Origin of the sequence: Pantoea dispersa, assembly GCF_014155765.1 — a bacterium.
Lineage (GTDB): Bacteria > Pseudomonadota > Gammaproteobacteria > Enterobacterales > Enterobacteriaceae > Pantoea > Pantoea dispersa.
The window spans coordinates 57,672-115,342 of the sequence record NZ_SCKT01000003.1 but is presented as its reverse complement, the minus strand read 5'-3'; the positions used below and the strand labels follow the sequence as shown (position 1 = coordinate 115,342).

Sequence of the window (57,671 nt, the reverse complement as noted above, 5' to 3'; positions counted from 1 at the left end):
CACCACCGCGTTGTCGCTGCTGGTTGCCGTGTTGCTGCTGGTCGCTGCTGGCGCACTGCTGGTACTGCCAGCGTTGTCTGGCGTGCTGACCGCACCGGCACCGGTGTCAATCGGCGTACCGGCCGCGTTAGTGTCGCTGTCGGTAGTGCTGTCCGTGCTGTTGTCACCCAGCGGAATCGACTGGCTGTTGTCGCTGCTGCTGCCGTTCTGGTCAGCCATCGACACCAGATCTGCCTGGGAGGCTTTATGGTTCTGCCACCACCAGGCGCCGGTCAGGCCGACCACCACGAAAATCACCAGCCAGGTGAAGATCATCAACCAGCCGTCACGCTTTTTACGACGCTTACCCAGTGAGAAGCTCTGCATCGGCTCAATTTTCGCCGCACGCACCGGAGCCTGCTTCGCCATCATCGGCAGCAGGTCATCTTCAGGTACATGCACCAGACGCGCATAAGAGCGAATGTAGCCGCGCAGGAAGGTCGAGGCCAAATCCGCCGGGGATTTATCCTCTTCAATATCACGCACGGTAGAAAGTTTCAGGCACAGGCGCTCAGCGACGTTTTGCTGGGTCAGCCCCATCTGCTCACGGGCCAGACGCAGGCGTTCACCTGTGGAATGTACTGCAGAATTCTCTTGAGTGGCTTCAGTATTCATTAGCTAAATAACGCTGGTACTGTATCGATTGTGGAAAACTTCGCGCCAACCGGTCGCCATAACGTGTAACGTCAGCAGCGTTTCCCTGTTGCGCGGCGAAACGTATCTGTAACCCCAGACTCTCTGCCGTTGCCGGCAAATGCTGATGGTAAACTTCTAAAAGCAGCGGCACTGAAGCCCACTGCTGCTGTTCAAGCCGTCGTTCCACTTCCGTCAGCAGCATATTGCCCTGCTCCGGTGCGGCATCCAGCGCGAGATCGAACTGCTGGCGCGCGGCGCGATCCTCTCCCGCCTGCAGGTAACAATAGCCCGAAAACAGCAGGGCATCCTGAGCGGCGTCGCTGTGCTGCGCTTCAGTTGCCAGCTTAAACTGTTGATGCGCTTCGTCATACTGCCTCAAACCGCAGAGAAACGCACCGTAATTGTTAGCCACATAACCATTCAGCGGCGCTAACTGCTGCGCGCGCTGGTAGTAATGGCGCGTCCGGGCGTTATTCTGCTGTGCCTGCGCGACGCGCGCAAGCGCCAGCGGCACCCGGTAATCGCGCGGTGCAGCCTGCTGCGCGCGCAGCAAATTGCGCTGCGCCGCGGCATAATCCTTCACCGCCAGATAGTGCAATCCCAGCTGCAGCCGGATATCGGCCGCGCCGTGCCGCGCCGGTGCTTCGACACACCCGGTTACAACAAAGCCGGCCAGCAGCGCGGCGGGTAATCCTTTACGCATCTCAGTCTCTCCCTGTCAGTTCAGCGCAGAGACTGCCATGCCTGACGCCCGATGCGTAGCAGCGGGCGCGATCTTTCAGAGCGCCTTCACAGAGATGGCTTCACCGGCCATTTTTTTACGCAGCGTACGCTTGGTGCGGTCGATAACATCGCCCGCCAGCTGACCACAGGCGGCATCAATGTCGTCGCCGCGCGTTTTACGCACGATGGTGGTGAAACCGTACTCCATCAGCACTTTGGAGAAGCGGTCGATACGGCTGTTCGAGCTGCGGCCATACGGCGCGCCCGGGAAGGGGTTCCACGGAATCAGGTTGATCTTGCACGGCGTCTCTTTCAGCAGCGCCGCCAGCTCATGCGCATGTTCGGTGCTGTCGTTGACGTGATCCAGCATCACGTACTCAATCGTCACGCGGCCCTGATTGGCGTTGGATTTGCCAATGTAGCGCTTCACCGCCGCCAGGAAGGCTTCGATGTTGTACTTTTTGTTGATTGGCACGATGTCATCGCGGATGGTGTCATTCGGTGCGTGCAGCGAAATCGCCAGTGCCACGTCGATCATATCGCCGAGCTTGTCCAGCGCCGGCACTACGCCCGAGGTCGACAGCGTCACGCGACGTTTGGAGAGGCCGAAACCGAAGTCATCCAGCATGATCTCCATCGCCGGCACCACGTTGGTAAGGTTCAGCAGCGGCTCGCCCATGCCCATCATGACCACGTTGGTGATCGGACGCTGGCCGGTCACTTTAGCGGCACCGATAATTTTTGCCGCGCGCCATACCTGACCAATGATTTCAGACACGCGCAGGTTACGGTTAAAGCCCTGCTGCGCGGTCGAACAGAATTTACACTCCAGCGCACAGCCTACCTGCGAGGATACGCACAGCGTGGCGCGGTCGGCTTCCGGGATATACACGGTTTCTACCAGCTGATCGCCGACGCGAATCGCCCACTTGATGGTGCCATCGCTGGAGCGCATCTCTTCCGCCACTTCCGGCGCACGAATTTCAGCGCGCTGCATCAGCTTACCACGCAGCACTTTATTGATGTCTGTCATCTGCTCGAAATCATCGCAGCAGTAGTGATACATCCACTTCATGACCTGATCGGCACGGAACGGTTTTTCGCCCATCTCAACAAAGAATTCGCGCATCTGCTGACGGTTAAGATCCAGCAGGTTAATTTTTTCGTTTTTCGGGGAAACAACCACGGGGGAAGCGGACGACGGCGTCACAATCTGTTCGGACATAATGTTCTCTGGCCTCGTTGTTACACGTTACGGCTCTGGTTAAGAATAGGAAAAAAACAGCGCCCTCGCTGAGCCAGGCTCAACAAGGGCGCATAATTGTACTACATCTGCTGCGTGATGCCAGGGGAACGTCTTAGCCACCGGTTACAAGGTGTAAAGACGTCTGTCCGCATCCGCTACCGCGCACTTAGCGGGTACGTGGGCAGACTTCGTTTTCTGCGAAGAAGTAAGCGATTTCGCGTGCCGCAGATTCTGCAGAGTCAGAACCGTGGGTGGCGTTTTCGGTGAAGCTGTCTGCGTAGTCAGCACGCAGCGTACCGGCCAGCGCGTTGTCCGGGTTAGTTGCACCCATCAGATCGCGGTGACGCTGGATAGCGTTTTCGCCTTCCAGAACAGATACCACAACCGGGCCAGAAGTCATGAACTCAACCAGACCATCAAAGAACGGACGGCCTTTGTGCTCCGCGTAGAAGCCTTCAGCCTGCTCTTTGGTCAGGTGCAGCATTTTCGCACCAACGATTTTGAAGCCAGCGCTTTCGAAACGGTTGTAGATAGCACCAATCACGTTCTTAGCGACGGCGTTTGGTTTGATGATGGAGAAAGTGCGTTCGATTGCCATGATTACCTCTGATTAGCATCCTGAAGAAACCGGGAACCCGCTCCCGGTAAGAAAACGCGCCGATTATAGGGAGATCGGTGCGCCTTGCCTATGAGTGAAGAGAGGAATTATTGAAAATAATTGATTTCTGTCGGGGCAAACACGCAAAAAATATGCCATAGCGCTGCGTTTAGCCGCGCGTGAACGACACCGAAGCCAGCTGCCCGGCCTCATCCATCACCACCAGCTGATAACGACCGGGCTCGCGCAGCACCAGCGAGGCGCTGCTTTTTCCCGCAGCAAGCTCCACCGGCTGCCCGTTTAAAAACCACCAGCGCTGCGTACCCTGCCCGCCCTGCACCGCCACCGGCAGCAGCAATACGGCCTTACCAGGCAGCGGCTGCACGCGCTGGCCATTGATCACGCCGGTCACCAGCAGCGGCACGCTGTCCCCCTGATTCAGCGGCGGGCAGGTCGCATCCACTGGCGGCAGGCGCTGCGCCCGCCGTTCGCCCGGTGGCAGCCACGGCTCAAGCGGCAGCGGCCACATTACGCGTTCCCGGCTTTGCGCATCCGGACAATCCGCCGCCACGCGCAGCCCTTTGCTATTTTGCCAGAAGCGCTGGCGTAAGCCATTGACGCCCTCCTGCCCCGGCGCCAGCAGCGTTGGCGGCACGGTCTGATTCAGCACCCAGCTGTAACGCCGCTGCCGGCAGTTCTCGTCGCCGGCGGGCAACGGCTGGCCGCCGGGCCAGCAGATACTGACGGCGCTGACCGTCGCCGGGCGCGGATCGCCGGGCACGCCGCGCGCCGGCAGGTGTCCCGCCAGCAGGTGATTAACCTGCTGCATCACCGGCACCGCCGACGCGTAACCGAACTGGCCGGCAACCGGCGTGGCATCCGGCCTGCCCACCCAGACGCCAATCAGATAGCGTGGCGTGATACCAACGCTCCAGGCATCGCGATAGCCGTAGCTGGTGCCGGTTTTCCACGCCAGCGGCACGATATCGGCGACCGCCCCGCTGGCGGCAGGCTGCGCCTCACCGGCGAGAATGCGGCGCACAATCCACGCCGCGCCGGGCGACAGTAACGGGCGCTGCAGCAGCGGCTGCTGTGGCAGCCAGCGCAGCTGTGCAGCATTACCGTGGCGGGCAAAGGCGCTGTAGGCGGCGACAATGTCGTCCAGCCGCGCGCCGGTGCCGCCCAGCACCAGCGACAGATTCGGTTCACCGCCCGCCGGAAAGCGCAGATTCAGGCCGACGTTGCGCAGCCGCGCGGCGACGTTTTTCGGTCCAAGCGCCTCCAGCAGCTGCACCGCCGGCAGATTGAGCGAACGCTGCAGCGCTTCGCTGGCGCTGACCGGGCCGTGAAAGCCGCTGTCGAAATTGCCGGGACGATAGTCGCCAAAGCGGCGTGGCACATCCTGCAGCAGCGATTCGCCATGAATCAGGCCATCATCCAGCGCCATGCCGTAGACAAACGGCTTGAGCAGCGATCCCGGCGAACGCACGCTGGCAATCATATCCACATGGCCAAAGCGGCTGTCGTCATTGAAAGACACCGAGCCGACGTAGCCGCGCACTTTCATGGTGCTGTGGTCGACAACCAGCAGTGCCAGCGAGGTGCGCGGCGGCAGCCGGGTTTGCAGCGACGCAGCGAGGTTCTCCAGTTCACGCTGCAGCGACACATCCAGCGTGGAGGTAATTTTGCTGTCGGGCGACAGCGACAGCAGCCGGCGCGCCAGCAGCGGTGCCAGCTGCGGCAGCTGACGCGGCGGCAGCCATACCGGCTCCTGTTTGATTTCGGCGACAGTCTGCGCCGGCCACACCTGATACTGCGCCAGGCGATCCAGCACTTTATTGCGGGCAGCCTCAGCGCGCTGCGGCCAGCGGTCCGGGCGCAAACGGCTGGGTGCCTGCGGCAGCACCGCCAGCAGCGCCGCCTCGCCGCGGGTAAGCTGCGACGCCGGTTTGCCCAGCCACATCCAGCTGGCGGCGCCGACGCCCTCAACCGTGCCACCAAACGGGGCGCGGTTGAGATACAGCGTGAGGATCTCGCGCTTCGACAGATGCCACTCCAGCTGCAACGCTCGCCACGCCTGCACCACTTTGCCACGCAGGGTACGCGGCTGCGGATCAATCAGCCGCGCCACCTGCATAGTCAGCGTGCTGCCGCCGGAGACAATGCCGTGCTGCAGCAGGTTTTGCCCGACGGCGCGCACTATCGCCAGCGGGTTAATGCCGGGATGGTGCCAGAACCAGCGGTCTTCGTAGGTCAGCAGCGCCTCGATATAGGCCGGTGACACCTCGTCCAGCGTCACCGGATAGCGCCACACGCCCTGTCGATCGGCAAAGCGCCACAGCGGCGTGCCATCTTCCGCTACCACCACCCGCGCCGGCTGTAACTGGCGCAGCGGCAGCGGATCGAGCCGGTCCAGCAGCCATAGTGCGCCCACCAGCAGCAGTAACAGCAGCGCCAGCCCGCACAGGCGTCGGTGGCGCAGCGTCACGGGCGCTTAACGCACATGAAGTTTTTCCGGCGTGGTGCCGATGGCGCGCCACGCGGGCACATACATCGACTCCACCTGTGGTGGCGGCAGACGATAACTGCCCGGCGTCACCGCGCGCGCCAGATACAGCAGCGTACCGGGCGTGTAGCCATCCAGCGCCAGCGCGGCGACAAAGCGGTCGTCGCGGAACTCAAGATGTTTAATGTTTGCCTGCTGCATGTCCATCATGCTCTCTTTCAGCGCATCGGCACTGTCGCCCAGGCTGGCGCTGCTGTCGCTCAGGTTTTGATTTTCCAGCTCCAGTCCGGCCGGCAGCAGATCCACCACCAGCGCATCGCTGACGCGCTGACTGGCACCCACCTTCAGCCGCACCACCAGCAGCTCACCGCTCTTAAGGTTATTGAGATCGGCCGGTTTGCCGTCCAGCGTGAAGTATTCGCGACTGATGCTGAGCACGTTGCTGACCGGTGACGGCGCGGTGCGCGGATAGCCGACCACATTGAGCGTGCCGTACAGCGGCGACGGCGTGTCGCTGGTCACCGTCAGGCCCTGCTGCAACTGCGGCGCGCTCAGCCCGAGACTCAGCGGCCGATCGCTGCGCAGCGGCTGATCCTGCAGCGTGGCCCGCCAGGCTTCACCCGGATGCTGCTGCAGCGTCCGCGCGGCGAGGAACAGCGCGTTGTTCTCCTGCGTAGAGAACCAGCGCTGCCCGTGCAGCGTTTGCGCCAGTTCAATCAGCAATGGCCCCTGCTGCGCCGGCAGCAGCTGATTTTCCGTCAGCAGCGCCAGCGTTAGCGCGCGGTCACGCAGCGGACTGCCGTAATCGCCCAGCCACATGTCAGGCTGGCGTTGCAGCGCGATGCCCTGCATCAGCGCCAGCTGGGCGCGCTGCGTATCGCCCATCTGCTGCAACGCCACGCCAAGCTGCACCAGCGCCAGTCCGGACTTCGCCTGGGCGCGTTGGTCATACAGCGCCCGCAGCGCGCCGAGCGGCGCCTGCTGCTGACGCGCCAGCACCAGCCCCGCGTAGGCCTGCACGCTAAAACGCAGCGCATCGGCATCGCTGCTCCAGCTGGTTTCGATTTGCGCCGGATCCTGCAAATAACGCAGCAGGCGCTGGTCGGCGCGATTAATCACGCCCTCCGGCACGCTGTAGCCCGCTTCGCTGGCGCGCAGCAGGAAGTCAGTGACGTAAGCGGTGAGCCAGAACTCCTCGCTGCTCTCTTTGCTCCACAGGCCAAAGCTGCCGTTACCGCGCTGCATGCCGGCCAGGCGCGCAATGCCGGTGTCAATTGCCGCGCGGCGCGCCTCATCACTGCTGGTTTTGATGCCCATCGCGCTGAGCTGGGCGTGATTGGTGAAGAGTGAAGGCCAGATGCCGCTGGCGGTCTGCTCCAGACAGCCATAGGGATAAGCGTAAAGCTGGCTGATGTAGCTGGCGATATTCAGCGGCGGCTGAGAACTCAGCGACAGCTGGCCGCTCAGCGTGCCAGCCTGCAGGCCGTTGAACGCGCTTGCCATCACCTGCCAGCGCTGCCCGCTGTTCATTACGTTATCGAAACTCAGGGTTTGTGCCGGATAAGCCGGACGCACGCCAATCTTCCAGCGGCGCACGCTCGGTGCCAGCGTCTCGTTCGGCAGGCTCAGCCCCAAAACGGTCACCTGCACGTCGCCCTCACCAAAACCGTCCTGCGCTTTAACCGGAATCGCCAGCGTGGTACGCGCCCCTTTCGCTAGCTGCACCCTGGCCGGGATTTGGCCGTTGAGTGCAATCAAGCCGCTGGCGTTAACCGCGACGTTCAACGTTTGAGGTTGTTCGGTAAGGTTGGTCAAATCCAGCGCCAGTGTTGATTGATCGCCGCTGGCAAGAAAGCGCGGCGTCGCCAGTTCGCTTACCAGCGGTGCGGCGACCACCATTTTACGATCCGCCGCGCCGAAACTGTCTTCGCTCCACACCTGCGCCATCAGCCGCAGCTCGCCGTTGAAGGCCGGTACCGACAGTTCCAGCGTGCCCTCGCCGCTGGCATCCAGCGTCACCGGCTGCAGCTGCTGCGCCACAATCTGCGCCTCGGTGACCGGCTTTTTACCGCCGCGCGACAGCGCATCGGCATCATCCCCGTCACCGCCAAAACGCAGCGCCGCCAGTTTGCCACCGCCCTCAATCAACTGCCCGAATACGTCATATTGATCGGCGTTGTAGCGCTTGCGGCCAAAGAAGCCGTTCCACGGATCGGGGGTGGCATAGTCGGTAATGCTCAGCACGCCGCTGTCCACCGCCGATAGCAACACCTGCACCTGCTGCGGCAGCGCACCGCCCTCGCGGCGGGCTTTAACCTTGACTTGCACGGTTTGTTCCGGCCGAATCCTGTCCGGTGCCTCAAGCGCCAGCGTCAGGCGGCGCGCGGCGGTTGCCATCGGCAGATGCAACAAGCCGACCGCGCGTTTTGGCGTGGTGCCGTTCGCTTTGTCGCCGTCGCGCACCACAATCGCGCTGAGATACAGATCGTGGCGCTTCCACTCCGCACTGACTGGCACATTAATGGTTGCGCCGCCCGCCGGTACATCCAGCGGTTGCCACCACAAGGTGCCGCTGCTCGACTCCACCAGCAGATAGCCTTTGCCGGCCGCCGGGGATTCCACCGTGACACGCGCAGTGTCGCCGGGTTGATAGGCGGCTTTGTCGATCTTCAGTTTGACCTGATCCGGACGCAGCGCGCCGGTGCCGTTGGTGTTGTCCTGCCACCAGTAACCTGCCTGGAAACGCACGCTGCTGACGATATTGTCACCGGCATGCACTTCGAGACGATAGGTGCCCCACTCTACCGGGAAGCTGACTTTCTGGCTGCCGCCCGCCGCAACGCTGATGCGCTGCTGCTCTTCCTGCAGATCTTTTTCATCGTAACGTGACTGCCAGCCTTCGCTGTCGGAGAAGCTCCAGAAGTAGTCGCGACGTTCGTGGATCAATCGCACATCAAGATCCTGCGCCGCCAGCTTTTCGCCCTGCGCATTGGCGTACACCACGTCAAATTCGGCGAGGCTGTTTTCCGGCACGGTTGGCTCATCGTTATAACGATCGGTGCGATAGTCGTACACCGATTCGCTGTTAAACAACGGACGAATGCCCGGCAGCGCGGCCGCAGGCCAGATCGCTTGCGTGGCGCGGCGCGTTACCGGACGACCGCCGGTCTCCAGCAGGCTGGCCTGCAAAATCAGGTTGAGCGGAGAGTGGCTCTCCGCCCAGCTGCTTTCGACCTTAAGCTGCAGCCTGCCGCTGTCGTCCAGCTTTTCATCCACATCATCAAGGCTACGTTTCAGTTCCTCCGTGATGTCGCCAAACTGATAACCTGGCAACGCAGCGACCGCTTCACGCGCCGGACGCAGGAACAGCTGGCCCTGTAGTTCATTGCCTGCCGCTGGCGCGCCATACAAATAGCGACCTTCAACATCAAAGGTGACGTCGGCATCTGGCGACAGGGGCTGAGTGTTGCTTTTAAGCGACAGCGCCATCCGTTCGGGCAGGAAATCTTCTACATTGAACGGCCAGCTGCGCGGCTGGTTGTCGCCGCTGTTAATACGCAGCGTCCATTTACCGGTCATCGCCGAGGCCGGTAAGGCAAAACGTTGTTGATAAACGCCGTTCTCTGGCTGCCAGACGAAGGTTTGTGCCACTTCACCATTCGGCTGCACCACTTCAGCTTTCACCGGCTGCGGCGGCAGTGGTTTGCCATCGGCATCGCGCAGCAGCGCATTAACGATGACCGTTTCGCCGGGGCGATAGAGATCGCGCGGGCCAAAAATGAAGAACTGTTTGTCGTAGCCTTGCGGGCCATCAATCGGGAATTCGGCCAGATCCAGCGCCGGGCGATTGAGGTCGATGAGCGAAGTCTGGCCTTTACTGGTCGCCAGCAGCAGCTTGCCTTTAGCGTTAGCTGCTAAACGCAGGTGACCCTCGCTGTCGCTGCTGCCAGTCGCCATCTGTTGGCCTTTTTCATCCAGTAGCTGCACGCTGACATCCGCCAGCGGATCGCCACTGGCGAGGCTTTGTGTAAACAGTTCCAGCTGGGTGGGAAAACGGTGCAGCGACAGCCCAATGTCGCTCAGGGTGAACAGCGTAGCCGGTTGCGTGTAATTGTAAGTGCCGGCCTGTTTCATCACCGCCAGGTAGACACCCGGCTGCTTCAGCGCCGCGACGTCGCCGAGCGGCAGCTGCATTTTTTCCCGCGTATTGCGTGCCGGGTTGAGATCGAAGCGGCCGCTATAGACCAGATCGGCGTTTTTCAGCAGATCGCGCGATTCCCAGTACGACATATTGTTGCCGTAATTCCACTGGGCGAGAAAATCCGCCAGCGTGGCATTTTTCACCCGGAAGAAATCAACATCGATTTGGTTAACGTTGAGCGCCAGCACCGGCAGTCCCTGCGCCAGGCGCAGCGGCAGCAGCGAGCCACGGCTGGCGAAACCGACCATCGGCTGGATGTCGCGCGTGGTGAGCGTCTGGCTAAAGGGGCTGGCTAAGGCAGTGCCATCGGCGGCCTTCAGGCCGGCATTGACGGTAACGGTGAGCTTGCGCGCCGGCTGTGGATGGCGGAAGCGCAGCACTTTGCCGTTCTGCGCCAGCTCCCAGCCCCCGTCGACCTTGCCGCTGCTGTCGTCGGTGAGGCTGATCCAGCGATTGAAATCCTGCTGACCGTCGAGCGCGCGGTTAAAGGTCAGTACCAGCGCCGCCGCGCCGTCCAACTGCAGTTCGGACAGGTCGATCACCGCGAGAGCGCGTGTCGCGGCCTGCGGCGCAGGCGTATCAGCCGCCTGCAGCGACGGCTGCGCGCCGCCCAGTAATGCGCCGCCGATCAGCACGCTGAACAGCAGTCGTTTCACACATCTTGCCATGGTAATTCCCTCACCAGCCCCAAAAGGTTAAACGTGTTGTGCTGCGCAATTTCACATCAAGCCGCCAACTTTAGCAATGTTACCCTTGAGATAGCCTTCACATTCCCGGACACTGAGTCTTTGCCGCTGATGGAGAAGAGGTTGCTATGACAGCCATGTTTGTGTCCGCTGATTGGTTGAATGAACATTACCACGAAGCGCGTTTGCAGGTGCTGGATGCCCGCATGCTGCCGCCAGGTCAGGAAGCGGTGCGCGATATCACGGCGGAGTATCTGGCCGGGCATCTGCCGGATGCGCCTTTTTTCAACATCGAAGCGCTGTCCGATCACACTAGCCCGTATCCGCATATGATGCCGCGCGCAGAGACCTTTGCCGTGGCGATGCGCGAGCTGGGCATCAGCCAGGATAAACATCTGGTGGTGTACGACGAAGGCAATCTGTTCTCCGCGCCGCGCGCCTGGTGGATGCTGCGTGCCTTTGGCTGTGAACAGGTGTCGATTCTGGCGGGCGGCCTGCAGGGCTGGAAAGCCGCTGGCTTCAGCCTGGCTACCGGTCCGGTGAATCTGCCTGAAGGCGAGTTTGACGCGCAATACGACAGCAGCCAGGTAAAGCGCCTGACCGATGTCCTGCTGATCAGCCACGAGGGCGGCGCGCAGATTGTCGATGCGCGCGCGGCCAATCGTTTCAATGCCGAAGTGGATGAGCCGCGCCCCGGCCTGCTGCGCGGCCATATCCCGCACAGTCTGAATATGCCGTGGAACGATCTGGTGGCCAACGGTGAGCTGAAACCGGCCGCCGAGCTGCGCGATCTGTTTGCAAAGGCAGGGATTAAGCTGGATCAGCCGATTGTCGCCAGCTGCGGCTCCGGTGTGACGGCGGTGGTGGTGATTCTGGCGCTGACCGCGCTTGGCGTGCGTGATGTGACGCTGTACGACGGTTCGTGGGGAGAATGGGGCAGCCGCGACGATTTACCGATTGAGAAATAAGTGTATCCGGTCGCCGTAAGGTGCGCGTTGTCGGATGTTGTGCACATTTATCCGGTCGCCGTAAGGTGCGCGTTGTCGGATGTTACACACATTTATCCGGTCGCCGTAAACGGCGACCCTACGTGTAGGGTGCGCATTTATGCGCACCTGGTTGAAATCGGTGCGATTTACCGGCGCACTGATGCGCACCGGCACTAGATAATCCGCTGGATGCCTTTGAAATCGCGCAGGAAACTGCCCCAGCGGCGCTCATAAAACGGCGTAATGTGCGCGGTGAAGAAATGGCTGACACCCTGCTCATTACTGACCACTTCACAGATATCAATTGGCGCGTCATCGGGCAGCGTATCGGTCGCCACGCTGCCGGCCGCCTGAATAATCGCATCAATATCGCTGTCGGCTTCAATCCCAATCAGCAGATTCGCCTGTTCATCGGCGCGCTCACGAATGCTGGCAACGTAGGCGCGACGCACCTGTTTGTATTTCGCAAACAGCTGGGTCAGCGAATCGATCATCTGCGCTGGCGGCTCGGCCACTTCTGAAAGAAGCAGCGCATGACCGCCCTCCAGCACCGTTTGCTGGCTCAGCGCACTGCCCTCTTCGCCCAGCAGATGCGCGATCTCGCCGGGTGAAAACTCTTTGCCGGCCGGCAGTTTTGGATTGAGGAACAGCGTTTCGCCCAGCGTCATTTCAAACAGCGTGCGCGTCGGTAAACGCAGGTACGGCTGCTCACCCTGGATGGCTTCGCTCATCGCTGCTTCTGAGGTAAAGAAAGGGATCACGCTGCCGCCGCCCTCTTTCTCCCAGTGCTGTAATTCTACCGGCGAGGTGGCATCAAACTGCTCCGCGGGACTTTCGCCCGGCACCCAGACATCGGCCTCCAGCAATAGCTGGAAAAATTCCGGACGGTGCGCAGGCTCGGTGGCCGCCAGCTTCAGCACCTCTTCAAGACGGTTACTCATAAGGGATAGGCTTCCAAAAAAGACGGCAGGTTGCAGCCTGCCGTTGTCGGGATTATTTCAGTAACAGATTGGCAATGGTCCGCACGCCAAGGCCTGTCGCACCGGCGGACCACTGATCGACCGCGCTTTTGCGATAGGTCGCGGAGCAGTCAATGTGCAGCCAGCCCTGCTGATAGTTGCTGACGAACCACGAGAGAAACGCTGCCGCGCTGCTGGCGCCCGCTGCATGTGCCGCGCTGGCGATGTTATTTAGATCGGCAAAGTTGGACGGCAGGTGGTTGCGGTGGAATTCGGCCAGCGGCAGACGCCAGAAGGCTTCATTCTCGCTGGTGGCGCTGCCCAGCAGCGACTCCGCCAGCACGTCGTCAAAGGTAAACAGCGCATGGTAATCGTTGCCCAGCGCGGTTTTCGCGGCACCGGTCAGCGTGGCCGCATCAATCAGCAGCTGCGGACGCTGTTCGCTGGCGTCGATCAGTCCATCGGCCAGCACCAGACGCCCTTCGGCGTCGGTGTTCATCACTTCCACCGATTTCCCGTTGCGATAGCGGATGATGTCGCCAAGGCGGAACGCGTTGCCGCTTACCATGTTATCGGCGCAGCACAGGAACAGCTTCACGCGTTTATCCAGGCCGCGCGCAATCGCCAGCGCCAGCGCACCGGTCACCGTTGCTGCGCCGCCCATGTCGGATTTCATCGAATCCATAAACGCGCTCTGCTTCAGGCTATAACCACCGGTATCAAAGGTGATGCCTTTGCCCACCAGGCAGGCGTACACCGGTGTGCTGTCGTCGCCGCCGGGGTTGAAGTCCAGCGTCAGCAGCACCGGCGGACGCGTCGAGCCGCGGCCTACGGTATGAATTCCGGCATAGCCCTGCTCACGCAGATCCTCACCTTTGATGATGCGATAGCTCACCGCGTCACCGCCTACTTCGCTGATCAGATCGATGGCGCTGTGCGCCAGCTGCTCCGGACTGAGATCTTCCGCGGGCAGGTTGATGGTGTCGCGCACCCAGTCAACGATCTTCAGGCGCCGATCGAATTCGGCCTGATCGGCCTCACTCAGCGTCGGCCATTCGACCTGACGCTGGCCTTTCGGGCTGCGGAAACCCTGCCAGAACGCCCAGCATTTCTCCAGATCCCAGCCTTCGCCGCTCAGCGCGACGTGGCGGATGCCCTGACCGTCCAGCTTGCGTCCGGCACGTTGAATGCTCATCAGCGCATCGGCACCGGTCAGGTGAACGGTCATGCCACTTTCATTGCTGCTCAGCAAGGCTTTCTCGCCCCAGCGCGCGTCGGCGGCCTGGGAGCTGAGCGTAATCGTCATGGGTTGTGTTGTCATCGCGTGGCTCCGTTTGCGTTTGTTATCCCTGCGCACTGACCGGCGCAGGGCGAAAATTTAGCGGGAAGTGGCCGGCGTCAGCGCCCGTAAGCGCGTTACCGCCTTATGTACCACCCCGATGGCATAATCGATCTCTTCCTGCGTGGTAAAGCGACCCAGCGAAAAGCGCAGCGAGCTGTAAGCCAGCTGCTGATCCACGCCCATGGCGCGCAGAACGTAGGAAGGTTCAAGGCTGGCAGAAGTACAGGCGGATCCCGACGACAGCGCCAGATCTTTCAGCGCCATGATCAGCGATTCGCCATCGACGTGGGCAAAACTGATATTGAGGATATTCGGCGCGCCCTGTTCGAGTGAACCGTTGAGCTGTACGTCGCTTAGCGTGCTGATGCCCTGCCACAGACGATGGCGCAGCGTAGCCAGGCGCGCGCTCTCGTCCGCCATCTCTTCGCGCGCGATGCGATAGGCTTCGCCCATGCCGACAATCTGGTGCACCGGTAAGGTCCCCGAACGCATGCCGCGCTCGTGACCACCGCCGTGCATCTGCGCGTCGATCTGCAGTTTTGGTTTACGCCGCACCCACAGCGCGCCGATGCCTTTCGGCCCGTACAGTTTGTGCGCTGAGAACGACATCAAATCCACCGGCAGCGCGCTGACGTCGAGCGGCAGTTTGCCCACGCTTTGCGTGGCGTCCACGTGGAACAGGATGTCGCGCGCGTGACACAGCGCGCCCAGCGCGGCGATGTCCTGAATCACGCCGGTTTCGTTATTGACGTGCATCAGCGACACCAGCACGGTGTCGTCGCGCAGTGCCGCTTCCAGCATCGCAGGCGTGACGATGCCGTCCGCGCCAGGCTGCAGAAAGGTGACGTCAAAGCCTTCGCGCGCCAGCTGAGCACAGCTGTCGAGCACCGCTTTGTGTTCGGTCTGACTGGTGATGATGTGTTTACCGCGCGCCTGATGCTGCTGCGCCGCGCCTTTGAGCGCCAGGTTATCGGCCTCGGTGGCACCGGAGGTAAACACGATTTCGCGTGGATCGGCGTTGATCAGTTCGGCAACCTGGTTGCGTGCCACGTCAACGGCCTCTTCAGCCTGCCAGCCAAAACGGTGGGAACGGGAAGCGGGGTTACCGAAGGTGCCATCCAAAGTGAGGAACTGCATCATTTTGCTGGCGACACGCGGATCCGCAGGCGTTGTCGCTGCGTAATCCAGGTAGATCGGTAATTTCATTGCGCTAAAACTCCGTATAAAAAATCATACGTCTTTATAGCACGATTCAGCCTCTCCTGGGTTAACAGCAGAGGCTGAACGAGAGAGGATCAGGCGCGCAGATTGACGTTGATGGTTTCCTGCACGCGATGCTGCTGGAAGCGACGGTTATCAACGCTGTTCTGTCGATCGGCCACGTCGAGAATCTCCTGGTTATTCACCAGTTCCGCCAGAGTGATGTTGTTGAGGAAGTCGCTGATACGCTCGCTCAGGTCGCGCCAAAGAACGTGGGTCAGGCAGCGCTCGCCGCCCTGGCAACCCTCTTTACCCTGGCATTTGGTGGCGTCAACGGATTCGTCCACCGCGGTGATCACCGCACCAACTGCAATCGCGCCGGCGTCTTTGCCTAACAGATAACCGCCACCCGGACCCCGCACGCTGGCCACCAGACCGTGCTTACGCAGACGCGAGAATAACTGCTCCAGATAGGAGAGCGAAATGCCCTGACGCTCTGAAATATCGGCCAGCGGTACCGGGCCCTCGTGCGAGTGCAGGGCAACGTCCAGCATAGCGGTTACGGCATAACGTCCTTTGGATGTCAGTCTCATAGCATACAACCTCGTAAGCGTCCGCCAGCGAGTCGGCGGGTTATCTGAAGAATGGAGGCCAGTCTGACATTCCCGAGTATTTTGGTCAACTATTTAACCGAGTATTTCGCTCAACTATTTAACCTGGTGTTTTACTCAACTATTACCCTTGTCGTTTTTGGGTTTTTCAAACGACGACAGCATGCCGCGCAGAATGTTGAGTTCGTCGCGCTCCGGACGCGCACGGGTATAGAGGCGACGCAGTTTGCTCATCACCTGGCTCGGTGTGCCCTGGCGGATAAAACCGCTGTTCAGCATCATCTGTTCGATGTGCTGATAGAAGCGCTCCAGATCGTCAACCAGCGGATACGGCGAGGCTTCGTACTGGGGCTGCGGACTGGCTTTCTCCTGCGCGTCCAGCCACGCCATGCGCACTTCATAGGCGATAATCTGCACCGCCATCGCCAGGTTGAGCGAGCTGTACTCCGGGTTGGCCTGAATGGCGACATGATAGTGGCACTTCTGCAGCTCTTCGTTGGTCAGGCCCACGCGCTCGCGGCCAAACACCAGCGCCACCGGCGCCTGCTGGCCCTCTTCCACGCTTTTGATGCCGCATTCACGCGAGTCAAGCATCGGCCACGGCAGCGAGCGCGAGCGTGCGCTGGTGCCCACCACCAGGCTACAGCCGGCAATCGCCTCATCCAGCGTATCGACGATCTTCGCCTCACCGATCACATCGCTGGCACCGGCAGCCAGTGAAATGGCCTGCGAGTCCGGTTTCACCAGCGGATTGACCAGATACAGGTTGCTTAAGCCCATGGTTTTCATGGCGCGGGCAACGGAACCCATGTTGCCGGTGTGCGAGGTTTCTACCAGTACGATTCGGATATTTTGCAGCATAATAGATAGCGATAAGGAAATGATGGCGCGCATCCTAACATAAAAGCAGGACATTTGCTGAACACCCTGATATACTCCGCGCCGTTTTCACCCCGTTCTTTAACATCCAGTGAGAGATACCGATGCATCCGATGCTCAACATCGCCGTGCGCGCAGCGCGCAAGGCCGGAAATTTAATTGCCAAGAATTATGAAACCCCGGACGCCGTCGAAGCCAGCCAGAAAGGCAGCAACGACTTCGTTACCAATGTTGACCGCGACGCAGAACGTCTGATTGTCGAAGTGATTCGCAAATCCTACCCGCAACACACCATCATCACCGAAGAAAGCGGTGAGCTGGCGGGCGACGATCAGGATGTTCAATGGGTAATCGATCCACTGGATGGCACCACCAACTTCATCAAACGTCTGCCCCACTTTGCTGTTTCTATCGCCGTGCGCATCAAAGGCCGCACCGAAGTGGCGGTGGTTTACGATCCAATGCGTAACGAACTGTTCACCGCTGTACGCGGTCAGGGCGCGCAGCTTAACGGCTATCGCCTGCGCGGCAGCACGGCGCGTGACCTCGACGGCACCATTCTGGCTACCGGCTTCCCGTTCAAGCTGAAGCAGCACGCTACGCCGTTCATCAACATCGTGGCAAAACTGTTTACCCAGTGCGCTGATTTCCGCCGTACCGGCTCTGCTGCGCTGGATTTGGCCTATGTGGCCGCAGGTCGCGTTGACGGTTTCTTTGAGATTGGCCTGAAGCCATGGGATTTCGCTGCCGGTGAACTGCTGGTGCGTGAAGCGGGCGGTCTGGTGACCGATTTCACCGGTAACCACGGCTATATGCTGTCTGGCAACCTGGTGGCCGGTAACCCGCGTGTGGTGAAGGCGATGCTGGCAAGCATGCGCGAAGAACTGAGCGAAGCGCTGAAGCGCTAAGCAAAAAAGGCGGCTAAATCAGCCGCCTTTTTTATTACCGACTTTATTACCGACGCTCGTGGGTTAACACGGTGCGCGGCTGGGTACGCCGACCGACACCACCGAGGACCGCCGCCAGCACCGCCTCGATCAGCATCATGAAGAAGGCAAACCAGCTGGCTTTCGCCGTTGCCGCCGCGGCTTTCTCTGCGGCTTCACGCGCTTTCTGCTCCGCTTCCTGCTTCAGCTGCTGATATTTCTGCATCGCCTGTTGATAGCTCTGCTCAGTCTGATTAACGATCTGCTCCGCTTCCTGATCGCTTTTTCCGGTCCGCGCTTTAATAATGTTTTTCAGCGCATCGCGGTCTGCCGCCTGCAGCGTATCGGCATGGCGACTCAGTACACCACGGATCCAATTGGCAATATCATTGTCGGCATTCTGTGGATTCTGTGCCGTCTGTTTCGCCTGGTTTTGCGCATTATTCGCTTCGCTATTTACATCCTGCTGTAAATTTTCCGGCTGCAATTCCGGTTTGCCCGTCTGGCGCAGCGTGGTCTGCAATTCATTTTGCAGATCATCAAGGTTGATATTATTTTCCTGCAGCTTCTCTTTCGCCATATTGGTTACCGAAGGTGCTACCGCAGAAATACCGTTACCCAGGGCGTTAAAACCGGAGCCTAAAATATTAAAGGCGCCACCGATAATACCGCTGGCAAGTGAGATCGCCAGCCACAGCGTAATCAATGTGCTGACGCCAAACATCAGCAGCCCGTGCAGCGCACCTTCGCGCTGTGCCAGCCGCCCGGCAACGTAGCTACCGACCGCCAGCGCAATCAGCATGCTGACGCCGGTCCAGATCAGCGCACCAGTGCCAAGGTGCTCCAGCGGATTTTGTTCCTGCTGCGGATCGATAGTCGTGGCCCCGATCGCTGTCCCCAGCAGCCCCAGCAGAATATGAATGATTAAGGCCGCAATCACCCCTGCAAATACGGCACTCCAGGAAATGCGTTTTAACGGAACACCGCCATGCGTTTCCACTACCGTTTCCGTGCTGCCATTATTAGTCCAGGTTTCAGGCATATTTATTTCCTCACAAACATTGACGATAAAGAGTAACGCATATAAGAGCACACCCTGTCCTTTTTGATATTATCTAGCGTAGACAGAGAAAACTCTTTTCACCAGATCGTCGGGCAAGAGAAATTAAACTCTGCGTCGCGGGCAAAAAAAAACGCAGCATATTCAGGGAACATGCTGCGCTTATTTTTTAAAGCGTATTAATTAAAAAGGACGCAGACCGCCACCGAAGCCGGGCGTAGCACTGTGCCATAAAATAAAGCCGGCCAGCAGCAACAGCAGGCTGCCAGCCAGCATCACGGCCGGCAACAACCATTCCGCTGCCCCTCTGCTGCTGACCCTGCCGAGGCGCACCGCCAGCACGCGCGAGCGCTGCACCAGCAAACCCAGCAGCGACACGGTGAGCGCGGTGCCCAGCGCCATGGTCAGCGCCGAGGCCACGCCCCAGCCATACACGCCAATCACTTTGGCAAACAACAGCATCATGATGGCACCGGAACAGGGCCGCAGCCCCATCGACAGCACCACCAGCGCCTGGGTTTTGCCGCTCACCGCACCGGCCAGCTGTTGCGCGCTCGGCAGGTGGGCATGACCGCAGCCGCAGTCAGCATGGTGCTGATGATGCGGCCGTACCGCGCGAATCTGGAGCCCGGTCGCCGGACGGAACGCGCGGCGTAACCCCTGCAGCGCGCGCCAGCCCACCCAGACGCCGAGCGCCATCACCAGCAAATAGCTGCCTTTCTCCAGCCAGTAACTGGTGAGATGCAGCTGGCGCGAGGAGGTTTGCAGCACCACCAGCATCAGCGTCACCAGACCAATCGCCACCGTGCCCTGCAACAGCGCCGCCAGCAGCGTTAGCTTCATGCTGGTTTTCAGCTGCGCCGGATGGGTAGCGAGAAAAGTGCTGATCACCACTTTGCCGTGGCCCGGCCCCAGCGCATGCAGCACGCCATAGGCCAGGCTGAACAGCATCAGCGTGACACCGGCCTGCTGCGGCTGCTGCGCCACCTGTTGCAGGAGCTGCGTCATCTCACGGTGCAGAACCTTCTGCCACACTACGCTTTGCAGCAGAATCTGCGGCCAGTGCAGCCACAGCATCCCGCCCGCAGAAATCAGCAGCGCAGCCAGCAGCCACAGCGGCCACCAGCGACGGGAAGCGCCAGGCAGTGAAATCAATGACATGTCAGGGTTACCGTCTGGGCAAACTGCTGGCCGAGATCCATATCCTCGGGCGGTGCGTCAGCTTTATCCAGCGACAGCGCGTACTGTTTTAGCGAGTCATTCGGTTTGGGCGTGTGTAAGTCAAACTGGCAATGGGCTTTCACGGTCTCATCCATTGTGATGGCTTGCGGATTGTCATAATACATATCAACAAAGTAACTGGGATCGAAGGTCTGGATGCGGTACTGCCTGGCGCTTAACGACTGCGGTTCACCGAACGGCACAATGAACTCCAGCACTGCTTTGTTGCCCTTGCGCGACAGCTGATACTCCTGCGGCAGGTTGAGAAATTTCACCCGATTTTTATCCTGCCACACTTCGGTAAAATAGTGCTGGCCCAGCACATTGGCCATTACCTGTGCCGCCAGCTTTTTCCACACCACCTCGCCGGGTTTGGCGTTGCCGGCATCGTACAGCAGATCGGCGGAGGTGATCTCGTCCATGGTCCATACCATCTTCATCGCGCTGAGATGATCGTCCTTACCGAGCAGTTCGGTCTGCATATCAATAAAGCTGTGTGGATGCGCCCACACGGTGCCGCTGAACAACAGCGTAAAGCTAACGAGCGCAATTTTCATATGTTATAAAGTAACAAATTTTAAAGTCAGAAGGATACCGGGCCAGAAAAAACTGTGACCCGCCCTGAAGCTCTGAACAAAAGTCATGACAAAGGCCAGGGTCAGCGCGTGGAGTTGGCTATTCTTAGCTGAAAAATGACCTGCGGATAACACGATTGATGAGTTCAGCGCATTCTACTGCTCCCCTCTTCAGCCGCGCCCAGCGTCGTTGCCATCTGCTGTTGCTGCTGTTTCTGCCTGCTCCCGCGTTAACGCTTGAAAAGCTCTGCCAGTTGAATGGCGTGGACCCTGTTGTCGCCCGACAGGATATCGCGGATGTCGGAGATGAGATACAGCGCTTTCACCAGCTGGAATTACACCAGATGGTGGATGGCAGCTTTCGCATTCATGGCACGGAACTGGACCGGCGTCTGTGCCTGCTGCACTGGCTGCGCCGCGCGCTGCGCCTGTCGCAGGATTTCGTCTGCACCCATTTTGCGCCGGCACTGCGCCAGCGGCTGAAGGTGCTGAAAATTGAGAAAGCGCTGTGGGATGAAACCAATCTGCAGGCGCTGATCCAGCACTGCAGCCTGCGGCTGGCGCGCGATTTCACGCCGCGCGACCGGCTTTTTCTGCAAATTTTCATGAAATATGCGCTGTGTCAGCGTCAGACGGCGCTGTTCAGCGAGCGCCAGCGCGCCTGGCTGGCGGCGAAGATTGAACGTAGCGCAGCGGATGACGTGATCCATCACTGGCAGAAACGTTGCCATCTGGCACCGGACGTCAGCGAAACCGATTTCTGGACGCTGCTGTTCAGCCTGATTCACGCGCCAGACGGCAGCCAGCTGGCGGACAGTCAGGCACACAAGCTGATGGCTGCGGTGGAAGCGCTGATTGCCCGCTTTGAGCAACTGGCGCAGACGCGCATCAAAAATCAGCAGCAGCTGAAGCTGCAGCTCTATACTCACCTGGCGCAGGCGCTGGATCGTAGCCACTTTGCCATCGGCATTGATAACAGCGTGGCGCTGGACGTGGCGCGTCTCTATCCGCGCCTGCTGCGTACCACGGCGCGCGCGCTGCAGCACTTCAGCAGCGATTTCGGCACGCAGTTTAGCGCGGAAGAAGTGAGCCTGGTGGCGGTGCAGTTTGGTGGCTGGCTGATGCAGGAGAGCGCGCTACAGGAGAAACAGGTGCTGTTACTGACCGGCGCTGACGCGGCACTGGAACAGCTGCTGGAGCAGCAGCTGCGGGAAATGATGCTGTTGCCAATCAATATTACCTATCAGGATATGCTGCACTTTCAGCGTGAAGGCGCACCGCGCGATGTGGCACTGGTGGTAACGCCCTACGCCACCGCCCTGCCGCTCTACTCGCCGCCGCTGATCCACGCTGAGCTGCCGCTGAGCGATCACCAGCAGCAGCGCATTCGTCAGCTGCTGGAGTCTTAAGCCGCGCGTGGCCGCAGGAACAGCGCCGGCAGCGCCACCAGCGCCATCACCCAGAACAGCTGGCCGTGCAGGTGAGTAAACAGCACGCCGCAAACCATCGTCATCACCGCGATGCCGCCGCCCATTGCCAGCGCCGAATAGAGCGACTGCAGACGAATCACCTCTGCGCCTTTACGCGCGGCAATAAAGCGCATCGCCGCCAGATGGCAGACGGTAAAGCTGCCGCAGTGCAGAATCTGCGCCACAATCAACAGCGGTAGCGCAGTGCTGGCACCCAGCAGCGTCCAGCGCACCAGCGCGCACACGCCGGACAGCAGCAGCAGATCGCGCGCGCTCCAGCGGCGAAACAGCCGGTTACTCAGGGCAAAAATCACGATTTCGGCCACCACGCCCAGCGACCACAGGTAGCCCACGACCGACGCGGAGTAGCCCGCTTCCTGCCACCAGATGGCGCTGAAGCTGTAATAAGCAGCGTGCGCGCCCTGCATCAGCGTTACGCACAGCATGAAACGCCAGACGCTGTTCTCGCGCAGCAGGTCGCGCCACGCCGCCCAGCCCCCGCTCGCTCCCTGGCGTAGCTCACCCTGCGGTCGGGTTTGTGGCGGCAGCAGCATGCCGGACAGCATCGCCAGCGCGCCGACGCTCAGCAGCAGCAGAATCACCTGCGATGACCAGGCGCTGACCAGCATACCGGTAAGCGCCGAGCTGATAACAAACGCCAGCGAGCCCCACAGCCGTACCGGACCATAGGCCAGCCCGATTTGCTGTGTCCAGGTGGCCGCCAGCGCATCACTCAGCGGCACCAGCGGCGAGAAGAACAGGTTAAAACCAATCATCACCAGCAGCAGCCATAGCCACTGACTGCCCAGCCAGAAACCGAGCGCGAACAGACAGGTCGCCAGCGCCAGCAGGCGCAGCGCAACAATCAGCTGCGCTGGATTTTTCACCTGCGAAGCAATCAACAGGCTGCCGGCAAAGCGCGCCACCATGCCACAGCCGAGCAGCAGGCCAATTTTTTCCGCATCCAGCCCGTTGCCTTTCAGCCACACGCTCCAGAACGGCAGATAGATGCCATAGCAGAAAAAGTAGGTGAAGTAGCTCAGTCCCAGCCACCTGGCCGATCCGATGGTCATGTTTCCTCCTGTTGACGCTCCGCCGTGCGCGGAATGGCCGTTACTTTCTCAAAGCCGCCTGCGAAAGGGAATAAAAAAAGGATGGCTTGCGCCATCCTTCTTCACACTGCGGGTTTAGCGCTTATCAGGCATAAACCGGCAGACGGGCACAGATATCCAGCACTTTCTGTTTGGTGCGCTCGATAGTGGCTTCGTCGTTGATATTGTCGAGAACGTCAGCGATCCAGCCCGCCAGTTCGCGCACTTCCGCTTCTTTGAAACCGCGACGGGTCACTGCTGGCGTACCGATACGCACACCGGAGGTCACAAACGGGCTCTTCGGATCGTTAGGTACGCTGTTTTTGTTCACGGTGATGTTAGCGCGGCCCAGAGCGGCATCCGCCTCTTTACCGGTCAGACCTTTGCTCACCAGATCGATCAGGAACAGGTGGTTGTAAGTACCGCCTGAGACGATGTTGTAACCGCGCTCCAGCAGCACTTCCACCATCGCTTTGGCGTTCTTCGCGACCTGCTGCTGATAAGCCTTGAACTCCGGCTCCATGGCTTCTTTGAACGCCACGGCTTTGCCGGCGATAACGTGCATCAGCGGGCCGCCCTGACCACCCGGGAACACCGCGGAGTTCAGTTTCTTGTACAGCTCTTCGTCGCCGTTTTTCGCCAGGATCAGGCCACCGCGCGGGCCGGCCAGCGTTTTGTGCGTGGTCGAGGTCACGATGTGCGCGTGCGGTACCGGGTTCGGGTAGACATCAGCAGCGATCAGACCGGCAACGTGGGCCATATCAACAAACAGCCAGGCGCCGATGCTGTCGGCGATTTCACGCATTTTGGCCCAGTCGCACACGCCAGAGTAAGCAGAGAAGCCGCCCACGATCATTTTTGGCTTGTGGGTCTGCGCCAGTTCGGCCAGCTCTTCGTAATTGATTTTGCCGGTTTCATCGATGCCGTAAGGGATAACGTTGTACAGTTTACCGGACAGGTTGACCGGCGAACCGTGGGTCAGGTGACCACCGTGTGCCAGGTTCATGCCCAGAATGGTGTCGCCCGGCTGCAGCAGCGCGGTATACACCGCGAAGTTAGCCTGGGAGCCGGAGTGCGGCTGCACGTTAGCGTAATCCGCGCCGAACAGCGCTTTGGCGCGATCGATCGCCAGCTGCTCAACGATATCCACATATTCACATCCGCCGTAGTAGCGTTTGCCCGGATAGCCTTCGGCATATTTGTTGGTGAGCTGTGAACCTTGCGCCTGCATAACGCGTGGGCTGGTGTAGTTTTCCGAAGCAATCAGTTCAATGTGCTCTTCCTGACGCACCTTCTCCTGCTCCATAGCCTGCCACAACTCGGCATCATAATCGGCAATGTTCATATCACGCTTTAACATCCGCATCTCCTGACTCAGCAACTTTTTAACGGCAGTTTAAGCCCCGGCTAAGGGGCGAAGGCCAACAGTGTAAACGGTTTTGCCAGGGGACGGTAGCGCCAATCCCCTCTTTTTACGCAAACGATTGGCAAGGCGCTGGCACGGGATTTTTACGCTTTTTAGCCGGGGAAGAAAACCGGATATTTGTTCATCAGCAGCGGGAAAATTTTTCAGCTTTGCGCGCCCGCCAGCAGATTGGCACTCACCACCCCAGACAAAACAGGGGATTTACAGTGCGCGGCAACAGGCATAACATGCATTTAAAATACATGTTTAAAATAACTCTGAGGATCAGCCCATGCTTGACGCGCAAACCATCGCCACCGTGAAATCTACCCTGCCCGCGATTGCTCAACTCGGCCCGCAGCTGACCGGTCACTTTTATCAGCGGATGCTGACGCAGCATCCCGAGCTGAAGAACGTGTTTAACATGAACAACCAGCGCAGCGGCAATCAGCGTGAAGCGCTGTTTAACGCGATCTGTGCGTACGGCAGCAACCTGGAAAATCTTGCGGTGCTGCTGCCAGCGGTGGAGAAAATTGCGCAGAAGCATGCCAGCCTGAATATTCAGCCGGCGCAGTACGCGATTGTCGGGGAAAACCTGCTGGCGACGATTAAAGAGCTGCTCAATCCAGGCGATGAAGTACTGGCGGCGTGGGGCAAAGCCTATGGCGTGCTGGCTGAGGTGTTTATCCAGCGTGAAGCAGCGATTTACCGTGCGTCGGAAGAAAAGGTCGGCGGCTGGCGCGGCGCGCGCGATTTTCGTATCCGTGCGATTACCGCGCAGAGCTCGGTGATCAAAAGCATTGAGCTGGTGCCGAATGATGGAGAGCCGGTGGCGGGCTTCCTGCCCGGTCAGTATCTGACCCTCAGTCTGCGCCCGGCGGACAGCGACTACATTCAGCACCGCCAGTATTCGCTGACGCATCTGCCGGATGGCAAAGCCTATCGCATTGCGGTGAAACACGAAGCGCAGGGCAGCATCTCCGGCTGGCTGCATCAGCATGCGAAGGTCGGCGATATCGTGCAGTGCGCCGCGCCGGCCGGGGATTTCTTCCTGCAGGCAGCGGCTCAGACGCCGGTGACGCTGATCTCAGCCGGCGTCGGGCAAACACCGCTGTTAGCCATGCTGGCCAGCCTGGCGGAGCAGCAGCATCCGGCCGCGGTATGCTGGCTGCACGCCGCCGAAAACGGCGCGCAGCACGCGTTTGCTGATGAGGTCGCAGCGCTGGGCGCGCAACTGCCGCGCTTTAGCCGCCACGTCTGGTATCGCCAGCCGCAAGCTGACGACGCGGGACGTTACGACGCGCAGGGTCTGATGGATTTAGCCACCGTCTCAACCGCACTGACCCAGCCAGAGGGTGAGTTCTGGATTTGCGGCCCGCTGGCATTCATGCAGTTTGTTGCGCGCCAGCTGACGGATGCCGGCATCAGCGCCGACCGCATTCACTACGAAGTGTTCGGTCCGCACAAAGTGCTGTAAATGAAAAAGCCTGCACGCGGCAGGCTTTGTGTCTGGTGAGGAGCGAAGGGCTCAGATGGCCTCTTCGTCTTCCTCGCCGGTACGAATACGCACGACGCGCGCCACGTCAAAGACAAAAATTTTGCCGTCGCCGATTTTACCGGTCTGCGCGGTTTTCATGATGGTTTCTACGCAGGTATCGACGATATCATCGCCCACCACCATCTCGATTTTCACTTTTGGCAGAAAATCGACCATGTATTCGGCACCGCGATACAGCTCGGTGTGGCCTTTCTGACGTCCGAAGCCTTTCACTTCGCTGACCGTCATCCCGGTGATGCCCACTTCCGCTAAGGCTTCACGCACATCATCGAGTTTGAATGGTTTGATAATTGCATCGATCTTTTTCATCACAGATCCTTTTTTCGCTCCCTCCATGATGGACGGGTAACTATGAGTATAAGTGTTCCTGACGCTGCCGCAGCAAGCTACTCTTTAAATTCGCTGGCGTCCAGTTCGTGGCGCGACAGCAGCTTATAAAACTCGGTACGGTTGCGTCCAGCCAGACGCGCCGCATGCGTCACATTACCTTTGGTCATCTGCAGCAGTTTGCGCAGATAGTTAAGCTCAAACTGGTTGCGTGCTTCGACAAAGGTCGGTAGCGCCGTGTTCTCGCCAGCCAGCGCCTGCTCTACCAGCGCGTCACCAATCACCGGCGACGTAGTAAGCGCCACGCACTGCTCAATCACGTTAACCAGCTGGCGCACATTTCCCGGCCAGCTGGCACTCACCAGCCGTTTCATCGCATCGACCGAGAAGCTGCGCACAAACGGTTTGTGGCGATCGGCCGACTGGCGCAGCAGATGGTTGGCCAGCAACGGGATGTCTTCGGCGCGTTCATGCAACGCCGGGATCCTGAGATTCACCACGTTGAGACGATAGTAGAGATCTTCGCGGAAGCTTTTCTTCTCCATCGCCTTCGGCAGATCGCGATGCGTGGCAGAGATGATGCGCACGTTGATGTCGAGATCGCGGTTGCTGCCCAGCGGACGCACTTTGCGCTCCTGCAGCACGCGGAGAAGCTTTACCTGCAGCGCCTGCGGCATGTCGCCAATCTCATCGAGAAACAGCGTGCCGCCTTCCGCCGCCTGAAACAGCCCTTCGCGCGCACTTACGGCACCGGTGAAGGCGCCTTTGGCGTGGCCAAACAGCTCGGACTCCAGCAGCTGTTCCGGCAGCGCGCCGCAGTTGATGGCAATGAAAGGTTTGCCGGCGCGCGGACTGGCAGCATGAATCGCCTGCGCCAGCACCTCTTTACCGGTGCCGCTCTGGCCGTTGATCAATATACTGACGTCAGATTGCGCCACCATGTGCGCCTGCTCCAGCAGCCGCAGCATCAGCGGATTACGCGTGACAATCGCTTCGCGCCAGCCGTCATCGCTGACCGGCGCGCGCTGCGCCAGTGCTTCGTCAATCGCTTTGTATAGCGCATCGCGATCGACCGGTTTGGTCAGAAAGCTGAACACGCCCTGCTGCGTGGCGGCTACCGCGTCCGGAATCGAGCCGTGCGCGGTCAGGATGATGACCGGCAGTCCGGTATGGCGCTTCTGGATTTCAGCAAATAGCGCCAGGCCATCCATTTCATCCATGCGCAGATCGCTGATCACCAAATCGACTTTCTCTTTCTGCAGATGACGCAGGGCTTCCGGCCCGCTGGCCGCGGTCGCTACCTGATAGCCTTCACTGCTGAGACGCATACCGAGCAGCTTGAGTAAGCCCGGATCGTCATCCACCAGCAGTAAGCGTGCGGCCTGTTTCATGATTACTGCTCCTCGCTTTGGGCATCGCTGGCACCGTGTGTGCTGTCGCCGCTGTCCGGCGCTTTGCGCGATGACAGCTGACGCTCGATGTCAGTCAGTCGCTGCAGTTTACGCTGGGTATCGTCCAGCGTTTGCCGCAGTTGCGTTTGCTGCTGACGCAGGCGATCCAGTTCGACGTCATTGCTTTGCTGCAGCGCGGCGTAGCGGCCGCGCGCCTCGCTCAGCTCCAGCTGCGCGGCCTGGTTACTGCGCCACAGCTGCAGCAGCGGACGCACCGCCGCCGGATAATCCGCGCTGTAGCTGTCGAGCGTATCAACGTACTGACGGCGCTCCACCGGCGTCACGTTGCCGTTCGCCAGCAGGATGCCCTGCTTAAAGGCGCGCGCCCAGTTCTGTACCGGCCAGCGCCGCGCTTCCGCCCGCGCTTCGGCCGCCGACAGCCGCTCACCGCAGTCGATAGCGCGCTGCCAGTAAAGTGGATTGCTCATGGCTGCCGGTGCTTCAATCTGCCAGACATTCTGGCAATCGGTGGCCAGATAATCCGCCAGGCGCACGTCCGGCTCCGGCAGGTTCACCGCACCGCGCGGCGTACTGCTCTGGGGCGGCGCCTGACAGGCGCTCAGGCCGATGGCAATCAGTGCGCCGACGAGAAATCGGCTGGATGTGAGTTTCATTAATCAGGCATTCCCGGCGCTGGTAGTCAAAATGATACGAAAACAGACGTCCGCGTCCGTGCGCGTGACCAACTGCAAATCACCCTGCATCCTGCGCAGGCAATCTTTGGCGATGCTTAATCCCAGCCCACTGCCTTTCACCGGCCCTTTGCGCTGCTGGCTCCCCTGATAAAAGGGCTCAAAGATCATCGCCTGCTCTTCAGCCGGAATCGGCGTGCCGGTGTTCGCCACCTCAATCCACACCTGGTTGCCCTTCTGCTGGCTCTGCAGCCAGATGTTACCGGATTCGCTACCGTAGTTCACGGCGTTCGAGTAGAGGTTATCAATCACCCGCTGCAACAGCGTCGGTTCCGCCAGACAATAGCGGGCCTGCAGATCGATATGCGTGTGCATCTGGCGCGCGCTGGCGGGCAGTGAGTGCACCCTGACGACGCTATCAATGATAGCGTCGATAGCCACCGGTTCCAGCCGCATTGGGCTGTCCGCCAGCCGGCGATTGTAGTCGAGCAGCTGTTCAATCAGCCGCTGCAGATGACGGCTGCTGGTGTCGAGAATGGCGACAACTTCCTGCTGTTCCGCATTGAGCGGGCCGGCAACCTGATCGGCCAGCAGTTCGGTGCCTTCGCGCAGGCTGGCCAGCGGCGTTTTGAGTTCGTGCGACAGGTGGCGCAGAAACTCATGCCGCTGTGCCTCCAGCCAGCTAAGACGTTCGCTGAGCCAGACGATGCGCTGTCCCAGCGAGCGAATTTCGCGTGGCCCGCGAAAACTGACGCTATTGCCCAGCGTTTTGCCCTCACCCAGCCGGTTAATCATGCGTTCGACGCGCTTAACCGGGCCGATAATCATGCCGGTGAACAGCAGTACCAGCACCAGACTGATTAAAAACAGTATCAGCGCCTGCCAGCCAAAAAACTGGCCGCGATCGGCAATTTCGCGCTGCAGCTGCAGGCCGCGTGAAAACACCACTTCACGCGTGGCCTGCACCATGCGGGTGTTGGCGGCGGAGAATACCTCCAGCGCGCTCGCCGCCGGTGCCAGCAGATTGCCGTTATCACACTGCAGCTTTTCCAGCTGCGGCAGCGCGCTCTGCAATATTTTGAACGTTGGCAAATCGGGCAGGCTGGCGGCATGGCTGCTGAGCATCTGGCCGTAGCGGCTCCACTGCGTTTGATACAGGCGTGCCAGACTGGCATCGCCCAGCACGCAATACTGGCGATAGCTACGCTCCAGCTCCAGCGCCGTACGCGCCATCGCCTCACTGCGACGCACGTCGGTGAAGGTGTTGCGGTTAGTGTCCGCCGCCTGATTACTCAATGCTGAAAGGCTTTCCCATGCCTGCCATGCCAGCACCAGCAGCGGCAGCAGCACCAGCAGAAAGGCCATTAAAACCAGTTGCCGCAGGGATCGGGGAAACAGACGCCATCTCTTCACAACCGCGCTTCCTTTGAGGTGAGTTGCAGGCATGCTAGCGAAGTCCGGCAAGGTTAGAAAGGCTGAAAACAAAAACGGCAGGCCTTTTGGCCTGCCGTGAGAGCGACGCCGCAGCATCGCCTGCAAAATAGGTGGAGCCTAACTCAACGTTGCGTCCGGTGCCTGATAACGTTGCAAAGCAAGCGATTATCGGTTGGGTGGACGGCAGGCTCCGTTTGGTGCGTCATTCGATATTTTATGAGCTCAACCGCAGTGCGGGGCAATCATAGACAGGAGAATGAGCAACGTAATGAGTATAGCAACTATCGTGCCAGAAAATAAATAACCTTGTTAATCAGCATACTGCCAGCTCAGAGAGGGAATTAACGACGCTTTCGGACCGGCTGGTCTGGAAAAAGTGTCGCCGATTAGCAACGGCTTTAACGCGCTAACTTCGCACCCATAAAAAACAACGATTTAAATGTCACCTTTTAGCGACAACTCAGTCATGGGATTGTCGTCATTTTCCGACATGCCACAGATGTCAGGGAATCACAGCGGATCGACAGCGGTGCCCACGCGACAAAAAAATAAAAAAGGCCGCGTTGAGCGGCCTTTGCACGGTGCCCGTGAATGGGCACCGGTAAGAGACAGGATTCAGGTTTAACCCAGCTGCTTGCGCGCGTTGCGGAAAATGCGCATCCACGGGCTGTCTTCGCCCCACTCCGCCGGATGCCACGAATTGCTGACGGTGCGGAACACGCGCTCCGGATGCGGCATCATAATGGTGACGCGCCCGCTTTCGTTGGTCACGGCGGTGATGCCGTTCGGTGAGCCGTTCGGGTTCGCCGGATAGGTCTCGGTGACTTTACCGAAGTTATCGACGAAGCGCAGCGCCACCAGCCCTTTCGCTTCCAGCTCAGCCAGATGCGCACCGTCACGTACTTCAACAAAACCTTCACCGTGCGAGACGGCAATCGGCATGCGTGAACCGACCATGCCGTCCAGCAGCAGTGACGGGCTGGCGGCCACTTCCACCAGGCTGAAGCGCGCTTCAAAGCGCTCGGACTGGTTACGCACAAAGCGTGGCCACAGCTCGCTGCCCGGAATCAGTTCACGCAGATTCGACATCATCTGGCAGCCGTTACACACGCCCAGCGCCAGCGTCTGCGGACGATGGAAGAAGTTTTCAAACTCGTCACGCACGCGGCTGTTGAACAGAATCGATTTCGCCCAGCCTTCGCCCGCACCCAGCACGTCGCCGTAGGAGAAGCCGCCACAGGCGACCAGCGCGTGGAACTCCTCCAGACCACGACGGCCCGCCAGCAGATCGCTCATGTGCACGTCAACCGCGGTGAAGCCTGCGCGGTGGAAGGCAGCGGCCATCTCAACGTGCGAGTTCACGCCCTGCTCGCGCAGCACGGCAACGCGCGGACGCGCGCCGGTGGCGATCATCGGTGCTGCCACATCCTCTTCCGGACGGAAGGTCAGCTGCACGTTCAGGCCAGGATCGTTATCGTCTTTCTTCGCTTCATGTTCCTGATCGGCACAGGCCGGGTTATCGCGCAGGCGCTGCATCTGCCAGGTGGTTTCAGCCCACCAGGTACGCAGGGTGGTACGGCTTTCGCTGTACACCGCGCTGTCGCCGGAGCGGATAACAAAACGGTCGCCCGGCAGCGCTTTACCGATGACGTGAACATTGCTGCTCAGACCGTGATCGGCAAACACTTTTTCCACGGCCGCGCGGTCGGCAGCGTTGATCTGCAGTACGGCGCCCAGCTCTTCCGTAAACAGTGCTGCCAGCGCATCGCTGCCCAGCGCGGCGATATCCGCCTCAATACCGCAGTGGCCGGTGAAGGCCATCTCAGCCAGAGTGACCAGCAGACCGCCATCCGAGCGGTCGTGGTAAGCCAGCAGTTTCTGCTCGCTGACCAGCGTCTGAATTGCATTGAAGAAGCCGGCCAGCTGCGCGGCATCGCGCACGTCGGCCGTTTTGTCGCCCAGCTGGCGATACACCTGTGACAGCGCCGTGGCGCCGAGGGTGTTGGCGCCGTTGCCGAGATCCACCAGCAGCAGCAGGTTGTCGCCTTCCGGCTGCAGCTGTGGCGTCACGGTGCGACGCACATCTTCAACGCGTGCAAAAGCCGTAATGACCAGCGACAGCGGCGAAGTCATTTCGCGCTGTTCAGTGCCCTGCTGCCAGCGGGTTTTCATCGACATGGAGTCTTTACCCACCGGAATGGTGATCCCCAGCGCCGGGCACAGCTCTTCGCCCACCGCTTTCACCGCAGCGTACAGACCTGCGTCTTCGCCCGGGTGACCGGCTGCAGCCATCCAGTTTGCCGACAGCTTCACGCGCTTCAGCGAACCGATCGCGGTCGCGGCCAGGTTGGTCAGCGCTTCGCCCACCGCCAGGCGGCCGGACGCAGCGAAATCCAGCAGCGCTACCGGCGCACGTTCGCCCATGGCAAACGCTTCACCGTGGTAGCTGTCGAGGCTGGCGGTGGTCACGGCGCAGTTCGCCACCGGGATCTGCCACGGCCCGACCATCTGATCGCGCGCCACCATGCCGGTTACGCTGCGGTCACCGATGGTCACCAGGAAGGTTTTTTCCGCCACGGTTGGCAGGTGCAGCACGCGGTTTACCGCATCGGCAATGGTAATGCCGTCCCGCACCAGCGCGTCACCTTTCGCCTGCTGGCTGGCCACGTCGCGCGTCATTTTTGGCGTTTTGCCCAGCAGCACGTCGAGCGGCATGTCAATCGGTTTGTTATCGAAATGGCTATCGGCAAGGTTCAGGTGCTGCTCTTCGGTCGCTTCACCAATCACCGCATACGGCGCACGTTCGCGCTGGCACAGCTCGTCGAACAGCGCCAGTTTGTCCGGCGCAACCGCCAGCACATAACGCTCCTGCGACTCGTTACACCACACTTCCAGCGGGCTCATGCCTGGTTCATCGCTGAGGATGTCGCGCAGGTTGAAGTTGCCGCCGCGGCCACCGTCGCTCACCAGCTCCGGCATGGCGTTAGACAGGCCACCGGCACCAACGTCGTGGATAAACAGAATCGGGTTGGCTTCGCCCAGCTGCCAGCAGCGGTCAATCACTTCCTGACAGCGACGCTCCATCTCCGGGTTATCACGCTGCACCGAGGCGAAGTCGAGATCGGCATCCGACTGGCCGGACGCCATCGAGGACGCCGCGCCGCCGCCAAGGCCGATATTCATCGCCGGACCACCCAGCACAATCAGCTTCGCGCCAACCACGATTTCACCCTTCTGCACGTGATCGGCGCGGATGTTACCAATGCCGCCGGCCAGCATGATCGGCTTGTGATAGCCGCGCAGTTCAACGCCGTTGTGGCTGTTGACCTGCTCTTCATAAGTACGGAAATAGCCGTTCAACGCCGGGCGACCAAATTCGTTGTTAAACGCGGCGCCGCCTAACGGGCCTTCGGTCATGATATCCAGCGCGGTAACAATGCGATCCGGCTTGCCGAAATCCTCTTCCCACGGCTGTTCAAAGCCGGGAATACGCAGGTTGGAAACCGAGAAGCCGACCAGACCCGCTTTCGGCTTCGCGCCACGTCCGGTGGCACCTTCGTCACGGATTTCCCCGCCGGAACCGGTGGCGGCACCTGGCCATGGCGAAATGGCCGTCGGGTGGTTGTGGGTTTCCACCTTCATCAGGATATGCGCGGCTTCCTGATGGAACTCGTATTCGCCCTGCTGCGCATCCGCGTAGAAACGCCCGACCTCAGAGCCTTCCATCACCGCGGCATTGTCTTTATATGCCGACAGGACGTGTTCCGGATGCTGCTCAAAGGTGTTTTTAATCATTTTAAACAGCGACTTCGGCTGTTTTTCGCCGTCGATAATCCAGTCGGCGTTAAAAATCTTGTGACGACAGTGCTCGGAGTTCGCCTGAGCGAACATATAGAGCTCGATGTCGTTCGGATTGCGGCCCAGTCTGGTGAAGGCATCGAGCAGGTAATCAATTTCGTCATCGGCCAGCGCCAGGCCGAGCGTGCGGTTAGCCTGCTCCAGCGCCTCGCGCCCTCCGCCCAGCACGTCTACGCTTTTCAGCGGCTGCGGCTCATGATGCGCGAACAGCTGTTCTGCCGCGCTGAGCTCCGTGAACACGGTTTCCATCATGCGGTCGTGCAGCAGGCTGGCCAGCTGCTGCCACTGCGCGTCAGTCAGCTGCGGTGCCTGTACATAGAAGGCCAGACCGCGCTCCAGGCGCAATACCTGTGGCAGGTCGCAGTTGTGGGCGATATCGGTGGCTTTCGATGACCAGGGAGAAATGGTGCCGGGACGCGGCGTCACCAGCAACAGACGCCCTTGTGGCGCATGTTCGGCGAGAGAAGGACCGTATTTCAGCAGACGCTGCAGGCGGGCTTGCTGTTCCGCGCTGAGCGGTGCGCTGACATCGGCGAAATGGACGTACTCGGCGTAAATATCACTCACCGGCAGATGAGCGTCCTGAAAGCGGGTCAGCAGTTTGTTTACACGAAATGCCGACAGAGCGGGCGAACCACGCAGAATTTCCATCATTAAAGATCTCTCGTCTTCGAAGCGCCGGGCGACGCTTCATGGGGCGCAACAGGGAAAACGGGCGGTATTATAGAGAAATGGCACGGGTTACGAAACCGTTTGCGCAGAAAAACTGAGCCTCAGGATTTGCCTGAATTTTGCGCAAATCTTGCTATATAAGTTGCCCTGTTGCGCTTTGTTGCGCAAAATGCCCCTCGCTCTGGGAGTGCAAAACAACATAAATACTGCCTTTAAAAGACAGAGGCCTGTGAGCCATTACGAGACAACTATTTGAAACGCCTGAAATTAAATTATCTGTTTATCGGTCTGATCACCGTGCTGCTTGCGCTGGCGCTGTGGCCGTCCATCCCCTGGTACGGGGGCGGAAAAGACGCGTTATCACAGATCAAATCGCGGGGAGTGTTGCGCATCAGTACCGTCAACTCGCCGCTGACTTACTACACCATCAATAATGCACCAGCCGGTATGGACTACGAGCTGGCGAAGCGTTTCGCCGATTATCTTGGCGTGAAGCTGGAAGTCACGGTGCGGCCCAACCTCGGCGACCTGTTTGACGATCTCGACGACGGCAAAGCCGACCTGCTGGCCGCCGGGCTGATCTACAACAGCGAGCGCCTTAGCCGTTATCAGAGTGGCCCGAGCTACTATTCCGTGTCGCAGCAGCTGGTGTATCGCATCGACAAGCCGCGGCCCAAAAACCTTGGTGATCTGAAAGGCCGGCTGATTGTGCAGTCCGGTTCGGCCTATCTGTCAACGTTACGTTCCGCCAAAGCGGACAGCTATCCCGATCTCGACTGGGCCATTTCCACCGATATGGGCCAGAAAGCGCTGCTGGAAGCGGTTGCCGACGGCAAGCTTGACTATACCGTGGGGGATTCGGTGACCATCGGCCTGCTGCAGCGCATCCATCCACAGCTGGCGGTGGCGTTTGATATTACCGATGAAGAGCCGGTGACCTGGTATCTGCCGCGTAACGATGACGATAGCCTGAACGCCGCCATGCTCGACTTCTACAGTCAGATGGGGGAAGAAGGCACCATGGCGCGGCTGGAAGAGAAGTATCTCGGCCACGTCGGCACCTTTGATTATGTCGATACCCGCACCTTCCTGCGGGCGATTGATAACACGCTGCCGGATATCAAGCCGCTGTTTGAGAAGTACGCGTCCAGTATCGACTGGCGCCTACTGGCGGCGATTTCCTACCAGGAGTCGCACTGGAATCCGCAGGCGACCTCGCCCACCGGCGTGCGCGGCATGATGATGCTGACGCGCAATACCGCTGACAGCCTCGACGTGAACGATCGTCTCGATCCGGAACAGAGCATTCGCGGCGGCAGCGAATACCTGCGGCGCATGATGGAAAAAGTGCCGGAGACCATTCCGGAAGATGAACGCATCTGGTTTGCGCTGGCGGCCTACAACATGGGCTACGCACATATGCTGGATGCACGCCGGCTGACCCAGAAACAGGGCGGCAATCCGGACAGCTGGGCCGACGTTAAGCTGCGCCTGCCGATGCTGAGCCAGAAGCGCTATTACGCGCAGACCACTTATGGCTATGCGCGCGGCCACGAAGCTTATAACTACGTTGAGAACATCCGTAAGTATCAGATCAGCCTGGTAGGCTATCTGCAGGAGCAGGAGAAACGGCTGGCGCAGCAGTCGGCGCTGGAAGCGGAACTCGGTGCCGGTTATCCGGCCGTCGAACCGAAGATTGCGATGAACTAATCGGCGCGCAGCGCCTGCCGCTGTGCGCGCTTCTGTTCCCGGCGCATACGGAAGAAGTCGCTCAGCAGCGTGGCGCACTCCTCGGCCAGCACGCCATGCGCAATCTCGATCTGATGATTCATGCCCGGATGGCCGATCACATCCAGCAGCGAACCGGCGGCACCGGTTTTCTCATCCTTCGCACCATAGACCAGACGGGTAATCCGGCTGTGCACCATGGCACCGGCACACATCACGCACGGCTCCAGCGTCACGTATAAGGTGGTGTCGAGCAGCCGGTAGTTATCAATCACTTTTCCGCCCTGACGCAGCGCCATAATCTCGGCATGCGCGGTGGGATCGCACTGGCTAATCGGCCGGTTCCAGCCCTCGCCAATCACTCTGTCGCCCTGCACCAGCACCGCACCGACCGGCACTTCGCCCTGCTCCCACGCACGCCGCGCCAGTTCAAGCGCGTGGCGCATCCAGTATTCATCAGTTTGTGGGTTCAACGGGCAACTCCTGCGGATTAACAAGGCGGCGCATTATAGACGGAATCCAGCTGCGATTCACTCCAGCTGTTGCAGTTCACCGCGCGGCGTCACGCGCCAGCGATGCTGGCAGAAAAACAGCAGCGGGTTATCCTGCTTGCTGTCGCTGTAGCCGCTGTACAGCTGCAGCGGCGTACCGATTTTTTCCTCGAGCTGCGCCACTTTTTCATGGCCGAGACAGCGCATGGCTAATACCCGGCCGCCACGGCCCGGCTTCATCTGGCTGGCGATCAGTTTTACGCGCGGCAGAAACGCGGAATCAAAATAGACCTGCTCCACCAGCGACTGCGGCGAGCCGGTAATCAGCCAGACATCGGCGTCTTCGCTACTGAGGTAGTCAGTCAGCCGCTGCTGCACCACCGGAAACGCGGTAACGCGCTCGCGAAACCAGCGGGCAAATTCGGCCTCACGCTGGCGCAGCGTGGCCTCACGATGGCCAAAGGTGATAGCCCACAGCAGCAGGCTCATCGGCCAGCGCGCGGCGCGGCCCTTTATCAGCATACCCATGCCGATGACCGGCAGCAGCGGCACCACCAGCACCAGATTGAGCGGCTGGCGGCGCAACAAATAACGCATAAATGTGCCAAACATGTCCTGCTGATGCAGCGTGCCGTCCAGGTCAAAAAATACCACGCGGCGATGCGAACCCTTTGTCAAACCCGACTCCTTTTTCTAAACGCGGCGATACCTGCTCTACAGTGTAGCCAGCATCGCGCGCCGGGGCGAAAGCTGTCATTTTTAATTCCAGTGGCTACAATGCCATTTGAATAGTTTATTCTCTGCGTCGGCGCGATGTCATCTGACATTCCTGGCCAGACATTTCCTTCCGCGAGCGGCTAAGCTGTGTGCGGGACTATGGATTAAGGATCGGACATGAGTTCATTGCTGCGAATTCGCCAGCTCTACCCACGCCTGGCGCTGAACGAGCGTCGGCTGGCGGATTTTTTGCTGTCGCAGCCTGATCGGGCACGGCATCTGAGTTCACAAAAACTGGCGGAAGAGTCAGGCGTCAGCCAGTCGAGCGTGGTGAAGTTCGCCCAGAAACTGGGTTACAAAGGCTTTCCGGCGCTGAAGCTGGCGCTGAGTGAGTCGCTGGCCGACCGCGATGCCATCACCGTGCACAACCACATTCTGAGTGACGATCCGCTTAAAGTTGTCGGCGAAAAGCTGCTGACGGAAAAGATTTCGGCGATTCGCGCCACGCTGGATATCAACAGCGAAGAGAAACTCACGGAAACGCTGCAGCTGCTGAAAAACGCCAACCGCATTTTGCTGGTCGGCATTGGCGCCTCCGGGCTGGTGGCGAAAGATTTTTCGTGGAAGCTGATGAAGATTGGCATCAACGCCGTCGCCGAGCAGGACATGCACGCGCTGCTGGCCAGCATTCAGGCGATGGCACCCGGCGATGTGCTGCTGGCAATCTCCTACACCGGCGAACGTCGCGAGATCAACCTCGCGGCGCAGGAAGCGGCGGCGATTGGCGCCGATGTGCTGGCGTTCACCGGCTTTACCCCGAATTCGCTGCAGCAGTGCGCGACGGTCTGCCTGTACACCGTCGCCGAGGAGCAGAGCACGCGCAGTGCGGCCATCTCCTCCACCAGCGCCCAGCTGGCGCTGACCGATCTGCTGTTTATGGCGCTGGTGCAAAACGATCCGGAACGCGCCTCCAGCCATATTCGTCACAGCGAGGAGCTGGTGAAAAAGCTGGTCTGATGAGCTGAGGTGAGTATAATAACCGCGCTTTTATTGTTGTTAACGGACTCACCTGATGGCCTTACTGATCACCACCAAATGCATTAACTGCGACATGTGCGAGCCTGAGTGCCCGAACCAGGCGATCAGCATGGGTAAATCGATCTATCAGATCGACGCTGACCGCTGCACTGAGTGCGTGGGTCATTATGATGAGCCGACCTGTCAGAGCGTCTGCCCGATTGATAACACTATTCTTTCAGACCCACAGCACGTGGAAAGTCGCGACGCGCTGTGGGAGAAGTTTGTGCTGCTGCACGCTTAATCTTCGATAATCACCGTGGCGCAGGCATAGTGGCGCTCGTCGGCCAGCGTGACGTGCACATGCTGCACGCCCAGCTGGCTGGCAATCACTTTGGCCTGTTCAAAGAAACGCAGGCCAGGCTTCCCCAGCGCATCGTTGTACACTTCAAACTGATTAAACGCTAAGCCGCCGCGAATGCCGGTGCCGAAGGCTTTTGCCGCCGCCTCTTTCACCGCAAAACGCTTGGCGAGGAAGCGCACCGGCTGCTGATGCGCCTGATACTGCTGCCACTCAGCTTCGCTCAGCACGCGGCGCGCCAGACGATCGCCGGAGCGTTCAATCACGCCGGCGATACGCTCGATTTCGACGATATCGCTGCCCAGCCCCAGAATGGCCATTAGCGACGCGCTTCCCGCATCAGCGCCTTCATGTCGCTGACCGCCGCTGCAAGACCGCTGAACAGCGCACGACCGATAATCGCGTGACCAATGTTCAGCTCATGCATTTCCGGCAGCGCAGCAATCGGCTGGACGTTGTGATACGTCAGACCGTGGCCAGCATTGACCTTCAGGCCGCGGCTGGCGGCAAAGGTCGCAGCGCTGGCGATACGCGCCAGTTCGGTATCGCGTGCCAGCCCTTCCGCTGCTTCAGCATAGGCGCCAGTATGGATTTCAATGTAAGGCGCACCGCTGGCGACCGCCGCTTCAATCTGGCGCTGATCGGCATCAATAAATAGCGACACCAGAATGCCCGCCTCGCTCAGCTGTTTGACTGCCGCGTTGACTTTATCCTGCTGACCGGCCACATCAAGGCCGCCTTCCGTGGTCACTTCCTGGCGCTTTTCCGGCACCAGGCAGACAAAATGCGGTTTGATGTCGCAGGCGATGCCCACCATTTCGTCGGTGACCGCCATCTCAAGATTCATGCGGGTATGAATGGTGTCGCGCAGAATCCGCACGTCGCGGTCGGTGATGTGACGGCGATCTTCACGCAGGTGCACGGTAATGCCGTCTGCGCCCGCCTGCTCCGCGACAAACGCGGCCTGTACCGGATCGGGATAATTTGTGCCACGTGCGTTACGTACGGTGGCGATGTGATCGATGTTGACCCCTAACAGCAACTCAGCCATGACAATCCTTAAATGTGTTCAGTATGTTTGCAGTGTAACGCGCGGAGCCTGTCAGGTGCATCACCCGCGCTCGTCGTTTGCCACGTTCGGTCGTTTTTTCGGCACAAACTGACGGAACAGCTCCTGACTCTTCAGCGGCTTACCGCCCAGATAAGGTTTCAGCGCCATGCGCGTGAAGCGTTTGGCGGCACGCAGCGTATCGGCATCGGGAAATTCGCGCTCCCACAGCGCGCGCAGCTGGCGGCCGGTGAAACTGCGCTGATTGACCACCAGACTGGCGATAAAGCCTTTCTCTTCGCGATAGCTGTAAGTCATACCGTCGTCGACCGCCTCGCCGCTGCCGGCGCAGTGCAGAAAGTCGACGCCGTAGCCCAGGTGGCCCAGCAGTGCCAGCTCAAAACGGCGCAGCGCTGGCTCGGGCGAACCGTTGGCCGCCGCCAGCGTCTGGATACAGGAGAGATAATCGAAGAACAGTTCGGAGAACGGGATTTCCTGCTCCAGCACCCGCGACAGCAGCTCGTTAACATACAGGCCGCAGTAGAGCGTGATGCCGCTGAGCGGCAGCGCCAGCGACACCGCTTCGGCGTTACGCAGAGTTTTGACTTCGCCACGGCCGCCCCAGCGCACCAGTAGCGGTGTGAAGGGTTGCAGTGCGCCTTTAAGCTGGGAACGGCGCGAGCGTGCGCCTTTGGCAAGGACGCGGACGCGTCCCTGACTTTCGCTGAACAGGTCGAGCAGCAGGCTGGTTTCGCTGTAAGGGCGACTATGCAGCACAAAGGCGCGTTGCCAGCCTTCCATCAATTAGTCGTCTGTATAACCCAGGCTGCGCAGCGCACGTTCGTCGTCCGCCCAGCCCGATTTCACTTTGACCCACAGCTCGAGATGGACTTTCGCCTCGAACATCTCTTCCATATCTTTACGCGCTTCGATACCGATGGTTTTGATTTTGGCACCTTTGTTGCCAATCACCATCTTCTTCTGCCCTTCGCGCTCGACCAGAATCAAACCGTTGATGTCATAGCCGCCGCGCTCGTTAGAGACAAACTGCTCGATCTCCACAGTTACCGAATACGGTAACTCGGCGCCGAGGAAGCGCATCAGTTTTTCACGGATGATTTCTGAAGCCATGAAACGCTGCGAGCGATCGGTGATGTAGTCTTCCGGGAAGTGGTGATCCGACAGCGGCAGGCGCTTGCGGGCGATCTCCGCAATCGCATCCACGTTTTTACCGGTTTCGGCGGAGATCGGCACGATCTCGAGGAAGTTCATCTGCTGGCTGAGGAACTGCAGGTGCGGCAGCAGGATGCTTTTATCCTGGATGTTGTCGACTTTGTTTACCGCCAGCACCACCGGCACTTTGCCGTCACGCAGCTTGTTCAGCACCATCTCATCGTCAGGCGTCCAGCGCGTGCCTTCCACCACAAAAATTACCAGCTCAACGTCACCGATGGAGCTGCTGGCAGCACGGTTCATCAGGCGGTTGATCGCCCGCTTCTCTTCCATGTGCAGGCCGGGTGTATCCACGTAGATCGCCTGATAAGCGCCTTCGGTATGAATACCCATGATGCGGTGGCGCGTGGTTTGCGGCTTGCGCGAGGTGATCGACACCTTCTGCCCCAGCAGCTGGTTCAGTAAGGTGGATTTGCCGACGTTAGGCCGGCCGACAATCGCGATAAAGCCGCTGTATGTTTCGAGTTCGCTCATTCGGGTCCTGATTGGGCAGCCTCACTGCTGAGGCTGCGAAATGACAATTTATTCGAGGCCGAGCTTGATTAACGCCTGTTCGGCGGCGGCCTGCTCTGCTTTACGGCGGCTCGAGCCCACGCCCACCACCGGTTCAGCCATCCCACTCACCTGACAGTGAATGGTGAATTCCTGATCGTGCGCTTCGCCACGCACCTGTACCACCAGATAAGACGGCAGCGGCAGATGACGGCCCTGCAGATACTCCTGCAGGCGCGTTTTCGGATCTTTTTGCTTATCGCCCGGGCTGATCTGCTCAAGGCGATTCTGGTACCAGTCGAGAATCAGCTTCTCGACCGTCTGAATGTTGCTGTCGAGGAAGATGCCGCCGATCAGCGCTTCTACGGTATCCGCAAGGATGGATTCCCGGCGGAACCCGCCGCTTTTCAGCTCGCCCGGCCCCAGACGCAGACATTCGCCCAGCTCAAACTCGCGCGCCATTTCGGCCAGCGTGTTGCCGCGTACCAGCGTGGCACGCATGCGGCTCATGTCGCCTTCGTCCACGCGCGGGAAGCGGTGATACAGCGCGTTGGCAATCACATAGCTGAGGATAGAATCGCCAAGAAATTCAAGACGCTCGTTATGTTTGCTGCTGGCGCTGCGGTGAGTCAGAGCCTGCTGCAGTAATTCCGGATGAGTAAAAGTGTAGCCCAGTTTGCGCTGCAGCTTGTTAATGAGGATGGGGTTCATGCGATTCCAGTTGTTCTGTGCGTCTGTGACTCTGCATACCAAACAGGGCTGAAGGTCCAGCACGTTCTGTTTGGTGTGCAGTGGCTCCCTGACCCGCAGGAAGCCAACCGTTTTTAAATCAGTGAATACCGCCAATGCGACTCAGTCGCACGCCGGTCGGCCACTGTCCTTCCTGTTTCTCAAAGCTCATCCAGATAGCAACCGCTTTGCCGACCAGATTCTTCTCGGGCACAAAGCCCCAGTAGCGGCTGTCGGCGCTGTTATCACGGTTATCGCCCATCATGAAGTATTGCCCCTGCGGCACAATCCACGTGGCCTGCGGCTGACCCGGCTGCTGATAATACATGCTCGCCTGGCTCTGCGCTTCGTTCACCAGCAGGATATCGTGCGTGACGTTGCCCAGCGTCTCTTTGCGCGTGCCAAGACGCAGGCCGCCCCGCAGCGTTTCGCCCTGCGGCACCTGGTAGAAACCGTTGCCGGTTTCGTTACCATCAAAGCCGCTGAAGGTCTGGATGAAATCGCTCGGCTCAATGTTGGTATAGGTCACCGGCAGCGCCGTGTCACACTTGCCCGTACCGCAGCCTGGGTTGATGGTCAACGTTTTGCTGTAAGGATCAAACACCACTTTGTCGCCCGGCAGACCGATCACGCGCTTGATGTAATCCACGCTCGGATCTTTCGGGTATTTGAACACCGCGACATCTCCGCGCTGCGGATGGCCGGTGGGGATCAGCGTGGTTTGCGTGATCGGATCTTTGATGCCGTAAGCAAATTTCTCCACCAGGATGAAGTCGCCAATCAGCAGCGTCGGCATCATCGAGCCAGAAGGAATCTGAAACGGTTCGAAGATAAACGAGCGCACGATCAGTACCACCGCCAGCACCGGGAACACCGACGCTGCGGTTTCAACCCAGCCCGGCTGCGCGGCCACTTTGGCCAGCGTTTTGCTGTCGAGCGAATTACCTGCCTGAGCCTGTGCCGCCGCCTGCTTTGCCCGGCGCGCCGGGGCCCACTTAAAGCGATCGATACACCAGATGATGCCGGTTAACAGAGTGGCAATCACCAGAATCAGGGCGAACATGTTAGCCATTAAAGTTCCTTATTTGCTGTCTTTACCGACATGCAGAATGGCAAGGAATGCTTCCTGCGGCAGCTCAACGTTGCCGACCTGCTTCATTCGCTTCTTACCTTCTTTCTGCTTCTGCAACAGCTTTTTCTTACGGCTGACGTCACCGCCATAGCATTTCGCCAGGACGTTTTTACGCAGCTGTTTCACTGTTGAGCGAGCGATAATGTGGTTGCCGATTGCTGCCTGAATCGCAATATCGAACTGCTGGCGCGGGATCAGATCTTTCATCTTCTCCACCAGCTCGCGGCCACGATACTGTGAGTTATCACGGTGCGTAATCAGCGCCAGCGCATCAACGCGTTCTGAGTTAATCAGGACGTCGACGCGCACCATGTCAGAGGTCTGGAAACGTTTGAAGTTATAGTCCAGCGACGCATAGCCGCGCGACGTTGATTTCAGACGGTCGAAGAAGTCGAGTACCACTTCTGCCATCGGAATCTCATAGGTCAGCGCAACCTGTTTGCCGTGGTAAACCATGTTAGTCTGCACACCGCGTTTTTCGATACACAGCGTAATAACGTTGCCCAGAAACTCCTGCGGCAGCAGCATATGACACTCAGCGATCGGTTCGCGCAGTTCAGCAATATTATTCAGCGGCGGCAGCTTCGATGGGCTGTCGACGTACACCACTTCTCCGTCAGTGGTTTCCACTTCGTACACAACCGTTGGCGCGGTGGTGATCAGGTCGAGATCGTATTCACGCTCCAGACGCTCCTGGATGATCTCCATGTGCAGCAGGCCGAGGAAGCCACAGCGGAAGCCAAAGCCCAGCGCGGTGGAACTCTCTGGCTCATAGAACAGCGAGGCGTCATTCAGGCTCAGCTTGCCTAAGGCATCACGGAAAGCTTCGTAGTCGTCAGAGCTTACCGGGAACAGACCGGCATACACCTGCGGCTTCACTTTTTTGAAGCCCGGCAGCGCTTTATCCGCAGGGTTGCGCTGCAGCGTCAGGGTATCGCCCACCGGGGCGCCGAGGATGTCTTTGATGGCACACACCAGCCAGCCTACCTCGCCACACTTCAGCTCGGTACGGTCAATTTGTTTTGGCGTGAAAATGCCGAGACGGTCAGCGTTGTACACCTGGCCGGTACTCATTACCTTGACTTTATCGCCTTTACGCAGCGTGCCGTTTTTAATACGGATCAGCGACACCACACCGAGGTAGTTATCAAACCAGGAGTCGATGATCAGCGCCTGCAGTGGGCCTTCCGCATCACCTTCCGGCGGCGGAATATCCCGCACCAGACGCTCCAGCACATCCGGTACGCCGACGCCGGTTTTCGCCGAGCAACGCACCGCATCCGCGGCGTCGATGCCGACGATATCTTCAATCTCTTCCGCCACGCGCTCCGGGTCGGCCGCAGGCAGGTCGATTTTGTTCAGTACCGGTACCACTTCCAGATCCATTTCCATGGCGGTGTAGCAGTTCGCCAGGGTCTGCGCTTCAACGCCCTGACCTGCATCAACCACCAGCAATGCCCCTTCACAGGCCGCCAACGAGCGGGAAACTTCATAAGAGAAGTCAACATGGCCTGGGGTGTCGATAAAATTGAGCTGGTAAGTTTCACCGTTGGGCGCGTGGTAATCGAGCGTAACGCTCTGCGCTTTAATGGTGATGCCGCGCTCGCGCTCCAGATCCATCGAATCCAGAACCTGCGCCGCCATCTCACGATCGCTCAGGCCACCGCAAATCTGAATCAAACGGTCAGAGAGCGTTGATTTGCCGTGGTCAATGTGAGCGATAATGGAGAAATTTCGTATGTGCTTCATTTATATGAATATCTTCACGTAGAAAATCAGTTGAAAACGTGAGCACAGACACATTCAGGCAAGTGAGCTTTACCCGGAACCCTGTCAGCCTCATTAATGACGACGCATATTACACTGTTAACGCCGCGCGTTAAAGAATGGAACTGCGGGGAATCGCAACAGAATTCAGCGATTAAGACGAAATGAAAAGGCCGCGCAATACGCGGCCTGAACGGGGATCAACTATGGTTTTCCACCCGTAGCGCATCAGGCGGGAGCGCAACGCTGAGAATCACCGGCTGGAACGCTTCGCGATCGCCAAACCGGCTGGAAACCCCTTTGGCAACAATAAAGCCGCCAACGCCACCCAGCAGCGCACCGCAGGCCGCCGCCAGGTCGCTGTGGAACAGCATCTGGAACAGGCCCGCGACCAGGAACAGACCAAACAGTGGCGTCATATACACCAGCAGTGCAGAACCGAGCAGGCTGCTTTCGCGAATGCCCAGCTCAATGCGCTGACCCGGCTGTAGTGGCTCCGGACTGGCGATGGTCATCACATGGGCGTTTTTCGGTCCCAGTTGGTTGAGCGCATGGCTGCCGCAGCCTTTGCGCGCTGAACAACTGTTGCAGGAGGTTTTCGCTTCCGAATGCAGAGTAGCGACGCCCTCTTTCCATGCCACCACGGTGGCCCATTCTCTCATCATTTTGTGGCACCTGAATCTATGCTGTCCGCGATACGTTTGGCAGTGGTCGGCGGCAATTCGCCCACCACGGTAATTTCACGATTATCGCGCACTTCGGTCTGCACCGTACGACGCCCAGTGCGCAATGACTGTGGCGAACTGCTTTTATCGGCAGGCGTGATGTTGATAGCGAAGCTGAACAAGCCATCGCTGTACAGACGGGATTCTACGGTTTTGTTCATCGCCGGAATATCACGCCGGCTTTGCGAAATCAGCTTCATGCCGGCCGGTAACCAGCCTGGCTGCCAGCTGAGCTGCACTTTGTCGCCCGCCGGTAACGACAGCGACGGCGGCAGATTGGCTTTTTCCAGCCCCTGCATCAGATTGCGCACGCCTTCATCAACGGCAAAACTGATGACGCGGAACTGCTCCAGCGTTTCACCGTCGCGATCCAGCAAATCAATCCGCAGCGGCAATTTGGTATCGACGTCCAGCCACACCACGTAGCTGTAACGCGTGCCGTCACGCGACACGATGCGCACTACTTCGCACATCTGATCGGCCATGCGGGAACGCCCTACCGGAATAAAATCGTAGGCATCGCCGAGGCGCGAGAAGTCAGCGAACATCAGCGCCGGCAGCGCATCAATGATGTGGTTGCCCGGCAGCGAGAACGGATCGAGACCTGGTTCGAAATAGCTGATGTCGTTTCCGCGCTGGATCACTTCACGGCGCGGTCCGTCCATCTGTAATAGCTGGGCGAATACGCGATTGTCGATGACCGCATGGCGGTAACGCAGGGATTCAATGCCCAGACGTGAGACATTGATATAGGCGAATTCGTAGTTGAGGTTCTGGCTGGCCTGCTCCATCTGCTGTAACAACGCCCCGGACGCAGATGTCTGCGCCGGGGCGGTAGATGACCAAAGCAGGCTGCCTGCCAGCAGGCTAACGGCACACCAAAGCTGCTTCATTACTGCTGTTGAGTTCCTAACGACTGAGTTCCGGGTACGTTAGCCTGCGCCTGTTGCGGCGCATTGCTCTCAAACTGCACCTGATCGGCATGCAGACGGCGTTGCAGTTCGTAATCCTGCAGCATGGCATTCACGCGGCGACGCTGCTCCTGCACCTGCTGATTTGAGCTGTTGGTGTCAAAAGCATCAGACGGCACGCCCAGGCTGACCGGTGACGCTTTACCCATCATCGGTAAGGTATTAAAGGCTGGTGCATCCGAGGTTTCCGTCGCACTACCCGCTGGTGAGCTGTTGTAGTGCTGCACACCGACGATCACCGCCAGCGACACACAGGCCGCCACACCAATCTGCGTGACCTGAGCAACCCAGCCGCCACCGCGACGCCAGAACGGCATTTTATGCCAGCGCGACGGCTCCGGCTGTGCTTCCGGGATCAACGAAGTCACTTTGCGCACCGGCTCGTTTTCGATCGCGGCAGCAACGCGTGCGGAGATATCAAAATGCAGCACTTCGCCCACATCGCCCCGCAGGGTGTCGCGGATCAGATGGTAGCTCTCCCAGCTTTTTTGTAGATCTGCATCCTTCGATAACGACGCCAGCAGCTCGTTATCTAAAGTTTCACCATCCATTAAAGCGGAAAGTTTTTCTTTCTGCATGTTTTGGTACCCTTCCAGTAGCCGTTATCACTGACGTTGGATAAGCGGTTGAACTTTATTATCAATGGCTTCCCGGGCCCGGAAGATACGTGAACGTACGGTACCTACCGGACAATCCATGATGGCGGCGATCTCTTCGTAACTCAGACCATCCAGTTCCCGCAGGGTGATGGCCATACGCAGATCTTCAGGCAACGCCTCAATCGTCCGAAAAACAATTTGTTTCAGTTCGTCTGACAACATTAAGTTCTCAGGGTTCGAAATTTCTTTTAGCGCACCCGCACTTTCGAAATTTTCCGCGTCAATCGCGTCCACATCGCTGGACGGCGGCCGACGCCCCTGAGCCACCAGATAATTCTTCGCGGTGTTGACCGCAATGCGGTACAGCCACGTGTAAAAGGCGCTATCACCCCGGAACGACTCCAGTGCGCGATACGCTTTAATGAAAGATTCCTGAACCACATCAGGCACATCGCCTGACGGGACATAACGTGAAACCAGGCTCGCCACTTTATGCTGGTATCGGATAACCAGTAAATTAAATGACTTTTGATCTCCTTTCTGAACCCGCTCAACGAGAACCTGATCCGTTAACTGCTCGCTCATCCGAGGTAATGTCTCCCCAAATCTCTTTTATGCGTAAGTGAACTGCCAGCACATCTCATTTATTGTGAGCAAGCATGCGCTTAGAGTCCCGTTCTGGCCTGAAGTTCACCACGACCTGATATTTTCTGTACCGGTGCCCTGACATCGTTGTTGTTAATGGTCTTTCAGTGTAGCGACTTACCGCACTGGTGGTGTCGTTAGCGGCACCGATAATCGCTGGCAGAGTACCCTATGACGCCGCATTTTTCACCTTTATTCCCTGAATTTTCAGCGTGTTTGGTATAAAAAACACTAATCGCTTATTTTCAGACATAACTTACTGAAATCGCATTACAATCTGATTATTGCGTCGAATTTTCCCGCGTTTTTTGTTCAAAATACTTCACACCAGCGGCGTCCGGGCTTATGCTCGGGGGACCTTTTGTTTAGTAAATTAAACATCATGAACCCCATTCCCGATCATAGCTGTGATGTACTGATTGTTGGCAGCGGCGCGGCCGGTTTATCTCTGGCGCTGCGGCTGGCACCGCATTATCAGGTAACGGTGCTGAGTAAAGCGCAGATTAGCGAAGGCTCCACGCTGTATGCACAGGGCGGGATTGCGGCGGTGTTTGATGAAAACGACAGCATTGAATCACACGTCGAAGATACGCTGATTGCCGGCGCAGGCCTGTGTGATCGTGAGACGGTGAATTTTATCGCCAGCAATGCGCGCCCGTGCGTACAGTGGCTGATCGATAACGGCGTGGCGTTTGATCGCGAGCCACAGGATAACGGCAATGCGCGCTATCACCTGACGCGCGAAGGCGGTCACAGCCATCGCCGTATTTTACACAGCGCCGACGCCACCGGGCGCGCGGTCGAAACCACGCTGGTCAGCCAGGCGCTCAGCCATCCCAATATTCGCGTTATTGAGCGCGCCAACGCGGTGGATTTAATCCTCTCCGATAAAATTGGCCTGCCCGGAACGCGGCGCGTGGTGGGCGCATGGATCTGGAATCGCAATCGCGAACAGGTTGAAACCTGCCGCGCCCGCAGCGTGGTGCTGGCCACCGGCGGTGCGGCGAAGGTATATCAGTACACCACTAATCCGGATGTCGCTTCCGGCGACGGCATCGCGATGGCGTGGCGCGCCGGCTGCCGGGTGGCTAATCTGGAGTTCAATCAGTTTCACCCTACCTGCCTGTTTCATCCGCAGGCGCAAAACTTTTTGCTGACCGAAGCGCTGCGCGGCGAAGGTGCCTGGCTATTGCGCCCGGACGGTTCGCGCTTTATGCCGGATTTCGATGCGCGTGCCGAACTGGCACCGCGCGATATCGTGGCGCGCGCGATCGATCACGAAATGAAGCGTCTGGGCGTCGACTGCATGTATCTCGACATCAGCCATCAGCCGGCCAGCTTTGTGCGTGCCCACTTTCCGATGATTTATGACAAGCTGCTGACGTTTGGCCTCGATCTGACACAGCAGCCGATTCCGATTGTGCCGGCCGCGCATTACACCTGCGGCGGCGTGATGGTGGATCAGCATGGTCGCACCGATGTCGACGGGCTGTATGCGATTGGTGAGGTCAGCTACACCGGCCTGCACGGCGCTAACCGCATGGCATCAAACTCTCTGCTTGAGTGTCTGGTGTATGGCTGGTCGGCGGCCGAAGATATTGTGCGCCGTCTGCCGCAGATGCACGCCGTCGATCACCTGCCGGCGTGGGATGAAAGCCGCGTCGACGATGCCGATGAACGGGTGGTGATTCAGCACAACTGGCATGAGCTGCGGCTGTTAATGTGGGACTACATGGGTATCGTGCGTACCACCAAGCGGCTGGAGCGCGCCCTGCGCCGCATTACGCTGCTACAGCAGGAAATAGATGAATACTATGCGCATTTTCGCCTCTCCAACAATCTGCTGGAGCTGCGCAATCTGGTACAGGTGGCAGAGCTGATGGTGCGCTGTGCGCTGGCGCGCAAAGAGAGCCGCGGGCTGCACTTCACCCGCGACTATCCGCATATGCTGCCCGAGGCACAGCCAACGGTGCTGCAGCCGGTAGCCTAGCGGAACAGATAGAAATCGGTTACCAGGCTCAGCCATTCCGCCGAATAGCTTTTATCTTCATCACGAATGGCGAGACGCTCCTGCACGAGTTCGCCTGCGGCAGGTGAAAAGCCCAGCACCAGCCGGTTCGGCGGTCGCTGCGCGTAAGGTGCCACATCATAGCGATAACGCAGATGCCAGCCTTCGGCGCGCGCCAGTGCAATCAGGTTTTCGCCGGCATCCGCCGGCAGCACCACGCAAAACAGCCCCTCTTCTTCAATCAGCTGTGCCGCACAGCGCAGCAGAGTGGGATGATCAAGCGTTGCCGTGCTGCGCGCGGTATCGCGCTCGACGCTGGCCGAGGCCATACCCGGGGTGAAAAACGGCGGATTGCTGACAATCAGCGAGTAGCGTTTTTCTGCCTGCTCACTCCAGCTGACGATGTCCTGCGCATGCACCGCGATGCGATGCGCCCACGGCGACGCGGCGACGTTCTCCTGCGCCTGCGCGGCGGCGCTGCGCTCCAGTTCGACGGCATCGATACTGACGTCATCCGGCGTGCGCTGCGCCAGCATCAGCGCAATCAGACCGCTGCCACAGCCGATATCCAGTATGCGCCGTACGCCTGCCACCGGCGCCCAGGCGCCGAGCAGCACCCCATCGGTACCGACCTTCATGGCACAGCGATCGTGCGCGACAAAAAATTGCTTAAACGTGAATCCATCTTTTCTTAACATCGCCCGCGCTGGCGGTTGCGGCTGAGACATGCTTAACGACCATTGAATTTGCTCCTGCCGGAAGTGTAACGTGGTCGCGAAGTGAATTCACCTTCACCTGTGCAACACAAACAGATGAAGATTGTGGCTGAACTGTCTATAATCAGCGCCCCAAACTGAGGTAGACCATGACCGTAACCACATTCTCCGAACTCGAACTCGACGAAAGCCTGCTGGAAGCCCTGCAGGATAAAGGCTTCACGCGCCCGACTGCCATTCAGGCTGAGGCCATTCCTGCCGCACTGGAAGGCCGTGACGTTCTGGGTTCGGCACCAACCGGAACGGGGAAAACCGCAGCCTACCTGCTGCCCGCTTTACAGCACCTGCTCGATTTCCCGCGTAAAAAATCAGGGCCGCCGCGCATTCTGATCCTCACGCCGACGCGTGAACTGGCGATGCAGGTTGCCGACCAGGCGCGCGAGCTGGCCAAACATACCCATCTCGATATCGCCACCATCACCGGCGGCGTGGCCTATATGAACCACGCGGAAGTGTTCAGTGAAAATCAGGACATCGTGGTCGCGACCACCGGCCGTCTGCTGCAGTACATCAAAGAAGAGAACTTTGACTGCCGCGCGGTAGAAACGCTGATTCTGGACGAAGCCGACCGCATGCTGGACATGGGCTTTGCGCAGGATATCGAGACCATTGCCGGTGAAACGCGCTGGCGCAAACAAACGCTGCTGTTCTCGGCCACGCTGGAAGGCGACAACATCAAAGATTTCGCCGAGCGCCTGCTGAACGATCCGGTAGCGATTGAAGCCGATCCGAGCAAAAGTGAGCGCAAGAAGATTCAGCAGTGGTATTACCGCGCCGACAACCTTGAGCACAAAACCAAACTGCTGGTGCATCTGCTGAAGCAGCCGGAAGTGAAGCGCGCCATCGTGTTCGTACGCAAACGTGAGCGCCTGCATGAGCTGGTGACCTGGATGCACGAAGCCGGCCTGCGCAGCAGCTACCTCGAAGGCGAAATGGTGCAGGCTAACCGTAACGAAGCGATCAAACGCCTGAATGACGGTCGCGTTAACGTGCTGGTCGCGACCGATGTCGCCGCGCGCGGTATCGACATTGATAACGTCACCCACGTCATCAACTATGACTTACCGCGCACCGCCGATGTCTATCTGCACCGCATTGGCCGTACCGGCCGCGCCGGACGCAAAGGTACCGCGATCTCGCTGGTAGAGGCACATGACCATCCGCTGCTGGGTAAAATCAGCCGCTACGTCAACGAACCACTGAAATCGCGCGTAATCGATGAGCTGCGTCCGGAAACGCGTGCACCGAGTGCTAAAGTCACCGGTAAACCGTCGAAAAAGGCGCTTGAGAAGCGCAAAGAGAAGAAAGCGAAAGAAGAAGAGAAACCACGCGTGAAGAAGCGTCACCGCGATACTAAAAATATCGGTAAACGCCGCAAGCCAAGCGGCAGCAGCACACCGGAGAGCGGTGCGGAATAAAACAGCATCGTGGCAATTAAATCGCCTCCCTGAGGCGATTTTTTGCTTTCTGGCCTGCTGAAATCGCAGTTTCGCGGCGTAAAATTCCTCAGTCGGCCCTCTTCTCTCTTCAGGAAATAAAAAAAGCCGCGCCAGTAAACACCGGCGCGGCTTGTATTGCTGTATGCGTTTTCGTCAGTCGATCAATTACAGGCTTTCGGTAAAGGTACGGGTGATAACGTCACGCTGCTGTTCTGGCGTCAGCGCGTTAAAGCGCACCGCATAGCCCGACACGCGAATGGTCAGCTGCGGATATTTTTCCGGATGCTTCACCGCATCCTCCAGCGTTTCACGGCGCAGCACGTTAACATTGAGGTGCTGACCGCCTTCCACGCGCACCTGCGGTTTCTGCTCCAGTGGAATTTCACGGTAAGCAATCTCGCCAAGGTCGCTGACTGCAACAACCTGATCTTCCGTGAAATCGCCTTTTGCGCACAGGCAGCGGGCTTCGGCTTTCTCATTGTCCAGCAGCCAGAACGAGTTCAGCAGCTGCGGGTTTTGTGCCTGAGTAATTTGAATACCGGTAATCATAGAGGCCTCCAGGGCTTAGCGCTGCGGCAGGAGCACAGCGCGGTTCTTCGGATTATGTGATGCTCTGGTATATCACCGCGCTGACCGGCTCGTTTTGACCTGTATCAATTTCGTCCGGCCACAATTTTTGCTTTCAACTTAATAAATTGATTTATAACAACTTTTTCTATTAACTTTTTCTGCAATTGTTCAACTTATTTTTACCCTTCTGCTGCCCCGCCGGACACGCTAAGCTAAAGGCATCAATTTGCAGGGAGTCAATGATGGCTGAGAAGCTGACCTGGCACGATGTGCTGGCTGAAGAGAAAGAAAAACCTTACTTCGTGGAAACGCTAAAAGCGGTAGCCGAAGAGCGTGCGGCGGGCGTGACGGTCTATCCGCCGCAAAAGGACGTGTTCAACGCGTTCCGTCTCACCGAACTGGGCGATATTAAAGTGGTGATCCTCGGCCAGGATCCGTACCACGGCCCGAATCAGGCGCATGGCCTGGCGTTCTCGGTCCTGCCGGGCGTGGCCATTCCGCCGTCGCTGCTGAATATGTACAAAGAGCTGGAACAGGACATTCCTGGCTTTCAGCGTCCGCAGCACGGCTTTCTGGAAAGCTGGGCGAAACAGGGTGTGCTGCTGCTGAATACGGTGTTAACCGTGGAAGCCGGCAAAGCGCATTCGCACGCGCGTTTCGGCTGGGAAACCTTTACCGACAACGTGATCAGCGCCATCAACACCCATCGCGAAGGGGTGATTTTCCTGCTGTGGGGATCGCACGCGCAGAAGAAAGGCAGCATCATTGATGCGCAGCGTCATCACGTACTAAAAGCACCGCATCCTTCGCCGCTATCGGCGCATCGCGGCTTTTTTGGCTGTCAGCATTTTTCCAAAGCCAATGCGCTGCTGAGCCAGGCCGGCCAGACGCCCATTGACTGGACGCCGGTGCTGCCCTGAAAACACAAACGGCCGCATCAGCGGCCGTTGTTGCATGGGAGCGGCTTAGCCTTTGGCTTTTGATACCGCAACCATTGCCGGACGCAGCAGGCGACCGTTGAGGGTGTAACCGCGCTGCATCACCATCAGCACGTGGTTTGGCGCCACTTCTTCAGACTCCATCATCGACATCGCCTGATGCACATCCGGGTTGAACGGCACATTAGTTTCGCCCACCACTTCCACGCCGAATTTACGCACCGCACCCAGCAGTGATTTCAGCGTCAGCTCGATGCCTTCAATCATCGAAGCCAGCTCGGTGTTCTCTTTATCCGCCACTTCCAGCGCGCGCTCCAGGCTATCAATCACCGGCAGCAGTTCGTTGGCAAACTTTTCCAGCGCAAACTTGTGCGCTTTTTCCACGTCCATTTCGGCGCGGCGACGGATATTTTCAATCTCAGCCTGCGCGCGCAGCTGGGCGTCACGCACGCCACCCTGCGCCTGCGCTAATTCCGCTTCCAGCTGGGCGATACGCTCATCACGCGGATCCACCTCAGTTGCTGTCTCCGCTTCCGGCTGCTGTTGTTCCTGTTGAATTTCGTCTGAGACTTGCTCGTTTGGGGTGTTCTGTTCTTTACTACTCATGAATTTCTCCGCGTTTTGCACATTCATCTCGCTGGTTGGCTTATTATGGGGATCAGTTTGACGGTTTCAAGTGAACCCATCACATTGCCTGGCCGTTTTGGCTTATGAGGAACACCCGCTAAATGAACAAACACTTTAACTGCATTGGGATCGTCGGCCATCCGCGCCATCCCACTGCGTTAACCACCCATGAAATGCTCTGGCGCTGGCTGACTGACAAAGGCTATGACGTGATCGTGGAACAGCAAATCGCCCGCGAGCTGAACCTGCAGGATGTGCGTACCGGCAGCCTGGCGGACATCGGCCAGTACGCCGATCTGGCGGTGGTGGTCGGCGGCGATGGCAACATGCTGGGCGCCGCGCGTGTGCTGGCTCGTTACGATATCAAAGTGATTGGCATCAACCGCGGCAATCTCGGCTTCCTCACGGACCTCGATCCGGATAACGCGCAGCAGCAGCTGGATGACGTGCTGCAGGGCGATTATTTCGTGGAAAGCCGCTTTTTGCTGGAAGCGCAGGTATGCAAAGAAGAGTGTTCGCCGCGCATCGGCAGCGCCATCAATGAAGTGGTGCTGCATCCGGGCAAAGTGGCGCACATGATTGAATTTGAAGTCTATATCGACGAAGTGTTCGCCTTTTCCCAGCGCTCGGACGGGCTGATTATCTCCACGCCAACCGGTTCAACCGCCTATTCGCTTTCGGCGGGCGGGCCGATATTAACGCCGTCACTTGATGCGATTGCACTGGTGCCGATGTTCCCGCACACGCTGTCGGCGCGTCCGCTGGTGATCAACAGTAGCAGCACCATTCGCCTGCGTTTTTCCTCGCTGCGCAGCGACCTGGAGATCAGCTGCGACAGCCAGATCGCCCTGCCGATTCAGGAAGGGGAAGATGTGCTGATTCGCCGCAGCGCCAATCACCTCAATTTAATTCATCCCAAAAATTATAATTATTTTAATACCTTAAGCTCAAAACTCGGATGGTCAAAAAAATTATTCTGAAAAGGCCTGCCGGCTACTTTACTGGATAAAAAACCAGTTTATACTGTATGAAAAACCATATCTGTTTTTACATACAGGTGATTGTATGCTGGCACAACTGACCATCAGTAATTTTGCTATCGTTCGTGAACTGGAGATCGACTTTCATCGTGGTATGACAGCGATCACCGGCGAAACCGGCGCAGGAAAATCCATCGCGATTGATGCGCTGGGCCTGTGCCTTGGCGGCCGTGCTGAAGCAGACATGGTGCGTCAGGGGGCCAGCCGCGCGGATATCTGCGCGCGCTTCCAGCTGAAAGCGTCACCCTCTGCCCAGCGCTGGCTGGCGGAGAACCAGCTCGACGACGGCAACGAATGTCTGTTGCGCCGCGTGATCAGTGCCGATGGCCGCTCACGGGGTTTTATCAACGGCACGTCCGTACCGCTGTCACAGCTGCGCGAACTCGGCCAGTTACTAATTCAAATCCACGGTCAGCATGCGCATCAGCTGCTGCTTAAAACCGATCACCAGAAACACCTGCTGGATGCCTACGCCGCGCACGACGATCGGCTGGCGGAGATGCGTCAGCACTATCAGCGCTGGCACCACAGCTGCCGCGCGCTGGCACAGCATCAGCAGCTGTCGCAGGAGCGTGAAGCCCGCCGCGAACTGCTGCAGTATCAGCTGAAAGAACTCAACGAGTTTGCGCCGCAGCCAGGCGAGTTTGAGCAGATTGATGAAGAGTACAAGCGCCTCGCGAACAGCGGTCAGCTGCTGTCCACCAGCCAGCAGGCGCTGCAAATTCTTGCCGATAGCGATGACACCAACCTGCAAAGCCTGCTCTACAGCGCGCGTAATATGCTGAGTGAGCTGGTCTCGCTGGACGATAAAGTCAGCGGCGTATTTAACCTGCTGGAAGAAGCCGCGATTCAGCTGAGTGAAGCCAGCGATGAGCTGCGCCACTACTGTGAACGGCTCGACCTGGATCCTAATCGCCTGTACGAGCTGGAGCAGCGTCTGTCGCGGCAGATTGCGCTGGCACGCAAGCACCATGTTTCACCAGAAGCGCTGCCGGGGCTGTATCAGCAGCTGCTGGATGAAGCGGAACAGCTGTCGCAGCAGGAGAGCGATCAGGAAAGCCTGCAGAGCGACGTCGTGGCTCATCATCAGGCCGCGCTGGCCTGTGCCGAAGCCCTGCATCAGCAACGCGTCACCTCGGCGCAGGAGTTGAGCCAGCTGATTACGCAAAGCATGCGCACCCTCGCCATGCCGCACGGTGAGTTTGCCATCATGCTGGAATTCAACGCCGATCAGCTGACGGCCGAAGGCGCCAGCCGTATTGATTTCCGTGTCACCACCAACCCGGGCCAGCCGCTACAGCCGCTGGGTAAAGTGGCCTCAGGGGGTGAACTGTCGCGTATTGCGCTGGCGATTCAGGTGATCACCGCACAGAAAATGGAAACTCCGGCGATGATTTTCGATGAGGTTGACGTCGGTATCAGCGGTCCGACGGCCGCTGTCGTTGGCCAGATGCTGCGCCAGCTGGGCGAGTCGACTCAGGTGATGTGCGTGACTCACCTGCCGCAGGTGGCGGGCTGTGGTCATCAGCACTTCTTCGTCAGCAAAGAGACCGATGGTGCGATGACTGAAACCCACATGCAGCAGCTGGATAAGCGTGCGCGTCTGCAGGAACTGGCACGCCTGCTTGGCGGCAGCGAAGTCACACGCAATACGCTGGCGAACGCAAAAGAACTTTTAGCAGCCTGACACCGCACTTTTTTGCGGCCTGGTGGTCATATGCTTGCTCTGTAGAGGTTTCCAATAGCTCAAAGGTTTATTATCATCGGCAGTCATATCGCCATAATAAAGCCTGCCGTATGCAGAGTTCAGAATTTGATGGCAACAAAACTGCCTGATGAAAGGCGTTTGGCCCCAGAAAAGGAATGTATAGATGCGCTGTAAAACGCTGACTGCCGCGGCAGTGGTAATGTTGATGATGACCGCCGGATGTTCCACCCTTGAGCGCGTTGTGTATCGTCCGGATATCAATCAGGGGAATTACCTGGTCGCCAACGACGTTTCGAAGATTCACACCGGCATGACGCAGCAGCAGGTTGCTTACACGCTCGGTACGCCGATGATGCACGACCCGTTTGGCAGCAACGTGTGGTATTACGTGTTCCGTCAGGAGCCAGGTCATGAGAGCGTGAAGCAGCAGACGCTGACGCTGACCTTTGACAGCAACGGTACGCTGACGAACATCGATAACAAACCGCGCCTCACCGGCACTGAAGACTGAGTGAGCCGCAACAAAAAAGGCGCCTGAGCGCCTTTTTTAGTGCCTGTACACTTACTTTTTCGTTGCCGCCCGCTCTGCCCGCTGCCGGCGCATCTCTTTTGGATC

The 57,671-nt window shown here is 58.8% G+C and carries 51 protein-coding genes (2 of these 51 cut by a window edge); 13 read left to right on the top strand and 38 right to left on the bottom strand.

The annotated features are described in order from the left end of the window. The 6 genes from rodZ to H7K56_RS10550 form a co-directional block, all read right to left on the bottom strand. On the bottom strand, nucleotides 1-654 hold the 5' portion of the coding sequence (rodZ, locus tag H7K56_RS10575; RefSeq protein ID WP_150058768.1) for a cytoskeleton protein RodZ. The gene continues 369 nt to the left of window position 1, outside the view; 654 of the gene's 1,023 nt are visible here — the first part of the coding sequence; it begins with the start codon at nucleotides 652-654; its stop codon lies off the left edge, out of view. Then, a complete protein-coding gene (gene pilW, locus H7K56_RS10570; RefSeq protein ID WP_150360864.1) occupies nucleotides 644-1,378 on the bottom strand; it encodes a type IV pilus biogenesis/stability protein PilW in 735 nt (244 codons plus the stop codon). The genes rodZ and pilW overlap by 11 nt, the downstream gene beginning before the upstream one ends. Nucleotides 1,379-1,453: 75 nt before the next feature. Next, nucleotides 1,454-2,623 (bottom strand): dual-specificity RNA methyltransferase RlmN, encoded by a 1,170-nt coding sequence (rlmN, locus tag H7K56_RS10565; protein ID WP_021506556.1) that lies wholly within the window; start codon nucleotides 2,621-2,623, stop codon nucleotides 1,454-1,456. A 187-nt stretch (nucleotides 2,624-2,810) separates the two neighbouring features. Further along, nucleotides 2,811-3,242: a nucleoside-diphosphate kinase gene (ndk, locus tag H7K56_RS10560; RefSeq protein ID WP_021506555.1), complete on the bottom strand. Its 432-nt coding sequence runs from the start codon at nucleotides 3,240-3,242 to the stop codon at nucleotides 2,811-2,813. 169 nt (nucleotides 3,243-3,411) lie between these two features. Further along, nucleotides 3,412-5,709 carry a peptidoglycan glycosyltransferase PbpC gene (pbpC, locus tag H7K56_RS10555; protein WP_249042724.1) on the bottom strand — a complete coding sequence of 766 codons (2,298 nt, stop codon included), beginning with the start codon at nucleotides 5,707-5,709 and terminating at the stop codon, nucleotides 3,412-3,414. Nucleotides 5,710-5,736: 27 nt separating this feature from the next. After that, a complete protein-coding gene (locus H7K56_RS10550) occupies nucleotides 5,737-10,617 on the bottom strand; it encodes an alpha-2-macroglobulin family protein (RefSeq protein WP_150360866.1) in 4,881 nt (1,626 codons plus the stop codon). Between the two features lie 146 nt (nucleotides 10,618-10,763). On the opposite strand from H7K56_RS10550, the gene sseA reads away from it, so the two are divergent. After that, nucleotides 10,764-11,603 carry a 3-mercaptopyruvate sulfurtransferase gene (gene sseA / locus H7K56_RS10545; RefSeq protein ID WP_104094079.1) on the top strand — a complete coding sequence of 280 codons (840 nt, stop codon included), beginning with the start codon at nucleotides 10,764-10,766 and terminating at the stop codon, nucleotides 11,601-11,603. Nucleotides 11,604-11,797: 194 nt separating this feature from the next. On the opposite strand, the gene sseB is transcribed toward sseA, so the two are convergent. The 5 genes from sseB to trmJ form a co-directional block, all read right to left on the bottom strand. Next, nucleotides 11,798-12,565: an enhanced serine sensitivity protein SseB gene (gene sseB / locus H7K56_RS10540; protein WP_150360867.1), complete on the bottom strand. Its 768-nt coding sequence runs from the start codon at nucleotides 12,563-12,565 to the stop codon at nucleotides 11,798-11,800. A 52-nt stretch (nucleotides 12,566-12,617) separates the two neighbouring features. Further along, nucleotides 12,618-13,904: an aminopeptidase PepB gene (gene pepB, locus H7K56_RS10535; RefSeq protein WP_058758293.1), complete on the bottom strand. Its 1,287-nt coding sequence runs from the start codon at nucleotides 13,902-13,904 to the stop codon at nucleotides 12,618-12,620. A gap of 57 nt (nucleotides 13,905-13,961) precedes the next feature. Next, on the bottom strand, nucleotides 13,962-15,131 hold the full coding sequence (locus H7K56_RS10530; RefSeq protein ID WP_136545942.1) for an IscS subfamily cysteine desulfurase: 1,170 nt from the start codon (nucleotides 15,129-15,131) through the stop codon (nucleotides 13,962-13,964). 89 nt (nucleotides 15,132-15,220) lie between these two features. Continuing rightward, complete coding sequence (iscR, locus tag H7K56_RS10525; RefSeq protein ID WP_031279392.1) at nucleotides 15,221-15,718, bottom strand: Fe-S cluster assembly transcriptional regulator IscR; 498 nt, start codon at nucleotides 15,716-15,718, stop codon at nucleotides 15,221-15,223. Nucleotides 15,719-15,853: 135 nt separating this feature from the next. Next, nucleotides 15,854-16,597 (bottom strand): tRNA (cytosine(32)/uridine(32)-2'-O)-methyltransferase TrmJ, encoded by a 744-nt coding sequence (gene trmJ / locus H7K56_RS10520; protein ID WP_031279390.1) that lies wholly within the window; start codon nucleotides 16,595-16,597, stop codon nucleotides 15,854-15,856. A 122-nt stretch (nucleotides 16,598-16,719) separates the two neighbouring features. Between trmJ and suhB the strand changes: the two genes are divergently transcribed. Next, a complete protein-coding gene (suhB, locus tag H7K56_RS10515) occupies nucleotides 16,720-17,523 on the top strand; it encodes an inositol-1-monophosphatase (RefSeq protein ID WP_058758291.1) in 804 nt (267 codons plus the stop codon). A gap of 46 nt (nucleotides 17,524-17,569) precedes the next feature. Here the strand turns inward: suhB and H7K56_RS10510 are convergent, their stop codons facing one another. The 3 genes from H7K56_RS10510 to H7K56_RS10500 all read right to left on the bottom strand — a co-directional run bounded on the left by H7K56_RS10510 (nucleotide 17,570) and on the right by H7K56_RS10500 (nucleotide 20,379). Continuing rightward, nucleotides 17,570-18,583 carry a hypothetical protein gene (locus H7K56_RS10510; protein ID WP_059009926.1) on the bottom strand — a complete coding sequence of 338 codons (1,014 nt, stop codon included), beginning with the start codon at nucleotides 18,581-18,583 and terminating at the stop codon, nucleotides 17,570-17,572. A 201-nt stretch (nucleotides 18,584-18,784) separates the two neighbouring features. Next, nucleotides 18,785-19,762, bottom strand: a complete 978-nt coding sequence (locus H7K56_RS10505; protein ID WP_150360868.1) for a nickel/cobalt transporter — start codon at nucleotides 19,760-19,762, stop codon at nucleotides 18,785-18,787. Beyond that, nucleotides 19,753-20,379 (bottom strand): DUF1007 family protein, encoded by a 627-nt coding sequence (locus H7K56_RS10500; protein ID WP_150360869.1) that lies wholly within the window; start codon nucleotides 20,377-20,379, stop codon nucleotides 19,753-19,755. The genes H7K56_RS10505 and H7K56_RS10500 overlap by 10 nt, the downstream gene beginning before the upstream one ends. Nucleotides 20,380-20,537: 158 nt before the next feature. On the opposite strand from H7K56_RS10500, the gene csiE reads away from it, so the two are divergent. Beyond that, entirely contained in the window at nucleotides 20,538-21,806 is a 1,269-nt protein-coding gene (gene csiE / locus H7K56_RS10495) for a stationary phase inducible protein CsiE (RefSeq protein ID WP_058770857.1), read from the top strand. Here csiE and H7K56_RS10490 read toward each other — a convergent pair. After that, the gene (locus tag H7K56_RS10490; RefSeq protein ID WP_150360870.1) at nucleotides 21,803-22,939 is read right to left on the bottom strand and encodes a 3-phenylpropionate MFS transporter; all 1,137 of its coding nucleotides are present in this window, start codon (nucleotides 22,937-22,939) and stop codon (nucleotides 21,803-21,805) included. The genes csiE and H7K56_RS10490 overlap by 4 nt on opposite strands. Nucleotides 22,940-23,063: 124 nt before the next feature. Beyond that, nucleotides 23,064-24,317: a serine hydroxymethyltransferase gene (gene glyA, locus H7K56_RS10485; protein WP_021506540.1), complete on the bottom strand. Its 1,254-nt coding sequence runs from the start codon at nucleotides 24,315-24,317 to the stop codon at nucleotides 23,064-23,066. Between the two features lie 337 nt (nucleotides 24,318-24,654). Here glyA and hmpA point away from each other — a divergent pair, with 337 nt between their 5' ends. Beyond that, a complete protein-coding gene (gene hmpA / locus H7K56_RS10480) occupies nucleotides 24,655-25,839 on the top strand; it encodes an NO-inducible flavohemoprotein (protein ID WP_150360871.1) in 1,185 nt (394 codons plus the stop codon). 51 nt (nucleotides 25,840-25,890) lie between these two features. Here hmpA and glnB read toward each other — a convergent pair whose 3' ends face one another. From glnB to purL, 5 genes are all read right to left on the bottom strand, one after another. Continuing rightward, on the bottom strand, nucleotides 25,891-26,229 hold the full coding sequence (gene glnB / locus H7K56_RS10475) for a nitrogen regulatory protein P-II (RefSeq protein ID WP_007886217.1): 339 nt from the start codon (nucleotides 26,227-26,229) through the stop codon (nucleotides 25,891-25,893). 77 nt (nucleotides 26,230-26,306) lie between these two features. Continuing rightward, nucleotides 26,307-27,638, bottom strand: a complete 1,332-nt coding sequence (glrR, locus tag H7K56_RS10470) for a two-component system response regulator GlrR (protein WP_058758284.1) — start codon at nucleotides 27,636-27,638, stop codon at nucleotides 26,307-26,309. A 2-nt stretch (nucleotides 27,639-27,640) separates the two neighbouring features. Beyond that, entirely contained in the window at nucleotides 27,641-28,312 is a 672-nt protein-coding gene (qseG, locus tag H7K56_RS10465) for a two-component system QseEF-associated lipoprotein QseG (protein WP_150360872.1), read from the bottom strand. Nucleotides 28,313-28,315: 3 nt separating this feature from the next. After that, the gene (locus H7K56_RS10460; RefSeq protein ID WP_150360873.1) at nucleotides 28,316-29,743 is read right to left on the bottom strand and encodes a sensor histidine kinase; all 1,428 of its coding nucleotides are present in this window, start codon (nucleotides 29,741-29,743) and stop codon (nucleotides 28,316-28,318) included. Nucleotides 29,744-30,385: 642 nt separating this feature from the next. Next, nucleotides 30,386-34,276 (bottom strand): phosphoribosylformylglycinamidine synthase, encoded by a 3,891-nt coding sequence (purL, locus tag H7K56_RS10455; RefSeq protein ID WP_150360874.1) that lies wholly within the window; start codon nucleotides 34,274-34,276, stop codon nucleotides 30,386-30,388. 270 nt (nucleotides 34,277-34,546) lie between these two features. Between purL and mltF the strand changes: the two genes are divergently transcribed. Further along, entirely contained in the window at nucleotides 34,547-36,004 is a 1,458-nt protein-coding gene (mltF, locus tag H7K56_RS10450; RefSeq protein WP_150360875.1) for a membrane-bound lytic murein transglycosylase MltF, read from the top strand. Here mltF and tadA read toward each other — a convergent pair. After that, nucleotides 36,001-36,495, bottom strand: a complete 495-nt coding sequence (gene tadA, locus H7K56_RS10445; RefSeq protein WP_071813580.1) for a tRNA adenosine(34) deaminase TadA — start codon at nucleotides 36,493-36,495, stop codon at nucleotides 36,001-36,003. The two genes, mltF and tadA, sit on opposite strands and share 4 nt — an antisense overlap. A gap of 57 nt (nucleotides 36,496-36,552) precedes the next feature. Next, nucleotides 36,553-37,191 carry a phosphatidylglycerophosphatase C gene (gene yfhb, locus H7K56_RS10440; RefSeq protein ID WP_010618503.1) on the bottom strand — a complete coding sequence of 213 codons (639 nt, stop codon included), beginning with the start codon at nucleotides 37,189-37,191 and terminating at the stop codon, nucleotides 36,553-36,555. Between the two features lie 216 nt (nucleotides 37,192-37,407). On the opposite strand from yfhb, the gene H7K56_RS10435 reads away from it, so the two are divergent. Continuing rightward, nucleotides 37,408-38,247: a MurR/RpiR family transcriptional regulator gene (locus H7K56_RS10435; RefSeq protein ID WP_150360876.1), complete on the top strand. Its 840-nt coding sequence runs from the start codon at nucleotides 37,408-37,410 to the stop codon at nucleotides 38,245-38,247. Between the two features lie 55 nt (nucleotides 38,248-38,302). Further along, nucleotides 38,303-38,551 (top strand): YfhL family 4Fe-4S dicluster ferredoxin, encoded by a 249-nt coding sequence (locus tag H7K56_RS10430; RefSeq protein ID WP_150360877.1) that lies wholly within the window; start codon nucleotides 38,303-38,305, stop codon nucleotides 38,549-38,551. Here H7K56_RS10430 and acpS read toward each other — a convergent pair. The 11 genes from acpS to rpoE form a co-directional block, all read right to left on the bottom strand. Then, a complete protein-coding gene (acpS, locus tag H7K56_RS10425) occupies nucleotides 38,548-38,928 on the bottom strand; it encodes a holo-ACP synthase (protein ID WP_010617758.1) in 381 nt (126 codons plus the stop codon). The genes H7K56_RS10430 and acpS overlap by 4 nt on opposite strands. After that, nucleotides 38,928-39,659 carry a pyridoxine 5'-phosphate synthase gene (pdxJ, locus tag H7K56_RS10420; protein ID WP_150360878.1) on the bottom strand — a complete coding sequence of 244 codons (732 nt, stop codon included), beginning with the start codon at nucleotides 39,657-39,659 and terminating at the stop codon, nucleotides 38,928-38,930. Before pdxJ ends, acpS begins: the two co-directional genes overlap by 1 nt. A gap of 60 nt (nucleotides 39,660-39,719) precedes the next feature. Further along, nucleotides 39,720-40,457 (bottom strand): DNA repair protein RecO, encoded by a 738-nt coding sequence (recO, locus tag H7K56_RS10415; RefSeq protein ID WP_021506525.1) that lies wholly within the window; start codon nucleotides 40,455-40,457, stop codon nucleotides 39,720-39,722. A gap of 3 nt (nucleotides 40,458-40,460) precedes the next feature. Then, complete coding sequence (gene era, locus H7K56_RS10410) at nucleotides 40,461-41,363, bottom strand: GTPase Era (protein WP_058758278.1); 903 nt, start codon at nucleotides 41,361-41,363, stop codon at nucleotides 40,461-40,463. Between the two features lie 48 nt (nucleotides 41,364-41,411). Beyond that, on the bottom strand, nucleotides 41,412-42,092 hold the full coding sequence (gene rnc, locus H7K56_RS10405) for a ribonuclease III (protein ID WP_021506523.1): 681 nt from the start codon (nucleotides 42,090-42,092) through the stop codon (nucleotides 41,412-41,414). Nucleotides 42,093-42,210: 118 nt separating this feature from the next. After that, nucleotides 42,211-43,182: a signal peptidase I gene (gene lepB / locus H7K56_RS10400; protein WP_021506522.1), complete on the bottom strand. Its 972-nt coding sequence runs from the start codon at nucleotides 43,180-43,182 to the stop codon at nucleotides 42,211-42,213. Nucleotides 43,183-43,191: 9 nt separating this feature from the next. After that, nucleotides 43,192-44,991: a translation elongation factor 4 gene (gene lepA, locus H7K56_RS10395; RefSeq protein WP_058758277.1), complete on the bottom strand. Its 1,800-nt coding sequence runs from the start codon at nucleotides 44,989-44,991 to the stop codon at nucleotides 43,192-43,194. 218 nt (nucleotides 44,992-45,209) lie between these two features. Then, on the bottom strand, nucleotides 45,210-45,674 hold the full coding sequence (rseC, locus tag H7K56_RS10390; protein WP_021506520.1) for a SoxR-reducing system protein RseC: 465 nt from the start codon (nucleotides 45,672-45,674) through the stop codon (nucleotides 45,210-45,212). Next, nucleotides 45,671-46,627, bottom strand: a complete 957-nt coding sequence (gene rseB, locus H7K56_RS10385) for a sigma-E factor regulatory protein RseB (protein WP_031279374.1) — start codon at nucleotides 46,625-46,627, stop codon at nucleotides 45,671-45,673. The genes rseC and rseB overlap by 4 nt, the downstream gene beginning before the upstream one ends. Then, the gene (rseA, locus tag H7K56_RS10380) at nucleotides 46,627-47,283 is read right to left on the bottom strand and encodes an anti-sigma-E factor RseA (protein WP_150360879.1); all 657 of its coding nucleotides are present in this window, start codon (nucleotides 47,281-47,283) and stop codon (nucleotides 46,627-46,629) included. Before rseA ends, rseB begins: the two co-directional genes overlap by 1 nt. A 27-nt stretch (nucleotides 47,284-47,310) precedes the next feature. Continuing rightward, nucleotides 47,311-47,889 (bottom strand): RNA polymerase sigma factor RpoE, encoded by a 579-nt coding sequence (rpoE, locus tag H7K56_RS10375; protein WP_010617748.1) that lies wholly within the window; start codon nucleotides 47,887-47,889, stop codon nucleotides 47,311-47,313. A 442-nt stretch (nucleotides 47,890-48,331) separates the two neighbouring features. On the opposite strand from rpoE, the gene nadB reads away from it, so the two are divergent. Continuing rightward, nucleotides 48,332-49,939 (top strand): L-aspartate oxidase, encoded by a 1,608-nt coding sequence (gene nadB / locus H7K56_RS10370; protein WP_059009950.1) that lies wholly within the window; start codon nucleotides 48,332-48,334, stop codon nucleotides 49,937-49,939. Here the strand turns inward: nadB and trmN are convergent. Next, the gene (gene trmN / locus H7K56_RS10365) at nucleotides 49,936-50,685 is read right to left on the bottom strand and encodes a tRNA(1)(Val) (adenine(37)-N(6))-methyltransferase TrmN (RefSeq protein ID WP_150360880.1); all 750 of its coding nucleotides are present in this window, start codon (nucleotides 50,683-50,685) and stop codon (nucleotides 49,936-49,938) included. The two genes, nadB and trmN, sit on opposite strands and share 4 nt — an antisense overlap. A gap of 137 nt (nucleotides 50,686-50,822) precedes the next feature. Here trmN and srmB point away from each other — a divergent pair, with 137 nt between their 5' ends. Then, on the top strand, nucleotides 50,823-52,151 hold the full coding sequence (gene srmB, locus H7K56_RS10360) for an ATP-dependent RNA helicase SrmB (protein ID WP_021506515.1): 1,329 nt from the start codon (nucleotides 50,823-50,825) through the stop codon (nucleotides 52,149-52,151). 186 nt (nucleotides 52,152-52,337) lie between these two features. On the opposite strand, the gene grcA is transcribed toward srmB, so the two are convergent. Continuing rightward, nucleotides 52,338-52,721, bottom strand: coding sequence for an autonomous glycyl radical cofactor GrcA (gene grcA / locus H7K56_RS10355; RefSeq protein ID WP_021506514.1), 384 nt, complete (start codon nucleotides 52,719-52,721; stop codon nucleotides 52,338-52,340). Nucleotides 52,722-52,984: 263 nt separating this feature from the next. Between grcA and ung the strand changes: the two genes are divergently transcribed. Beyond that, nucleotides 52,985-53,662 carry a uracil-DNA glycosylase gene (gene ung / locus H7K56_RS10350; RefSeq protein ID WP_058775636.1) on the top strand — a complete coding sequence of 226 codons (678 nt, stop codon included), beginning with the start codon at nucleotides 52,985-52,987 and terminating at the stop codon, nucleotides 53,660-53,662. A 45-nt stretch (nucleotides 53,663-53,707) separates the two neighbouring features. Here ung and grpE read toward each other — a convergent pair whose 3' ends face one another. After that, complete coding sequence (gene grpE, locus H7K56_RS10345; RefSeq protein ID WP_031279366.1) at nucleotides 53,708-54,286, bottom strand: nucleotide exchange factor GrpE; 579 nt, start codon at nucleotides 54,284-54,286, stop codon at nucleotides 53,708-53,710. A 122-nt stretch (nucleotides 54,287-54,408) separates the two neighbouring features. Here grpE and nadK point away from each other — a divergent pair, with 122 nt between their 5' ends. The 3 genes from nadK to bamE all read left to right on the top strand — a co-directional run bounded on the left by nadK (nucleotide 54,409) and on the right by bamE (nucleotide 57,566). Further along, nucleotides 54,409-55,287, top strand: a complete 879-nt coding sequence (nadK, locus tag H7K56_RS10340) for an NAD(+) kinase (RefSeq protein WP_058758272.1) — start codon at nucleotides 54,409-54,411, stop codon at nucleotides 55,285-55,287. A gap of 85 nt (nucleotides 55,288-55,372) precedes the next feature. Further along, nucleotides 55,373-57,034, top strand: a complete 1,662-nt coding sequence (gene recN / locus H7K56_RS10335) for a DNA repair protein RecN (RefSeq protein WP_150360881.1) — start codon at nucleotides 55,373-55,375, stop codon at nucleotides 57,032-57,034. Between the two features lie 184 nt (nucleotides 57,035-57,218). After that, complete coding sequence (bamE, locus tag H7K56_RS10330) at nucleotides 57,219-57,566, top strand: outer membrane protein assembly factor BamE (protein ID WP_021506509.1); 348 nt, start codon at nucleotides 57,219-57,221, stop codon at nucleotides 57,564-57,566. 51 nt (nucleotides 57,567-57,617) lie between these two features. Here the strand turns inward: bamE and H7K56_RS10325 are convergent, their stop codons facing one another. After that, nucleotides 57,618-57,671, bottom strand: the 3' end of a protein-coding gene (locus H7K56_RS10325; RefSeq protein ID WP_150360882.1) for an RnfH family protein. 237 nt of this gene lie beyond the right edge of the window; only the last 54 of its 291 coding nucleotides appear in the window; its start codon lies off the right edge, out of view; its stop codon occupies nucleotides 57,618-57,620.

Coding starts and splice junctions, on each gene's coding strand:
- iscR (WP_031279392.1), bottom strand. CDS start 15,718: ATGAGACTGACATCCAAAGGACGTTATGCCGTAACCGCTATGCTGGAC.
- csiE (WP_058770857.1), top strand. CDS start 20,538: ATGAGTTCAGCGCATTCTACTGCTCCCCTCTTCAGCCGCGCCCAGCGT.
- recN (WP_150360881.1), top strand. CDS start 55,373: ATGCTGGCACAACTGACCATCAGTAATTTTGCTATCGTTCGTGAACTG.
- H7K56_RS10510 (WP_059009926.1), bottom strand. CDS start 18,583: ATGCCTGAAACCTGGACTAATAATGGCAGCACGGAAACGGTAGTGGAA.
- H7K56_RS10490 (WP_150360870.1), bottom strand. CDS start 22,939: ATGACCATCGGATCGGCCAGGTGGCTGGGACTGAGCTACTTCACCTAC.
- ndk (WP_021506555.1), bottom strand. CDS start 3,242: ATGGCAATCGAACGCACTTTCTCCATCATCAAACCAAACGCCGTCGCT.
- sseB (WP_150360867.1), bottom strand. CDS start 12,565: ATGAGTAACCGTCTTGAAGAGGTGCTGAAGCTGGCGGCCACCGAGCCT.
- rpoE (WP_010617748.1), bottom strand. CDS start 47,889: ATGAGCGAGCAGTTAACGGATCAGGTTCTCGTTGAGCGGGTTCAGAAA.
- pilW (WP_150360864.1), bottom strand. CDS start 1,378: ATGCGTAAAGGATTACCCGCCGCGCTGCTGGCCGGCTTTGTTGTAACC.
- glnB (WP_007886217.1), bottom strand. CDS start 26,229: ATGAAAAAGATCGATGCAATTATCAAACCATTCAAACTCGATGATGTG.
- pdxJ (WP_150360878.1), bottom strand. CDS start 39,659: ATGGCTGAGTTGCTGTTAGGGGTCAACATCGATCACATCGCCACCGTA.
- rlmN (WP_021506556.1), bottom strand. CDS start 2,623: ATGTCCGAACAGATTGTGACGCCGTCGTCCGCTTCCCCCGTGGTTGTT.
- bamE (WP_021506509.1), top strand. CDS start 57,219: ATGCGCTGTAAAACGCTGACTGCCGCGGCAGTGGTAATGTTGATGATG.
- H7K56_RS10530 (WP_136545942.1), bottom strand. CDS start 15,131: ATGAAATTACCGATCTACCTGGATTACGCAGCGACAACGCCTGCGGAT.
- glrR (WP_058758284.1), bottom strand. CDS start 27,638: ATGAAACAGGCCGCACGCTTACTGCTGGTGGATGACGATCCGGGCTTA.
- pepB (WP_058758293.1), bottom strand. CDS start 13,904: ATGACAACACAACCCATGACGATTACGCTCAGCTCCCAGGCCGCCGAC.
- srmB (WP_021506515.1), top strand. CDS start 50,823: ATGACCGTAACCACATTCTCCGAACTCGAACTCGACGAAAGCCTGCTG.
- trmN (WP_150360880.1), bottom strand. CDS start 50,685: ATGTCTCAGCCGCAACCGCCAGCGCGGGCGATGTTAAGAAAAGATGGA.
- era (WP_058758278.1), bottom strand. CDS start 41,363: ATGAGCGAACTCGAAACATACAGCGGCTTTATCGCGATTGTCGGCCGG.
- ung (WP_058775636.1), top strand. CDS start 52,985: ATGGCTGAGAAGCTGACCTGGCACGATGTGCTGGCTGAAGAGAAAGAA.
- rseC (WP_021506520.1), bottom strand. CDS start 45,674: ATGATGAGAGAATGGGCCACCGTGGTGGCATGGAAAGAGGGCGTCGCT.
- qseG (WP_150360872.1), bottom strand. CDS start 28,312: ATGAAACTCACATCCAGCCGATTTCTCGTCGGCGCACTGATTGCCATC.
- nadK (WP_058758272.1), top strand. CDS start 54,409: ATGAACAAACACTTTAACTGCATTGGGATCGTCGGCCATCCGCGCCAT.
- grpE (WP_031279366.1), bottom strand. CDS start 54,286: ATGAGTAGTAAAGAACAGAACACCCCAAACGAGCAAGTCTCAGACGAA.
- nadB (WP_059009950.1), top strand. CDS start 48,332: ATGAACCCCATTCCCGATCATAGCTGTGATGTACTGATTGTTGGCAGC.
- purL (WP_150360874.1), bottom strand. CDS start 34,276: ATGATGGAAATTCTGCGTGGTTCGCCCGCTCTGTCGGCATTTCGTGTA.
- acpS (WP_010617758.1), bottom strand. CDS start 38,928: ATGGCCATTCTGGGGCTGGGCAGCGATATCGTCGAAATCGAGCGTATC.
- rnc (WP_021506523.1), bottom strand. CDS start 42,092: ATGAACCCCATCCTCATTAACAAGCTGCAGCGCAAACTGGGCTACACT.
- suhB (WP_058758291.1), top strand. CDS start 16,720: ATGCATCCGATGCTCAACATCGCCGTGCGCGCAGCGCGCAAGGCCGGA.
- H7K56_RS10505 (WP_150360868.1), bottom strand. CDS start 19,762: ATGTCATTGATTTCACTGCCTGGCGCTTCCCGTCGCTGGTGGCCGCTG.
- rseB (WP_031279374.1), bottom strand. CDS start 46,627: ATGAAGCAGCTTTGGTGTGCCGTTAGCCTGCTGGCAGGCAGCCTGCTT.
- trmJ (WP_031279390.1), bottom strand. CDS start 16,597: ATGCTGCAAAATATCCGAATCGTACTGGTAGAAACCTCGCACACCGGC.
- hmpA (WP_150360871.1), top strand. CDS start 24,655: ATGCTTGACGCGCAAACCATCGCCACCGTGAAATCTACCCTGCCCGCG.
- grcA (WP_021506514.1), bottom strand. CDS start 52,721: ATGATTACCGGTATTCAAATTACTCAGGCACAAAACCCGCAGCTGCTG.
- glyA (WP_021506540.1), bottom strand. CDS start 24,317: ATGTTAAAGCGTGATATGAACATTGCCGATTATGATGCCGAGTTGTGG.
- sseA (WP_104094079.1), top strand. CDS start 10,764: ATGACAGCCATGTTTGTGTCCGCTGATTGGTTGAATGAACATTACCAC.
- H7K56_RS10550 (WP_150360866.1), bottom strand. CDS start 10,617: ATGGCAAGATGTGTGAAACGACTGCTGTTCAGCGTGCTGATCGGCGGC.
- lepB (WP_021506522.1), bottom strand. CDS start 43,182: ATGGCTAACATGTTCGCCCTGATTCTGGTGATTGCCACTCTGTTAACC.
- H7K56_RS10430 (WP_150360877.1), top strand. CDS start 38,303: ATGGCCTTACTGATCACCACCAAATGCATTAACTGCGACATGTGCGAG.
- H7K56_RS10500 (WP_150360869.1), bottom strand. CDS start 20,379: ATGAAAATTGCGCTCGTTAGCTTTACGCTGTTGTTCAGCGGCACCGTG.
- recO (WP_021506525.1), bottom strand. CDS start 40,457: ATGGAAGGCTGGCAACGCGCCTTTGTGCTGCATAGTCGCCCTTACAGC.
- rseA (WP_150360879.1), bottom strand. CDS start 47,283: ATGCAGAAAGAAAAACTTTCCGCTTTAATGGATGGTGAAACTTTAGAT.
- H7K56_RS10435 (WP_150360876.1), top strand. CDS start 37,408: ATGAGTTCATTGCTGCGAATTCGCCAGCTCTACCCACGCCTGGCGCTG.
- lepA (WP_058758277.1), bottom strand. CDS start 44,991: ATGAAGCACATACGAAATTTCTCCATTATCGCTCACATTGACCACGGC.